The sequence below is a fragment of the Pseudarthrobacter sp. AL07 genome (assembly GCF_029960665.1).
Classification (GTDB): Bacteria; Actinomycetota; Actinomycetes; order Actinomycetales; family Micrococcaceae; genus Arthrobacter.
The window spans coordinates 57517-103129 of record NZ_JASBRB010000012.1; the positions used below are offsets into that span (position 1 = coordinate 57517).

At 66.5% G+C, this 45613-nt stretch carries 44 protein-coding genes and 5 pseudogenes (1 of these 49 cut by a window edge); 25 read left to right on the forward strand and 24 right to left on the reverse strand.

Features of this window, described 5'->3' with window-relative positions; genetic code table 11:
- A protein-coding gene (locus QK290_RS11415; RefSeq protein ID WP_282330772.1) for a ZIP family zinc transporter crosses the window boundary here: on the reverse strand, window positions 1–323 show its beginning. 433 nt of this gene lie to the left of the window's left edge; the window shows 323 of its 756 coding nt (coding positions 1–323); it begins with the start codon at window positions 321–323; its stop codon lies off the left edge, out of view.
- Between the two features lie 142 nt (window positions 324–465).
- On the opposite strand from QK290_RS11415, the gene QK290_RS11420 reads away from it, so the two are divergent.
- Window positions 466–1086, forward strand: a complete 621-nt coding sequence (locus QK290_RS11420; protein ID WP_282330773.1) for an L-threonylcarbamoyladenylate synthase — start codon at window positions 466–468, stop codon at window positions 1084–1086.
- Between the two features lie 36 nt (window positions 1087–1122).
- Here QK290_RS11420 and ligD read toward each other — a convergent pair whose 3' ends face one another.
- On the reverse strand, window positions 1123–2145 hold the full coding sequence (ligD, locus tag QK290_RS11425) for a non-homologous end-joining DNA ligase (protein WP_282330774.1): 1023 nt from the start codon (window positions 2143–2145) through the stop codon (window positions 1123–1125).
- Window positions 2146–2222: 77 nt separating this feature from the next.
- Between ligD and QK290_RS11430 the strand changes: the two genes are divergently transcribed.
- Window positions 2223–2900, forward strand: a complete 678-nt coding sequence (locus QK290_RS11430) for an alpha/beta family hydrolase (protein WP_282330775.1) — start codon at window positions 2223–2225, stop codon at window positions 2898–2900.
- On the opposite strand, the gene QK290_RS11435 is transcribed toward QK290_RS11430, so the two are convergent.
- The gene (locus tag QK290_RS11435; RefSeq protein ID WP_282330776.1) at window positions 2881–5820 is read right to left on the reverse strand and encodes an AAA family ATPase; all 2940 of its coding nucleotides are present in this window, start codon (window positions 5818–5820) and stop codon (window positions 2881–2883) included. The genes QK290_RS11430 and QK290_RS11435 overlap by 20 nt on opposite strands.
- A 144-nt stretch (window positions 5821–5964) precedes the next feature.
- Between QK290_RS11435 and QK290_RS11440 the strand changes: the two genes are divergently transcribed.
- Complete coding sequence (locus QK290_RS11440; protein WP_282330777.1) at window positions 5965–6192, forward strand: hypothetical protein; 228 nt, start codon at window positions 5965–5967, stop codon at window positions 6190–6192.
- A gap of 23 nt (window positions 6193–6215) precedes the next feature.
- Here the strand turns inward: QK290_RS11440 and QK290_RS11445 are convergent, their stop codons facing one another.
- Together QK290_RS11445 and QK290_RS11450 are read right to left on the reverse strand one after the other, a co-directional pair.
- Window positions 6216–6383 (reverse strand): hypothetical protein, encoded by a 168-nt coding sequence (locus QK290_RS11445; RefSeq protein ID WP_282330778.1) that lies wholly within the window; start codon window positions 6381–6383, stop codon window positions 6216–6218.
- Window positions 6380–9127: an ATP-dependent helicase C-terminal domain-containing protein gene (locus tag QK290_RS11450; protein ID WP_282330809.1), complete on the reverse strand. Its 2748-nt coding sequence runs from the start codon at window positions 9125–9127 to the stop codon at window positions 6380–6382. The genes QK290_RS11445 and QK290_RS11450 overlap by 4 nt, the downstream gene beginning before the upstream one ends.
- A 189-nt stretch (window positions 9128–9316) precedes the next feature.
- Between QK290_RS11450 and QK290_RS11455 the strand changes: the two genes are divergently transcribed.
- A complete protein-coding gene (locus QK290_RS11455) occupies window positions 9317–9577 on the forward strand; it encodes a hypothetical protein (protein ID WP_282330810.1) in 261 nt (86 codons plus the stop codon).
- Window positions 9578–9619: 42 nt separating this feature from the next.
- Here QK290_RS11455 and ggt read toward each other — a convergent pair whose 3' ends face one another.
- The 3 genes from ggt to QK290_RS11470 form a co-directional block, all read right to left on the reverse strand.
- Window positions 9620–11467: a gamma-glutamyltransferase gene (gene ggt / locus QK290_RS11460; protein ID WP_282330779.1), complete on the reverse strand. Its 1848-nt coding sequence runs from the start codon at window positions 11465–11467 to the stop codon at window positions 9620–9622.
- Between the two features lie 115 nt (window positions 11468–11582).
- Window positions 11583–12839, reverse strand: coding sequence for an MFS transporter (locus QK290_RS11465; protein WP_282330780.1), 1257 nt, complete (start codon window positions 12837–12839; stop codon window positions 11583–11585).
- A 10-nt stretch (window positions 12840–12849) separates the two neighbouring features.
- On the reverse strand, window positions 12850–15012 hold the full coding sequence (locus tag QK290_RS11470; RefSeq protein WP_282330781.1) for an elongation factor G-like protein EF-G2: 2163 nt from the start codon (window positions 15010–15012) through the stop codon (window positions 12850–12852).
- Window positions 15013–15174: 162 nt separating this feature from the next.
- On the opposite strand from QK290_RS11470, the gene QK290_RS11475 reads away from it, so the two are divergent.
- Window positions 15175–15756, forward strand: a complete 582-nt coding sequence (locus QK290_RS11475; protein WP_282330782.1) for a hypothetical protein — start codon at window positions 15175–15177, stop codon at window positions 15754–15756.
- Between the two features lie 158 nt (window positions 15757–15914).
- A pseudogene (locus QK290_RS11480) lies at window positions 15915–17422 on the forward strand (DUF222 domain-containing protein).
- Between the two features lie 22 nt (window positions 17423–17444).
- Here QK290_RS11480 and QK290_RS11485 read toward each other — a convergent pair.
- Complete coding sequence (locus QK290_RS11485; RefSeq protein WP_282330783.1) at window positions 17445–18380, reverse strand: 5'-3' exonuclease; 936 nt, start codon at window positions 18378–18380, stop codon at window positions 17445–17447.
- A 243-nt stretch (window positions 18381–18623) separates the two neighbouring features.
- On the opposite strand from QK290_RS11485, the gene QK290_RS11490 reads away from it, so the two are divergent.
- Window positions 18624–19208: a histidine phosphatase family protein gene (locus QK290_RS11490; protein ID WP_282330784.1), complete on the forward strand. Its 585-nt coding sequence runs from the start codon at window positions 18624–18626 to the stop codon at window positions 19206–19208.
- Window positions 19209–19225: 17 nt separating this feature from the next.
- On the opposite strand, the gene QK290_RS11495 is transcribed toward QK290_RS11490, so the two are convergent.
- Window positions 19226–19435, reverse strand: coding sequence for a hypothetical protein (locus QK290_RS11495; protein WP_282330814.1), 210 nt, complete (start codon window positions 19433–19435; stop codon window positions 19226–19228).
- Between QK290_RS11495 and QK290_RS11500 the strand changes: the two genes are divergently transcribed.
- The 4 genes and pseudogenes from QK290_RS11500 (at window position 19413) to QK290_RS11515 (ending at window position 21190) form a co-directional block, all read left to right on the forward strand.
- Window positions 19413–19787 carry a triose-phosphate isomerase gene (locus tag QK290_RS11500; protein WP_282330785.1) on the forward strand — a complete coding sequence of 125 codons (375 nt, stop codon included), beginning with the start codon at window positions 19413–19415 and terminating at the stop codon, window positions 19785–19787. The genes QK290_RS11495 and QK290_RS11500 overlap by 23 nt on opposite strands.
- Window positions 19726–19965, forward strand: coding sequence for a hypothetical protein (locus QK290_RS11505; RefSeq protein ID WP_282330786.1), 240 nt, complete (start codon window positions 19726–19728; stop codon window positions 19963–19965). The genes QK290_RS11500 and QK290_RS11505 overlap by 62 nt, the downstream gene beginning before the upstream one ends.
- A gap of 80 nt (window positions 19966–20045) precedes the next feature.
- Window positions 20046–20606 (forward strand): TIM barrel protein, encoded by a 561-nt coding sequence (locus QK290_RS11510; RefSeq protein WP_282330787.1) that lies wholly within the window; start codon window positions 20046–20048, stop codon window positions 20604–20606.
- A 55-nt stretch (window positions 20607–20661) separates the two neighbouring features.
- Window positions 20662–21190 (forward strand): annotated as a pseudogene (locus QK290_RS11515) (phosphogluconate dehydrogenase C-terminal domain-containing protein).
- 178 nt (window positions 21191–21368) lie between these two features.
- Here the strand turns inward: QK290_RS11515 and QK290_RS11520 are convergent.
- Complete coding sequence (locus tag QK290_RS11520; protein WP_282330811.1) at window positions 21369–21953, reverse strand: adenylate kinase; 585 nt, start codon at window positions 21951–21953, stop codon at window positions 21369–21371.
- A 188-nt stretch (window positions 21954–22141) separates the two neighbouring features.
- On the opposite strand from QK290_RS11520, the pseudogene QK290_RS11525 reads away from it, so the two are divergent.
- From QK290_RS11525 to bioB, 5 genes and pseudogenes are all read left to right on the forward strand, one after another.
- Window positions 22142–22279 (forward strand): annotated as a pseudogene (locus tag QK290_RS11525) (RidA family protein); the annotation flags it as partial.
- 75 nt (window positions 22280–22354) lie between these two features.
- A pseudogene (locus QK290_RS11530) lies at window positions 22355–22833 on the forward strand (recombinase family protein).
- A gap of 477 nt (window positions 22834–23310) precedes the next feature.
- A complete protein-coding gene (locus QK290_RS11535; protein WP_282330788.1) occupies window positions 23311–23772 on the forward strand; it encodes a MerR family transcriptional regulator in 462 nt (153 codons plus the stop codon).
- A gap of 395 nt (window positions 23773–24167) precedes the next feature.
- Entirely contained in the window at window positions 24168–25106 is a 939-nt protein-coding gene (locus QK290_RS11540) for a ferritin-like domain-containing protein (protein WP_282330789.1), read from the forward strand.
- Between the two features lie 720 nt (window positions 25107–25826).
- Complete coding sequence (gene bioB, locus QK290_RS11545; RefSeq protein ID WP_282330790.1) at window positions 25827–26852, forward strand: biotin synthase BioB; 1026 nt, start codon at window positions 25827–25829, stop codon at window positions 26850–26852.
- 29 nt (window positions 26853–26881) lie between these two features.
- On the opposite strand, the gene QK290_RS11550 is transcribed toward bioB, so the two are convergent.
- The 4 genes from QK290_RS11550 to QK290_RS11565 are packed head-to-tail and all read right to left on the reverse strand — an operon-like array spanning window position 26882 to window position 30455.
- Window positions 26882–27151 (reverse strand): hypothetical protein, encoded by a 270-nt coding sequence (locus tag QK290_RS11550; protein ID WP_282330815.1) that lies wholly within the window; start codon window positions 27149–27151, stop codon window positions 26882–26884.
- Entirely contained in the window at window positions 27127–27936 is an 810-nt protein-coding gene (nagB, locus tag QK290_RS11555) for a glucosamine-6-phosphate deaminase (RefSeq protein ID WP_282330791.1), read from the reverse strand. Before nagB ends, QK290_RS11550 begins: the two co-directional genes overlap by 25 nt.
- Window positions 27917–29212, reverse strand: a complete 1296-nt coding sequence (locus QK290_RS11560; RefSeq protein ID WP_282330792.1) for an amidohydrolase family protein — start codon at window positions 29210–29212, stop codon at window positions 27917–27919. The genes nagB and QK290_RS11560 overlap by 20 nt, the downstream gene beginning before the upstream one ends.
- Window positions 29202–30455 carry a PTS transporter subunit EIIC gene (locus tag QK290_RS11565; protein ID WP_282330793.1) on the reverse strand — a complete coding sequence of 418 codons (1254 nt, stop codon included), beginning with the start codon at window positions 30453–30455 and terminating at the stop codon, window positions 29202–29204. Before QK290_RS11565 ends, QK290_RS11560 begins: the two co-directional genes overlap by 11 nt.
- A gap of 186 nt (window positions 30456–30641) precedes the next feature.
- Here QK290_RS11565 and QK290_RS11570 point away from each other — a divergent pair, with 186 nt between their 5' ends.
- From QK290_RS11570 to QK290_RS11580, 3 genes are read left to right on the forward strand one after another with little or no spacing between them, the layout of a single operon-like run.
- Window positions 30642–30872 (forward strand): PTS glucose/sucrose transporter subunit IIB, encoded by a 231-nt coding sequence (locus tag QK290_RS11570; RefSeq protein ID WP_193342966.1) that lies wholly within the window; start codon window positions 30642–30644, stop codon window positions 30870–30872.
- Entirely contained in the window at window positions 30869–31384 is a 516-nt protein-coding gene (locus QK290_RS11575; protein ID WP_282330794.1) for a PTS glucose transporter subunit IIA, read from the forward strand. Before QK290_RS11570 ends, QK290_RS11575 begins: the two co-directional genes overlap by 4 nt.
- Window positions 31385–31389: 5 nt before the next feature.
- Window positions 31390–32109, forward strand: coding sequence for a GntR family transcriptional regulator (locus QK290_RS11580; RefSeq protein WP_282330795.1), 720 nt, complete (start codon window positions 31390–31392; stop codon window positions 32107–32109).
- Between the two features lie 88 nt (window positions 32110–32197).
- Here QK290_RS11580 and QK290_RS11585 read toward each other — a convergent pair whose 3' ends face one another.
- The 4 genes and pseudogenes from QK290_RS11585 to QK290_RS11600 all read right to left on the reverse strand — a co-directional run bounded on the left by QK290_RS11585 (window position 32198) and on the right by QK290_RS11600 (window position 35081).
- Window positions 32198–33253, reverse strand: a complete 1056-nt coding sequence (locus tag QK290_RS11585) for a DNA polymerase IV (protein ID WP_282330812.1) — start codon at window positions 33251–33253, stop codon at window positions 32198–32200.
- A gap of 129 nt (window positions 33254–33382) precedes the next feature.
- Window positions 33383–33636 (reverse strand): annotated as a pseudogene (locus QK290_RS11590) (phage tail protein); the annotation flags it as partial.
- Between the two features lie 370 nt (window positions 33637–34006).
- Window positions 34007–34714 (reverse strand): SRPBCC domain-containing protein, encoded by a 708-nt coding sequence (locus QK290_RS11595; protein WP_282330796.1) that lies wholly within the window; start codon window positions 34712–34714, stop codon window positions 34007–34009.
- Between the two features lie 31 nt (window positions 34715–34745).
- On the reverse strand, window positions 34746–35081 hold the full coding sequence (locus QK290_RS11600; protein WP_282330797.1) for a metalloregulator ArsR/SmtB family transcription factor: 336 nt from the start codon (window positions 35079–35081) through the stop codon (window positions 34746–34748).
- Between the two features lie 189 nt (window positions 35082–35270).
- Here QK290_RS11600 and QK290_RS11605 point away from each other — a divergent pair, with 189 nt between their 5' ends.
- Window positions 35271–36200, forward strand: coding sequence for an MTAP family purine nucleoside phosphorylase (locus QK290_RS11605; RefSeq protein WP_282330798.1), 930 nt, complete (start codon window positions 35271–35273; stop codon window positions 36198–36200).
- Window positions 36197–37264, forward strand: a complete 1068-nt coding sequence (locus tag QK290_RS11610) for an NAD-dependent epimerase/dehydratase family protein (protein WP_282330799.1) — start codon at window positions 36197–36199, stop codon at window positions 37262–37264. The genes QK290_RS11605 and QK290_RS11610 overlap by 4 nt, the downstream gene beginning before the upstream one ends.
- On the opposite strand, the gene QK290_RS11615 is transcribed toward QK290_RS11610, so the two are convergent.
- The gene (locus tag QK290_RS11615) at window positions 37261–38400 is read right to left on the reverse strand and encodes a HAMP domain-containing sensor histidine kinase (RefSeq protein ID WP_282330800.1); all 1140 of its coding nucleotides are present in this window, start codon (window positions 38398–38400) and stop codon (window positions 37261–37263) included. The genes QK290_RS11610 and QK290_RS11615 overlap by 4 nt on opposite strands.
- Window positions 38393–39133, reverse strand: coding sequence for a response regulator transcription factor (locus QK290_RS11620; protein WP_282330801.1), 741 nt, complete (start codon window positions 39131–39133; stop codon window positions 38393–38395). The genes QK290_RS11615 and QK290_RS11620 overlap by 8 nt, the downstream gene beginning before the upstream one ends.
- A 122-nt stretch (window positions 39134–39255) precedes the next feature.
- Between QK290_RS11620 and QK290_RS11625 the strand changes: the two genes are divergently transcribed.
- Genes QK290_RS11625 through QK290_RS11635 form a run of 3 tightly spaced genes read left to right on the forward strand, consistent with a single transcriptional unit; the run spans window position 39256 to window position 41503 of the window.
- Window positions 39256–40074: a glycosyltransferase family 2 protein gene (locus QK290_RS11625; RefSeq protein ID WP_348994457.1), complete on the forward strand. Its 819-nt coding sequence runs from the start codon at window positions 39256–39258 to the stop codon at window positions 40072–40074.
- Window positions 40071–40769, forward strand: a complete 699-nt coding sequence (locus QK290_RS11630) for a DUF2064 domain-containing protein (protein WP_282330802.1) — start codon at window positions 40071–40073, stop codon at window positions 40767–40769. Before QK290_RS11625 ends, QK290_RS11630 begins: the two co-directional genes overlap by 4 nt.
- A complete protein-coding gene (locus tag QK290_RS11635; RefSeq protein ID WP_282330803.1) occupies window positions 40766–41503 on the forward strand; it encodes a class I SAM-dependent methyltransferase in 738 nt (245 codons plus the stop codon). Before QK290_RS11630 ends, QK290_RS11635 begins: the two co-directional genes overlap by 4 nt.
- On the opposite strand, the gene QK290_RS11640 is transcribed toward QK290_RS11635, so the two are convergent.
- Window positions 41464–41976, reverse strand: coding sequence for a hypothetical protein (locus QK290_RS11640; protein WP_282330804.1), 513 nt, complete (start codon window positions 41974–41976; stop codon window positions 41464–41466). The two genes, QK290_RS11635 and QK290_RS11640, sit on opposite strands and share 40 nt — an antisense overlap.
- Window positions 41976–43193 carry a molybdopterin-dependent oxidoreductase gene (locus tag QK290_RS11645; RefSeq protein WP_282330805.1) on the reverse strand — a complete coding sequence of 406 codons (1218 nt, stop codon included), beginning with the start codon at window positions 43191–43193 and terminating at the stop codon, window positions 41976–41978. Before QK290_RS11645 ends, QK290_RS11640 begins: the two co-directional genes overlap by 1 nt.
- Window positions 43194–43305: 112 nt before the next feature.
- Between QK290_RS11645 and QK290_RS11650 the strand changes: the two genes are divergently transcribed.
- The gene (locus tag QK290_RS11650) at window positions 43306–44748 is read left to right on the forward strand and encodes a glycosyltransferase 87 family protein (protein WP_282330806.1); all 1443 of its coding nucleotides are present in this window, start codon (window positions 43306–43308) and stop codon (window positions 44746–44748) included.
- 109 nt (window positions 44749–44857) lie between these two features.
- On the opposite strand, the gene QK290_RS11655 is transcribed toward QK290_RS11650, so the two are convergent.
- A complete protein-coding gene (locus QK290_RS11655; protein ID WP_282330807.1) occupies window positions 44858–45511 on the reverse strand; it encodes a hypothetical protein in 654 nt (217 codons plus the stop codon).
- Window positions 45512–45613 lie beyond the last annotated feature (102 nt).

Sequence of the window (45613 nt, forward strand, 5' to 3'; positions counted from 1 at the left end):
CCGGGACTCTCCTGTTCCGACGGTTGCTGGCCGCCCGAGCGTTTGCGGTGTTTTGCGCCGGCCCGGTTCAGGAGCATGTTTACTCCGACGTAGACCACGGAGCCGGACAGGAACCCGGTCACCGTTGGCCACAGGCCTCCTCCCTCAACCGCCTCGCCGACGAGCTCGAACGCCAGGGCCGAAATCAGCACGCCCGCCCCAAAGGACATGATCGAGGAGACAAGTTTGGACGGAATGGCCCATTTCCAGGATGCGGCCGCCCCCAACACCAGTGCAGCACCGGCCACGGTTCCCCACATCAACGCCTGAAGCCACACCGGCATGCTGCCACCTTTCGTTTTGTCCGCCCAGGGCTCACCGGACTGACTGAACCTGTACGCCCTGAACCTATACGCCTTCGGCCTCGTACGCACGGAACCGTGCCTGTCTACTGGCAGGGGCGGCAATTGTCGTAGGCTCAGGGGCATGGCCAGATACTTTGATGTTCACCCCCAGGATCCCCAGCCCCGCGCCATCACGCAGGCCGTGAAAATCGTGCTCGACGGCGGGCTGATCGCCTACCCTACGGACTCCTGTTACGCTCTCGGCGCCCAGCTGGGCAACAAGGATGCGCTGGACCGGATCCGGAATATCCGCAAGCTCGATGACAAGCACCACTTCACGCTGGTGTGCAAGGATTTTGCCCAGCTGGGCCAGTTCGTGAACATCGGCAACGATGTCTTCCGCGCCATTAAGGCCGTCACGCCCGGCAGCTACACGTTTATCCTGCCTGCCACCAAGGAAGTACCGCGCCGGCTGCTGCACCCGAAGAAAAAGACGGTGGGCGTGCGGATCCCGGACAACCGGGTGGTCCAGGCGCTGCTGGCCGAGCTTGGGGAGCCGCTGCTCTCCAGCACCCTGCTGCTCCCGGACGAGGAAGACCCGTTGACCCAGGGCTGGGAAATCAAGGAACGCCTCGAATACGAGGTGGACGCCGTCATCGATTCCGGCGACTGCGGGGCCGAGCCCACCACGGTGATCGACTATTCCAGCGGCGTGGCCGAAGTGGTGCGTCGCGGCACCGGGGACCCGTCCCGGTTCGAGTAAGCCCTTCCTTGAACACGAGGACCCGCTCGAACGGACTCAGTCCTGCTTGCGCGCCCGGCTCGGCTGTACCCGCATGGGCTCACCAGGCATCTTCGGGTAGTCCGGGGGGAAGGGCAGCTCACCGAGGCCGGCCTTGAGGTCCCGCTCCCACCAGCCCAACAGCACATCGATGGTTCCCGGATACCCGTTCATGCCTGCCCAGGGATCTCCCACGGTCCTTAGCCGCTCGGGGACCGTCAGCATGGTGAAGTTCTTGGGATCCGCGCTGCCCAGTTCGTCCCAGCTGATGGGGCAGGAGACCGGCGCATGGGCCAGCGCGCGGGGGCTGTACGCGCCGGCGATGGTCCGGTCGCGGTTCGCCTGGTTGAAGTCCAGGAACACCTTCTCGCCGCGTTCCTCCTTCCACCAGGCCGTGGTCACCTTGTCCGGCATCCGCCGCTCCAGCTCGCGGGCCGCGGCAATCACCGCGTGGCGGACGTCCAGGAATTCATGGTTGGGCTCGATGGGAGCGTAGACGTGCAGGCCGCGGTTCCCCGATGTCTTGATGAACGTTTCCAACCCGGCCTCCCCCAGCACGTCCTTCAGCGCTAGTGCGGCCGGGATGGCGTCGTCGAAGTCCGTGCCCGGCTGGGGGTCAAGATCGATCCTGAGCTGGTCAGGGTTGTCGGTGTTTTCTGTATTCGACGGCCACGGATGGAACACCACCGTATTCATCTGGACCGCCCATACAGCCGCGGCGGGTTCGTCCAGGACCAGCATGGGGTGCGAGCGTGCGCTAGGAAACGTCACCTTCACCGACCGGATGAAATCCGGGGTTCCCTTGGGCGGGTTCTTGGAGAAGAACTGGTCCCCCTCGACGTTGTCCGAGTACCTCTGCAGCGCCACCGGCCGGTCACCGTTCGCAGCAATGAACGCCTCCCCCACATCCACCATGTATCGTGCCAGGTCCAGCTTGGTCAGACCGAGCTCCGGCCAGAGCACCCTGCTGGGGCTGGAAACACGCATCTCACGCTGGCCGTGCGGTCCCGGGACAGTGAGGATGGTCTGTTCGCTCGCCATGGGGACAACCTACCCTGCGCCGCGCGCGGCGTCTGTACCTCGGCGCGTGGCCGCCGGCGATCCGGCATCATGGACCTATGGCCGTTGCTGAATTCCCTGTCACCTTCCCCGTCGGCGACGTTGAGGTCTCCGGTGTTTACGCCCGCCCGGACAGCCCCTTTGGGACCCTGGTGGTGGCGCACGGGGCCGGGGCGGGCATGGAGCACCCCTTTCTGATCGGGTTCACCCGGACATTGAACGACGACGGCGTTGCCACCTTGCGCTTCAACTTCCCCTACCGCGAGGTCGGCCGGAAATTCCCGGACCGGCCGCCCGCAGCCATCGCCGCCTGGCGCGCTGCCATGCATGAAGCAACGCGGCGAGGAACCGAGCACGGTGATAGCGGACCGGTGTGGGCTGCCGGTAAGTCGTTTGGTGGCCGGATGGCGTCCATGGCCGTCGCCGAGGGAATGGAAAGTGCCGGACTCGTCTATCTTGGCTATCCCCTCCACCCGCCCGGCAAGCCGGAAAAACTCCGCGACGAGCACCTTTACGGGCTAACGCTCCCCATGTTGTTCCTGCAGGGCACCCGCGACACCTTTGCGACGACGGAGCTGCTGGAGGGTGTGGTCTCCCGGATCGGCTCATCCGCTGTCCTTGACTGGATCGACGGCGGTGACCACTCCTTCGCCGTCGCAGGAAAGAAGCGCGATGCTGCAGAGATCGGAGCGTCTCTGGCGCCGAAGGTAGTCGAGTTCATGCGGAGCCACGGGTGATGCGTCCATGACTGACTGGTTTCTCCCCCGATGCCAGCCGCGCAAGGTCCACTCGGTTGGCGGCGCCCGTCTTCCGGAGAAGGTTCGAGATGTGCGAGCTGACGGTTTTCTCACTGATCATCAACCCCCGGGCAATTTCGCCGTAGGTTCTGCCGGCCATCACATGTTCCAGGATGTCCTGCTCCCTTGGCGTCAGTCCCGGCAGCCTGGCTTCGTGGGGCTGCCGCCCGGGCGTTACCGGCGCCACCGGAATCCTCGCCTGGGCGGCAAGGCGTTCCAGTGCCACCCTGATGGGGGCCGCCTCAAGGTCCGCCGCCAGAGTCAGCCCCCGGCGGAGGAGTTCAGCGGCCTTGGGACTCCGATGGTGCCCTTGCAGCAGCAGCGCTTCCACCCCCCGCCTGCAGGCGTAGGCCTCTTCCCACGGCAGGTGCGCCGTACGAAAGGCATCGGCTGTTTGTGCCCATGCTGCCGCGCTGCCCGGCTGGTTCCGGACCCTGCCCAGTTCGGTGCTGTAAAGGAGTTCGAAAGCCGCCACTTGCCGGAAGTAGAACGCCGATTGGCCCGGAGGTTCGTGAAGGACGCCGGGAAAGCGTTCCTCGAGTTCCTTGGCGGCAACCAGCAGTTCCACAGTGGGGTGGCCCACGTCTCTGGCCAGCTGCGCCTGGTCGGCGAGCGCACGGGCAGCCAGCGGCAGCAGCCACTCGCACATCGTGGGTGGCGGCCCCGGGGCGGTGGCCCCTGCCATTGCCGCTGCGAATGCCAGTTTCGGCCGACCCGCGGCCACAAGTACTTCGGCACGGACGGCGTCAAAGTCCAGATTGAGGCGTGCGGAGTTTTCCTGGTTTACGTGGTTTAGCTCGTCAGCCCGGTCGAGGTGGATGCCGGCGTCGACGTTCCTGCCTTGGAGCTGTGCCAGCCGCGCAGCGGTGAGCCGCACGCTCACTTCGCCCATTGGGCCCGGATCAAAGCTTAGTGCGATCCGCAGGGCCGCCCGGCACTGCCGCCATTCGCCGACGGCCAGGTAGCTGGCCGCTTCGTCGGCCGCGATCTTGGCAATGTACGTATGTGGTGCCCCCTGTTCCATCATTACCTGCCGAGCTCGACGCAGGAGGACCGCGTACTCCTCACTGGTCCAAGGGCCCTGGGCGTTGGCCGTCCAGTATGTGGCATGCACGTACGCCCAGAAATCGCGGGCCTGGACCGCTTCCAGGGCTCCTTCGGCCGCCAGGTTGCGTGACTCGGCGGACCGGCTGGCCAGGTTCGCTACGATGGCCGCCGCGGTCAGCGCGTATGAAAGCGCCAGGTGATTGCCTGCCTCACGGGCAAGGGCGAGCGCCTGCCGTGACTGAGCCTCATGGGCAGGCTCGTCATGCCACATACTCGCGTGGACCAGTTCGGCTAACGCGAGGGCGTGCTGCCAGCTGTCCGGCGCCGCGGCGGACAGCCGGACTGCTTCCCGGATGTCGGCCATCGGAAGGAAGGTTTGCCCCGTGGAGAACTGGAGATGCATGCGGCGCACCATCAGGTGGGACACTTCCAGCGGTTCGGCCGTGGCGTCGATGCACGCGAGCAACCCGTCGATGGCCTCGAGCTCGGTGAGTAATGCCCCGGCTTCCCGGGCTGCGGCACGGAGCCTGTTCCAAAGCTCCCGCGGCCGTTCCATTTCGCTAGGCAAGGCGTCCCGCAGTTGCAGGGATCGCCGCAGGAGCCGCACGGCATCACTGAGTGCACCGTTCGCGGATGCCAGACCTGCCGCCGTAAGCGACCACCGGTAGGCGTCAGCCGTTCTACCCGCCGCATAGTAGTGATCGGCGAGGGATACGACGAGGCCGGCCTCGGGCGGTGTGTCGTCGTCGAACTGCCGCTCGTAGAAGGTGGCGAACGCCGAATGCCAGCGCCGCCGTTCACCTGCATCGAGCCCCTGTTCCAGCGCTTCGGCGATGATCGGATGGTGGAACCAGTAGGTCCCGTCCGGAGCAAGGTCCACCAGGCCTGACTCCACTGCCGAGCGCAGCAGCGGCCGCACGCCATCGGCCTCGACGGCGGAACCAGCCACCGCGCTCAGTTCCATCGCGGCGGCCGCCCGGCCGCCAAGCGCCATGATCTGAGTCAACTCGCGGGCGCCGGCCGAGAGCCCACGCCATGAGCGCAGGACCGCCGACTTCAGATCGGGTGGGAAGCCTGGGGGCAAATTCCGGGCCCCGGCCTCCAGCCCCGTGACGAGCAGCAGGTTCAGATAAGGGTTTCCGGCCGAGCGGGTGAAAACCTCGTTGACAAGGGACTGATGCGCGGGAACGCCCAGGAGCCCGCTCAGCTGCGCCTCCGTGTCAGGCCGGTCCAATGGTCCCAGCGGGTGCACGCGGACCCGGGGCAGCCGCCGGATGTCGGTGAGCCACTGGTGAAGTCCCCCGCCCTGGCGGATTTCGTTGCTCCGCACAGTCCCGATCACACCCAGCGGCCGGTCACTCGGACCCGCCAGGACGTACATCAGCACATCGAGGGTGCTCTGGTCCGCCCAGTGGAGATCGTCGATTACCAGGAACACCGGCCTCAAACGGCTTTGCCCCGTGAGCCACTCATCGATCTGGACCAGCAAATCCGGACGCGCATCGCCGGACATGTCAGGCGGCAGCAGTGCCTGGCCGCCGCTGGCTGCCGCACGGAATGCTGATCTCAAGGCGAGGAACGGGACGTCCACGGACGCCAGCGGCAGGGCCCCGCCCCTCAGTATGAGCGCTTCTGGCGGAGCGGACGCGCACGCCCGGCTGACCAGCGCGCTCTTCCCGACACCGGCGTCCCCGGCAACGATGAACGTCCTCGCTGTGCCGGCGCAGACACCGCTGATGACATCGGTCAGTTGCGCCAAGTCCGCTTCCCGTCCTACCAACTCCGGGCCGCCGGCATCCCACGGTGTCGCCACCATCCCAGCTTGCACCCCTGCCGCAGGCGCGTACATATCTGAGGGTACTCCGCGTGCTTTTAAGGGGTCATGCCTGATGTGGTGCTAGGCATGGGCGACGGAAGGTGAAGGTGTCAGACCAAGGATTCTTTGAAAGGATTTGCCATGTACAAGCCCACCAAGCCTTCCCAACGGGCAGGTATTCTGCTCACCCTGGTCCTGCTTGCGCTCGGGCCCGATGCGGGCGCAAGCGCCAGGATGGATTCCGCATCCTCTGATGGGCGTCCCAGCTTCGAAAACTGCCTGCTCACCCGAATCGGCACTCAGCTGCTCCGCTGCGATAACTTCACCGGAGCAGGTGTCCCGGCGCCGTACTGGGTCCCCGAACAGTAGGGCGTCCGGGGCAGCTGTGTCGGCTACGCGGCGTCCTCGTGCCACCAGCCTTCCCAGGCGGTGGAACTCAGCCGGCCGGTGGGGAAATCGGTCTTCCCGATTCCGCCGTTGCGCGGGCGGTTGCCCTCTCCGTGGCCGGCGTCAAGGAGGAGGTTCAGGCGAAAGGAAGGCGCAGACCGGGCCGGCGTCACATGCGGGCCTTGGTCCGGGCAGTCGGCTGAGCCGTCCAGGGATCCTCCGGCCAGGGGTGCCTGGGATAGCGGCCGCGCATCTCGGACCGCACCTGCGCGTAGGGCCCGGACCAGAACGACGCCAGGTCATCCGTCACAGCCAGCGGCCGCCGCGCGGGTGAGAGCAGGTGGAAGAGGACCGGTACCCTGCCGTCCACCAGCCGCGGCGTCTCCGCCCAGCCGAAGCACTCCTGCAGCTTGACCGCGACAACCGGCCGGCCGCCGTCGTATGCGCCTGCCTGCCCGGGTACCGCGTGCCCGGATCCTGCCATGTCCGGCACTGCACCGACTGACCCGGCACTGCCTGACGCCGCGTTGTCCGAAACCTCGGGGTAGTCGATCCGCACCATCGATCCGCTCGGCACTTTCAGCGATTCAGGTGCCAGCTCCGCCAGGCGGACCGCCTCGGGCCAGGGCAGCAGCCGCCGCAAGGGGTCCGTGAGGTCGATGCTGCTGGTGGCGGCGCCACCTGCCAGTGCCGCGAGCTCCGGACCCAGCCAGGAGTCCAGCCGTGCCAGCAGGGCGGGTTCGGAAACATCAGGCCACGGCTCACCCAGTTCGCGGCGCAGCATGGCGAGGCGGCGGCGCAACGCATCGGCCGCCGTCGACCATCCGATGGTTCCCAGCCCCTCGTTGGCAAGAGCGCGGGCCACGGCGGCACGGCCGTCCTCGGCGGACGGGCGGATGGGGGTGGAGGACAGGCTGATGGCACCCAGCCGGCGTTCCCGCCTGGCCTTCACCCGGCCTTGGCTGAACTGCGCTTCTACCGTGTCGGTCAGGAGCTGCCCGGCGGCCGCCTCGGCGTTATCGGCGCTCAGCGGCGCCGCGGACCGGATCACCGCGCCGGTACCTGCGGCATCCCGGCCGGCGGCGCGCGCAACTTCCGCCACGGCCAGCCACTCCTGCCCGGCCAGCGGACTGCCCGCCGGCAACCCGGCGCGGGTGCCGGAGGACAGCAGGTACCGCGCCGGACCATCCCCCGGGACGCGCCGGGCCACGCGGTCCGGGAACGCCAGCGCGACGACGACGCCCACCGCCTCCGCAGCGGTCACCGGCGCGGTGCTGACGAGGGAGGCGATGCCGGACGGGCCGACGGCGTAGCCTTCCTTCCGCGCGATTGTCTCCAACCGGCGGACGTCCTCCGCCCAGCGCCGGGCGGCGGGATCCTTCCCGGCGCGAAGTACTGTCAGCAGCCGGGTGAGATCGGCCCCCGGGGCCCGCTGGTCCCCCGCCACCAGGGCTACTGCTTCCGCTGCGGCGCGCTGGCCTACGGCCGCTGAGCCGTCGAGAAGTGCCCGGGCCAACCGGGGATCGGCGGGGACCCTGGCCAGCGTCCGCCCCAGCACAGTGGCGTGCCCGTCCCGCGCCACGGCGCCGAGTTCGCGCAGGACTTCAACAGCCTCACCCATGGCTGCTGCGGGAGGTGCATCCGGAAGCGCCAGACCGGCGCCGCCCGGTGATCCCCAGCAGGCCAGGACCAGCGCCGCACCGGTCAGGTCCGCGACGGCGATCTCGGGCGTCACGTGCGCTGGCGCGGCCGCATACGTTCTCTGGTCGTAGCACCGGACCACCCGGCCCGGGCCCTGCCGCGCGGCCCGGCCGGCCCGCTGTTCGGCTGATGCCCGGGAGCAGGAAACCGTGACCAGCCCGGACATGCCGCGGCTGGCATCGCGGCGGGGTTCGCGGGTAAGCCCGGAGTCGATCACCAGCCGCACTCCGGGCACGGTCAGGGATGACTCGGCCAGGTCCGTGGACACGATGATCCGTGCCGGGCCGCCCGGCCGGCGCCCGGAGACGGCCTGGTCCTGTTCGGCTGGGCTGACCTGGCCGTGGAGCTCCAGCACCTCGGTTCCGGGGGACGTCCGGCCGCGGAGGCGGGCCGCCACATAGGACACCTCCCAGGCGCCCGGGACAAACACCAGCGCATCGGTGCCCGCCTCCTGCACCACCGCGGCCGTGTGGGCCTGGGCGGCCGTATCGGCAATGTGGTTCAGGAACCCGCGTGTGACCCCCCGTTCGTCCAGCCGCGCCACGGCGGCGGGCATCCACTCCACCTCCAGGGGGTACAGCGCTGAGGGGCAGTCGACGACGGGAGCCGGCCCGCCGCCGTCGTCCGCGGTCCCGGCGTCTTCTGTCAGGGGGTGTCTTGTCCCCGCATTCCCGGCGGCGCCCCCGATCAGGGCGGCGAAGCGGGGCGCGTCCAGGGTGGCGGACATCGCCACCAGGGTGAGGTCGCCGCGCAGCTGCCGCACTTCGGTGAGCATGCCCAGCAGCAGGTCGGTTTCGAGGCCGCGTTCATGGACCTCGTCCAGGATGACCGCGCCGGTGCTCTCCAGGCCGGGATCATCGAGCAGGCGCCGCAGCAGGATCCCTGGCGTGACAAATTCCACCAGGGTGGCGGGCCCGGCCTGGCGTTCGCCGCGGACGGTGTACCCCACGCGGTCTCCGATCCGGCTGCCGTCCAAGGCGGCCAGGCGCCGGGCAGCTGCGCGGGCGGCCACCCGCCGGGGCTGGGTGACCACCACGCGCCGGGGCTTTCCTTCGGGCGCGGCAAGGTTGGCCAGCAGCGGCGGGACGAGCGTTGTCTTACCGGTGCCGGGCGGGGCCTGCACCACGGCCGTGCCCGCCGCACCGCCGGCACTCAGCACGGAGGACAACTCCCCCAGCGATTCAGCAAAGGCCAGACCGGTACCGATGGCCGCCAGATCAAAGGTCCCCGCGGCAGAGGTGCTGGCGGCAGAGGTGCTGGCGGCAGAGGTCTCCGCAGGGACGGCGGCGGAGTTGGTTGGCAATGTCACCCGTCCATTGTCGCCGCAATCCCGCACCGGCGTCAGCGCAGGTGCGCCCTGGATAGGTCAGACTGGAGGTCGTCGACCATGAAAGCAGGATTTCCCTTGATCAATCTCCAGCAGGACTCCGAAGGCTTCATCCGCATGAAGCGGCACTTTCCCGCCAGCGCCACAGTGACTGTCACGTTCAGCGACGGCTCCCAGGAGGAGGTCTCCGGCCGCCGGCTCAACGAAATCTACGACGACGCCCTAGCCGTATACCGCGCCCAAAACCAGCTTGATGCCAAGGGTTTTTCCCGTGGTCCGCAGAAAAAGGTCCAAACCACCATCGAGTTTGTTCCCGTCCAGCCCGGCATGGGGCAGTAACCCGGGTCACTGCCCCCTCGAAGCTGACCGTGGCAAGCTGGTTCACCGAGCGGGTCTGACCACCATCGCCGAACCCCCACCGCGCCGCACGGGCTCGGCAACCGCGGTCACGCGCTTGCCGGGCCCGAACTCGATGGCGGTCGCCGCACCAATCTCGGCTGCTGAGGTGAAGGCGTCACCTGCGGGGACCAACTTGTGACCGTAGGGTGCCAAGGCGTCTCCGTACTGTGTGATGAAGTCCGGTTCGGCGGTGACGTTGGGGGTGTTGCGCTGCGACGCACGCGGGGCCGCCAACGAGTCCAAAATACTCATGTGCAAGTCCACCCTGTTCAGGATGGTCTGCAGCACCGTGGTGATGATCGTCGATCCGCCGGGCGAACCGAGCGCCAGGAACGGCTTTTCGTCCTTGAGGATGATGGTGGGCGACATCGAGGACCGAGGGCGCTTGCCGGGTTCGATCCGGTTCGGGTCGGTGGGGACATAAACGGTCGAGAAGTCGGTCAGCTCATTGTTGAGCAGGAAACCGCGGCCGGGCACCACCATCCCGGACCCGCCGGTCTGCTCGATCGTGAGGGTGTATTCGACCACGTTCCCCCACTTGTCAGCGACAGTCAGGTTGGTCGTGGAAATGTTTTCGGTGTCTTTCTCGTCCGCCACTGCGGCAGGTGCCAGCGTGCACACTCCGCTGTAGTCTGACGCGTTCCCGGCCGGCACCGGCTTTGTTGCCGCCGTCGTGGGGTCAATGGCGCACGCCCGTTCCTTCCCAAACAGCGGGTCGGTGAGGGCTTCGGTGGGGACGTTGACGAAAGCCGGGTCGCCCAGGTACTTGGCACGGTCCGCGAAAGCGAGTGCGCTCGCCTCAAGGTAGTGATGCAACGCGTCCGGCGCGGTCATCTCACGGAGGTTGAAAGGCGCCAGGATATTCAAGGCTTCGCCGACTGTGGTGCCACCGCTGCTGGACGGCGCCATGCCGTAAACGTCGTAGCCGCGGTACTCAACATGCGTAGGCTCCCGGTCCAGAGTCCGGTATGCGGCGAGATCCGCCGTCGTCAAGTGGCCGGCCGGAACAGGCAGCGTGGTGGTGTCGCTCTTGGGCGGTGACTGGACCGTGGCGGCAATCTCCGCTGCGAGCGGTCCGCCGTAGAAGGCAGCCGTTCCCTCCTTCGCGAGGAGCCGGTACGTCTTAGCGAGGTCCTGGTTGTGGAGAATACTGCCGACGACGGGAGCGTCACCGCCGGGAAGGAACAGACTCGCCGTGGCGGGGAAGGCCGAGAACCGGACCTTATTGTCGAGTGTCTGCTGGCGGAAGGTCTCGTCCACCACGAATCCACGGTTGGCCACCTTGATGGCGGGCTTGAGGGCGTCGCCAAGGTCCAGCGTTCCCCACCGTTCCAAGGCCCGTTCCCACGTGGCCGGTGTTCCGGGGACGCCTACGGAGACGCCACTGGTCACCAGTTCGGGGGTAAACCGGTATGGGCTGCCGGCCGGGTTCGCAGGCGTGATGGTGGCCGGGTCGATGAACGCGTCCGTCGGCATCGTTGCCGGCGCCGTTTCGCGGCCATCGATGGTTCCCACTTTGCCGGTCTTCGCGTCGTAGAACACGAAGTATCCGCCCCCGCCGATGCCGGCGCTGTAGGGCTCGGTCACACCCAGGGTCGCGGCCGCGGCGACCGCCGCATCTGCGGCATTACCGCCGTTCCGGAGGACCTCGATCGCGGCAGCGGACGCCTCCGGGTCAACGGTGCTCACCGCCCCGCCGTACCCGGTGGCCGAAGGGATCCTGTCCGTCGCACGGGGGTCTGCAAACGCGGGGCTGGTCACCGCCCCACCCGTTACGCTCAAGGCCAGGACAGCCGTCACAGCTGCCAATCGACGTCGCACACTAGGCATGATCTCTCCCGGGTCAGGGTGTTGCGCAAGGTGGGTTTGCGCCACGATACTCCGCCGGGTAGGGACTCTCAAGGCTCAATTTTTTGTGCCAGTGCCATGGGCACGGGCCATGGCTTCAGGCCGGTGTGCCGGCTTCGGTGGTTGCTGTGTCGGCTGGCGAGCGCCGCCGCCGGCTGGACAGCAGGAACGGTACGGCGAAAAGTTCAATGACACCGCTGATGGCCAGCGAGGTGGGATAGCCGTACACGTCCGCTGCCCGGCCCATGAGCGGCTGCACCACGATTCCACCGCTGGATCCCATCAACGAATCGAAGCTGAGCAGTGTTGCCCGCTGTCTTGAGTCGATCATGTCGTTCAAATACGCCTGCCGTACCGGGGTGCCCGCCGCGGAGACGAGCGCCCAGAGCACCAGCAGCAGCAGGGCCACCCAGAACACGCGCGTTATGCCGAGCGCCACCAGGATCAAGGCGCCCATCATGCTGCTCACCACAAGCACGGTGGTGCGTTTGCGGACCAGGCGGCGGACCATGGGTGCCAGCCATCCGCCCACCACCTGCGCCCCGGCCACAATGCCCGCGGCGAGTCCGGCGACGGAGTAGGCGTGCGGGTCGCCGAAGAGCTCCAGCAGGTAGGGCTGCAAGGCATAGAAAACATAAATCCCGACGCCGGCGCTGAACGGCGCGGCCAACATGATGTACCGGACGGGCGGGTTTTTCAGGCCGTTGTCGATGGAGGCGGACAGCACGTCCCGGCTCGCCTCGAGCGGATGGGGTGAACGCTCCGGGGTGAAACCCACATCACGCATCAGCCAGAAGGCCACCCCGAACATGGCCAGCAGCACGCCCACACGCAGCAAAAACGGTACGCCCAGATCCGTGGCCTGGGCAATCACGCCGCCGGCCGTCGAACCCACAAGCATCGCGACGCCCGAGACCATCAGTGCCCGCCCGAACACTGCTTCCAGCTCACCGTCGTAGCCGGAGAAGCGCAACGCATCCACCAGCCAGGCCTCCACGGCCCCGGAGAAGAACGTGAAGCCCAGGCCCAGAAGGACGGACACCACCGCCCAGGCCCAGAAGGGAGCGGACAACTGCCAGAGCAGGTAGTACAGGTAGGTCGCGGCCGCCAGCGTCACCGTGCCGAGCAGGAAGGACACCCGCCGACCCCATCCGTCCGCGATGACCCCGGTGGGCACTTCGAAGAGGACCATGCCTGCCGTGAAGAAGGCGTTGGCCGCGAAGGCTTCGAGGTTGCTCAGCCCGGCATCCAACAGAAAAAGCGTATTGATTCCCCAGATGAAGGAGGCCGCAAGGGTATTGCCCAGCGTTAGGGTGAGATAGATGCGCTGGATCTTCCGCGCGGCGGCGTTCATGACGTGGCGCTCATGAACCGCTGGGTACCGGGTCATGCCGGAGGTACCGGCGCCGGAACCGGCCGGTCCCGGCAGTCAGCGCACGAAGTTCCACGGCGTACTTCAGCAGTTCCTGGTCCGGGACTTCCGCGCTGATCTCGGTCAGCTCGCTACCGGAGGTGGCCGTACCCGTGAGCCTGCCGCGGCGTGCCGAGAGGTCACTCATCACGGCACCCACGTGCGCCTCGGACACTGTGATACTGACCGAGGAAACCGGCTCGAGCAGCTGGATGCGGCCGGCCGCGGCGGCCTCCCGGAGCGCCAGCGCGCCGGCTGCCTGGAAGGCGGCGTCGGAAGAGTCAACGCTGTGGGCCTTCCCGCCCACCAGGGTGACGCGCAGGTCCACCACGGGGAACCCGGCGGCCAACCCTTTCTGCATCTGCGCCCGTACCCCTTTCTCCACCGAGGAGATAAACGTTCCGGGGATTACCCCACCCACCGTTTTGTCGACGAATTCGAACCCGCCGCCACGGTACAGCGGCTCCACGTCGATGTCGCAGACGGCATACTGCCCGTGTCCGCCGGATTGTTTGACATGCCGCCCGTGGCCCGTTGCCGGGGCGGCGAACGTTTCCCGCAGCGGCGTCACCACGCCAACGGTGTGCAGCTTCACGCCCTGGTCGCGCAGCCTGTCCAGCACCACCTCGGCATGGGCCTCCCCCATGCACCAGAGGATCAGCTGGTGTGTCTCCGCGTTCCGCTCAACACGCAGCGTGGGATCGCCGGCGGCAACCTTCGCCAGGCTCCGGGCCAGCGCATCCTCGTCACTGCGAGAGTCCGCCTCGACGGCCACCGGCATCAGCGGCTCCGGCATCTCCCAGGTAACCAGCAGCAGCGGCTGGTCCTTGGCCGAGATGGTGTCCCCGGTTTCGGCGCTCCCCAGTTTCGCCACCGCGCAGATGTCGCCGGCCACACACTGCGCCACAGGACGAAGGTTGGGACCCAGCGGCGAATACAGGTGGGTGAGGCGCTCGTCGGTGTCATGGTCCTGATGGCCGCGGTCCGCGAGCCCGTGCCCGCCGACGTGCACGGGCGTGTCAGCACGCAACGTGCCGGAAAAGACCCGTGTCAGGCAGACCCTGCCCAGGAACGGATCAATGGTGGTGCGGACCACCTCTGCCGCCAGCGGCCCGTCCGGGTTACAGGCCAGAGCCGCCGCGGGAGCCCCCGCCAGGTCAGTCACCGCCGGGAGGCCGCCCTCCACCGGCGATGGGAAGCCCCTGGTCAGGATTTCCAGCACTTCCGCCGTGCCGAGCCCCGTGACAGCCGAGGTTGGCAGGACCGGAAAGAAGGAACCACGGGCGACGGCGGTTTCCAGGTCCGCGATGAGGACATCAGTATCGACGTCCTCACCACCCAGGTACCGGTCCATCAGGGTTTCGTCCTCGCTTTCGGCGATAATCCCCTCGATGAGCCGGCCGCGGGCGCCGCCCTCGGAACCCGCGCGCTCGCCGGGATCGGCGTCCCGGGAGCCGGCGTCTGCCTGCCCGGCGGAGTAGTCCGAAACTGTACCCGTCAGCAATCCCAGCAGCCCGGTGGTTTCGCCGCCGGAGCGGACCGGGACGTACAGCGGCAGCACCGAGTCGCCGAACGCCTGCTGGCAGGCGGCCAGGACGCCGTCGTAATCTGCCCGGGGGTGGTCCAGGCGGGAGATGACCACGGCCCGGGGAGTGCCGAGGCGTTCGCATTCGCCCCAGAGCGCCGTAGTGGTAGCGTCGATGCCGTCCACGGCGGAGACAACAAAGAGGGCGGAGTCCGCGGCCCGCAGCCCCGCCCGAAGTTCGCCGATAAAGTCCGGATACCCCGGCGTATCCAGCAGGTTCACCTTGATGCCGTTGATGAGCAGCGGAACCAGGGACAGCGTGACCGACCGCTGCTGCCGCACTGCTGACGGGTCGGAGTCGCTCACGGTGGTGCCGTCCGCGATGGAGCCTTTGCGCGTAATCATGCCGTGGGCAGCCAGTAACGCTTCGATCAGCAGGGTTTTGCCGGCGCCCGAATGCCCCACCAGCGCCACGTTGCGCACCTGCTTGGAATCCGTTGCCGCGATGCCGTTAGTAGCATCAGCCCGGCGCATTTCCGGCCCTCCACGCCCCGCGGTCCGCGCTGTGTCCTTTGTGCCTCTCACTGACATGGGAACCTCCTGGCATCTTTGCCATGCACCGGGCCGAATCGTGTTCTTTGATTCGACACCCTGGCGGGCGCAAGGGCAAGAGCAACCCCCGGGTCGGGGTGGCCGCATCGGAGGATAATGGCAGCCAGAAGCCACGAGTCTGTGCCACTGTGAGAGGGAGCCATGCAGCCTGTTCCGCGCATCACAGTGGAGGTTCCCGTCCTGGCGGTGGGAGCGGGCCCCTCCGACTATGAGGCGCTGGGCAAGTACGTCAATGCCCTGCGCAGGCCGCAAGGGCTGCACCTGACGCTGCTGCATATAGGCATCCTGGCGGATTTTGCGCAGGACGTCGCGGACTGGACCAAGGGGATCACCCCGGCCGGTGATGCCGTCCGGCATACAACGGGCTGGTTGCAGGGCCTGCCCGTTCTGGACGGGTTTGCGGGCACCTCGGAACAACTGATTGTGCTGGGTGGCGGCGGCATCTCCGGATTCGAAGTGGACGTACCCGGTCGGGTGCACGACTACCGGGTGTCCCTGGTGCAGGGCCTGCATGACCTCCTGGACCGCCTCCTCGTGGACAATGTGGACGACTTCATCCTTAGCTCACCGTCGCTGGGCTACCGGTACCCGCACTGGGTGCCCCATGTCGCCGTCGGCCGCCCCTTGTCGCGGGAACACGGGCCGCGGACGATTGCCCCGCTGAACGTCGTTTTTGGCCCGTCGCGGATCAGGAACGGCCGGTTCCTCCCGGCCCCTGCCTGAGCAGCAAGCGCGTCGGAGCATGGCGGCGCTGTTCCAGGCCCGCCACCGCATGGCGTATCGGCCCCCAGCCAGCGGGTGGCCGAAGTTCTCTCGCCGGGTTCCTCGGGACAGGTCCGCGGGGACCCTTAAATGTCAGAGCCTCGCAAGATGATGTGAGTATGAAAAGGACAACAGCGGTGGAGGCGTTGGAGGCCATCAAGGCTTCTGTCGCTGCGCTTGCTGGGGTGATCCCTGGCGCAGGCTTCTCCGGTCCAGGAGATCCGGATCCGCTGCGGCATCAGTCTGACGGCTGGCTGGACACCCTCGCGGAGGCTGCCCGCCTGCAGGCTGCCACGGCTGCCCTGGTGGTCCACGCCGCAGCCGGGTTCGCCGACACGGCCCGGACGATGGCCTCCCCGAACGCGCTTCCGCAGGGCCGCATTGCTCAGGAGATGGCGGTAGTCTCCGAGGTCGCGTGCGTCCTGACGGTCAGCGAACGGACGGCCGGTGCGCTTCTGTCCGAGGCCCACGAACTGACAACCACCCTCACGCTGGCGCTGGCCGCCCTGCAGGATGGGAACATTTCGTGGCAGCATGCCCGGGCCATGGTCGAGGAAACCGCGAACTTGGACCCCGACGGCGCCGCCGCCTTGGAAGCCCACTTTCTGGACCCCGATGCACCCAACCCTGCACAGGGCTGCCCCGCCGGGGAACTCGTGCCGTCCCGGTTCCGGTACAAAGCCCGGACCTGGCGCGAACGCCACCACCCGGACAGCATCGAAAAACGCCACACCAAAAGCGCCCTGGACCGCCGGCTGGAGTTCGCCCCGGACCGGGACGGCATGGCCTGGCTCTCGGCCTACCTCCCCGCGGACCAGGCGGCCGGGATCTGGGACCGCACCACCACCGCGGCCCGCGCCCTCCAAGGACCCCATGAGGACCGGAACCTGAGCCAAATCCGCGCCGACGTGGCCGCCAAGTGGCTCCTTGGCGGCACGGCGGAGCACGTGCCGTCACCGTCGGCGCAGGTGCTCGTGACCGTGCCGGTGTTCGCCCTCATGGGCCTCACCGACGAACCCGCAATGCTCGATGGGTACGGCCCCATCCCGGCGTCGATGGCCAGTCGTCTGATGGCCGAAAGTTCCTCGTCGTTCCACCGTGTCTTGACTGATCCCCGCGACGGGGCGCCGCTGGAGATCGGACGGACCAGCTACCGCATCCCCGTCAGCATGCGGCAATGGCTCCGTCTGCAGCCGGGAAATGCCCGTTCCCCGGCTGCAGCAACCAGTCTCTGGACAATGAGGCCGACCACCTCCTCGCCTGGGCCGACGGCGGCACCACCGGCATCATTAACCTCGGGCATCCATGCCCCAAGCACCACAGGCTGAAACACGCCAGCGGCTGGACACCCACTGGGGCGACCACCGACAAGCCACCCGGTTGGATTTCACCGACAGGCCGTCAGTACGCCAGCGAACAACAGGACTGGGAACCACCCGATTGGCCGCCCGAAATCCTGAACCAACTATGGCACCGGGAACTTGGCCCGGCCGTGCCCGAAGACATCCTGCCCGGCGAACGTCCGCCTGAGGATCTGTGCCCGGTAGATCCCTTGCCGGAGTGGAGTTGGCTACAGGCACCGGTCGACGAGCCGTGGCCGGAGTGGAGCACCCCCAGGCCGGTCTAGCAGGGCGAATGCGCAGTGACCGTTATTGTCGGTCAAGCGCGTCAAGCAGCCGTTTGACCGAGCTTCCAAGGTTCCATTCAACGGCGAGACGCTCCAGTTCGGCGCGCGATTCGCCGTCGACCGGGTGCAGCTGTGCTCCCGCTTCCTCGAGGGTGGGAACATTGAGGTCGCGCACGATTTTCACAACCGTTGGCGCGACCGTAAGGTAGTCGGCGGCAGCGGCCAGCTTGGACTGCACGGACGCGGATACCCCGCCTCCCCCGTCAGCTGCTGCAGCGAGCAAGTTCTCCAGCGTGCCGTACTCGCCCAGGAGCGACGCGGCGGTCTTCTCACCGATGCCGGCAACGCCCGGCAGCCCGTCGGAGGCGTCGCCGCGCAGGGTCGCGTAATCGGCATATTGTTCGGGCAGCACGCGGTACTTCCCGACGACGACCGCGTCCGTCACGACTTCGAGGTTCCTCATGCCCCGCGCGGTGTAGATCACCCGCACCTGACGGTCATCGTTGACGGTCTGGAAAAGATCACGATCCCCGGTGACCACATCGACGGGGAGGTCCGCGTGGCTTGCATAGGTGCCGACGACGTCGTCGGCTTCGTGTTCCGCGGCCCCCACGATGGCGATGCCGGCGAGTTCAAGGACGCGGCGGATCATCGGAAGCTGCGCCTCAAGCGCGTCCGGGGCCACCTCAACGTCGGGAGCATCCGACACAAGTTCGGCAACCCGGTGCGACTTGTAGGTCGGGATCAGGTCCACGCGCCACTGCGGACGCCAGTCGTCGTCCCAGCATGCAACCAGATGCGTGGCCCCGTAATCCGTGGTGAGGCGGGCGATCATGTCCAGGAGGCCGCGAACCGCGTTCACCGGCGTTCCGTCTGCGCGGCAGATGGTGTCCGGCAAGCCATAAAAGGCGCGAAAGTACAGGGACGCAGTATCAAGCAGCATCAGGCGGTGTGGCATACCTGATCCTGACACGGAAGCAGCTGCGCGGCTATCGGCAGGACCCGTGCCGCATCGCCGTGCAGCCAGGACAGGGCATGGAACGCGCAACTTCCTCAACGCCGCAGGAGCATCGCGGTGCCTGCACAAACAGCGAGGACCAACACTGCTGACTCCCCACGCCTCCCGACCGTTTGGTCCAGCAAGTTGCTTTGATCCCGACGGCTGCCCGGTCCGTGCATGCCGTCAGGGAGAATAGTCATCATGACCCTTACGACATTCGCCCTGATCCGTCATGGCCAGACAGACTGGAATGCGCAGCGTCGGCTCCAGGGGGCCACCGACATTCCGCTGAACGACGTCGGCCGTGGCCAGGCGCGCGACGCCGTTGGCGTCCTGTCTGGCTATGAGTGGGACGCGATCGTGTCCTCGCCGCTTAGCCGAGCCGCGGAAACGGCCAAGGTGATAGCAGACGGGTTGGGGCTGAGCGTTACCCGGCATATTCCGTCGCTCGCCGAACGCAGCTTCGGACAGGCCGAGGGCCTGCAGGCCGGCCTCGAGCTGGAGGCTGTGCGCATACCCGGCGGTTACCGCGGCGCCGAAACCGAGGATGACGCGGCCGCTCGCGGGTTGGGGGCGCTGGAAGCACTGGCCCATGAATTCTCCGGCCGACGCGTCCTGGTGGTAGCCCACGGCACGCTCCTTCGGGTCAGCCTCAACCTCGCTATCGGCCGCACCCTGCACAGGATCGACAACGCGGTGCTGAATCTGGCCCACCACCATGTCACCGAGGGCTGGCACCTCGAATACTTCAACGGTAAACGCATGGTGGCTGCAGCCCAGGGCTGAGAACCCAGGCGTCCGCCTTAACCTCGCAGGTTTGGGGATCGCCAGAGGTCCTGGACCGACACTACAGCGAGGCCCCGGAACGCGGCGAGCTCCTTCAGGAGTTCGCCGGCAGGATTGAGCCGGCCACTGAAGTCCGAGATTCTTTTGGCCTGGAGGCATTGATCGGCCTCTACGAAAGCCGAAAGGTTGTCCAGATTCCGCTCCATGGATTCAAGGTTGGCGCGCATCCGCTCCAGGAGCCTCTTCGGTAATCCTCGTCTCGGCCAGCTGAACGGCCTGCACTTCCAGGCCTGGCTGACCGGCGCTCTGGAGACCGAAAAGAAGGCGACCACCGCCAGCGACGAGCACGTAAGCGTTTTCACCGGCGAAGTGGGCGGCAAGACCGTGGCCGAGCTCGGCGGACGCTACGCCGAAGTGGGCCATGCCGAACACCGTCGGATCTTCGGCGAGGATGTGACGGTCATCCGGCTGAAAGACGGCCGCCGCCTGCCGCAACGGCCTCACGCCCATCCTGTTCGTGGGCGAGCTTCACGCCGGTTCGCCGGAAGAGGCTGTCGCGCAATGCTCCGCGGAAATTGACAGCCGCGTCATCTATGGCGGCAGCGCCGGACCGGGCCTGATCAGCTACGCCTTCTTCTGGCAGCTCTCGGACAAGGTCGCCGAACCGCTCAGCATCCACCAGGCACTGGAGCGGACTGCGGAACTTGGTGTGGACCTGTTCCAGGTCTGCGACTACGCCCCGCTGGAAACCCCATAACGGACTCCGAGCTCGTTGCCGTCTGGGCCACCGAGGACCGGCTGGGCATCTCCCTGGAGCTCGGCACCAAGGGCATCCGCGTGGAGCACCTGCGGAAATTCCTGCACATCGCCCGGGATCCTGGGCTCGCACCTGCCGAGGACCATGTTCAACGTCCCGGGCCACCGACGGCAGGGGAAGCCGTGGCGATCTTCAAAAAGGTCCTGCCCGATTTCGAAGCCGCCGGGGTAAAGATCGCGGTGGAAACCTATGAACAGGTGCCCACCTCCCGGATCCTGGACGTGATCCGCGGCGTGGACAGCCCTTATCTGGGCATCTGCAGCGACCCGACCAACACCGTCGCGGCCCTGGAGATGCCGCGCGAGGTGATTGACGCCGTCGCGCCTTACGTCCTGAACATGCACGTCAAGGACTTCGCGTTCAGCCGCAAGGACGGCTGGGTCGGGTTCACCTATGCCTGCGCACCGCTCGGCGAAGGCCTGCTCGACTACGACTACATGGTCACCAAGTTCCAACCCCACCAAAGAAATATCAACCAGGTCATCGAACACTGGCTGCCGTGGCAGGACTCCGAGCCCGATACCATCCGCCTCGAAAAGCAGTGGACCAAACACAGCATCGAATTCCTAAGGAGCAAGTGAAATGTGAGCAGCAAAATTGACCGTCTCCGTCGTCGGAGACGGTGGCAAAACGGGAATGCGCGTTTCCCGGAACCTCCAGAAAAGCGCCCACACCGTCTTCTACAGCGAGAGCTCCCCCGCCGGCCAGGAGCGCGTCCGCGCCGAAGGCCGCGGCATCACCTCCGCTGAGGATGCCCCCAAGAACGCCGACGTGGTCATCCTCGCCGTCCCGGAAACCGTCCTCGGCATCGTCTCCGAAGGCGTACTCCCCCAGCTGAAGGCGGGCGCGATACTGCTCACCCTGGCTCGCCATGGTTGAGACCGTTGCCTGCATGATCGGCACCCTGCTCAACGAAGCGCTGCACGAGACCGTCCACACCGCCGGCGTTCCCGAGGAAGCGGCCAAGGCCATGCTGTTCGGCCACGTGCAGATCGCCCTGACCAACGCCCTCCGTGGCTCCAACCCGTTCTCCGAGCCGTGCGAAATCGCCGTCCAGTACGGCAAGGACACCATCATCAAGGACGACTGGAAGAAGATCTTCGACGCCTCCGAGCTGGACGGCATCATCGCCAAAATGCTCAAGCTGGACGTCGTCAAACGCTAGTTCCCCACGTGATCGTGCGGTGCGTGGCAATTGCCGCGCACCGGGCTATTCGTGTTTGCAGCTGAATCTCCAAGCTGGTAAAGAATTCATTGACAGAAAGTGATCGATAACTAACAACAGTGCCCACGGGTGAACGACGGCGGGAGAGACCGCCGTCGTTCACCCGCTGTCGCGCCTCCTACAGTCCGCGGGCGGGCGCGCTCAGCACGTCGTCGATCCTGCCCATGACACTGTCCGTGACGTCCTCGATCCCGCCCATCCCGTCCACCTCGGCAAGGATCCCGCGGCCGGTATACCTGGCCACCACGGCCTCCGTCTGCTGGTGGTAAAGGGCCAGCCGGTGACGGATGACGCTCTCGTTGTCATCGCTCCGCCCAGTTTCCCTGGCCCGGCCCAAAAGGCGGGAGACCAGCTCCTCGTCAACCGCGGTCAGCTGCAGGACCACTCCGAGTTTGTGTTCGCCAGCAGCGAGGATTCCGTCGAGGTAGTCCACCTGCGCCACCGTGCGAGGGTAGCCGTCCAGCAGAAATCCCTCCTTGGCGTCGTCCTGGCTGAGCCGGTTGCGCACCATCTCATTCGTGACGCTGTCCGGAACGAAGTCTCCGTTATCCATGTACTTCCGGGCCTCTAAACCCAGCGGCGTTCCGCCTTTGACGTTGGCACGGAAGATATCGCCGGTTGAAATGGCCACAACGCCGAGGCGCTCCGAAATCCGTTCCGCCTGCGTCCCCTTGCCCGAGCCGGGCGGACCCATAATCAGCATTCTCGTCATTCAATACTCCTTGCTGCCTATGTGGACGTCTTCGTCCTGGCCCGATGCTACTGATCCGGAGGTTGCGGCCGGGCTGCATCGGCGCCTGACAGCAGAGTACGACGGTGGAGGAGCCCCGCCGTCGTACTCTGCGTCTATGTGCTTTTACCGGTAGCAGTGGTGCAGCGAGCGGGCCCGGCATGGCGTCCATACAGCGCATCCGCCCCGAAGGGATCGTCTCGAGCCCGGCCTTCAGCCACGTCCCGATCGTGCCACCCGGCGCCACCATCATCTATGTCGGCGGCCAGAACGCCGTCGTCGCCAACGGCGCAATCGTCAAGATCGAGGTAAGCGTCGTCGGGGCCGATGAACGAGAAGATGTCCACCACCGTCGAGGACGCGAGAAAGGCGGCGTGCTGACACACAGATCGGGGCGCCACGGCCGACACCGAATCTGCTGCACTGACCGCTCGGCAAGCAGAACGGCAAAACCGTCATTCAAGCTGCGATCTAACCGCCAAATAGAGTTAACAGTCACAATTGGGTATGCCCGCGTCTCGACCGCAAAACAGAACCTGGACCGACAGATCGACGCGCTGCGCGGGGAGGGCATCCCCGCCCGGCACATATATTTGGACAAGAAATCCGGATCCACCACAAACCGGCCCGGACTTCATGAAGTACTCGACCAGGCCCGCGAGGGGATGTGATCGTGGTGCACACCCTGGACCGGTTGGGCCTTACGGCCCGGGACAGCCTGAACCTCATCCACGACTTGGCAGGCCGCGGCGTCGGAGTCCGGAACCTGGCTGACCCGATCCGGGTTCATTCCGCCAATCCGGAGGATCTCACGTCGCAGCTGGCGGTCGCCGAGACCCAGCCGAACGACTAAAAGTCCCCATCGTCCGCGGCGGTTCGTGCACGCGACTTCGAACAAAACGACGGTTTGTGCAGACGACTTCGAGCGCTTCCGTATCAGAAGTCGTCTGCACCCTTCCCGAGTGCTGTCACTAACCAGCAGGCCTAACGCCACGGTCGCGAATGCGTCACCGGCGGCCGAGGCCGTGGGCTCCTCCCAGAGTCGCCGCCATTCCGGTCGTCGGAAAACCGCCCGGATACCCGGCGGCCTGCCTGCCGTTCGTCCGCTCAGCTGATCTTCTCCATGCTGTGCCCGCAGCAGCACGTTGGGTTCTTGTCCCCGCCGTGGCCTTCCGCTGCACTCTTCGTCACCGTGATCTCACAGGCGTACGACGAATCCGGACAACGGTAAACCTCACCTAGTTGTAAAGCCATTTCCTTCCACCTCCTCCTCGTACGTCCCACGCTAAAACCTTGACCCGGGGGTAACGTCAATACAAAGGAGGAAATAATGGGAACCCTGCTCATGCTCACGATCGGCCGGGCCGCCAAACACACGGGCCTCACGCCCAAAGCGATCCGGCTCTACGAGCGACGCGGGCTGATCCGGACCCCGCCGCGAAGCTCCGGCGGATACCGCCTGTACACCGCGGATGATATCGACACCATGGCGTTCATCCGGCGCGCCCGCTCCCTCGGACTCGCCTTGGAGGACATAGCGGGCATCCTCACCCTGCAGGAAGAATCAGGAACGCCGCCCTGCGCAACCGTCCGCGGCATTCTCACACAACGCGTCCAGGACATAGACGACACCATCGCCCACCTGGCGGTTCTGAGATCCGCCCTGGTCGCCACGCGCGACTCCGAGTCCCTGCCCGGCGAAGCGCACGACGGATGCCCAATCGTAAATGCCGGACACCGTCGCGTGGAGAGCATTCAGACAGGTACCCGTACGAGCCGTCCAAAGCCGTGAGGTGCCCCGTGATCGCGCGGCAATCGCGGGGCAGCCTGCGCGTCGTTCCGTGCCTTTCGTCGACGCGCTGGCCGTCAAGGGCCACTGCGCAAACAGTAGCGCTAACGAACGATCGTTACCGGACATACCTCAGGACGTCAATCGGCTGAAGGAATGGTGGCCTTCCGTTCTTTTCCAGGAGCTCGTTCCTGAGGCGCGCTGCTCCGGCCGTGGCCGGAGAAAACGTTTCCTATTTTCGCGTCAGGCTCGGTCTCTTACCTCGCTGTAGCCGGGGCGGGTACCCTGAGAGTTATCATGGCCGTCTGGCCGTGGCGACGAGGGTGTCGCAGCGCTGGGGTGCGCTAAAGGAGTAAGTCCTGCCCCCCGCCATGTCATTTGAATGGCAGGAGAACAGAATGTTCGATCAGAAATTCATTACCAACGCAATGGCCCGGAGCGCGGAAGATAGCCTTGACCGCCGTCGGCTGTTCAGGGCCGCCGGCGCAGCGGGGATCGGCGGTGCGGTGGCGCTGCTCTCTGCCACGTCCGCAGCCGCCGATGGGGATCATGATGATGATCGTGATGGACCCAGTGATGCGGCCATCCTGAACTTCGCGCTGAACCTGGAATACCTTGAGGCCGAATTTTACCTGCGGGCAGTGACGGGCGTAGGTCTTGCCGACAGTCTCACCGACGGTAAGGGCAAGAAAGGCGGAGTAACCGGCGGCAGCCAGGTCCCGTTTACTGCGGGCAGCCTGATCCAGAAGTACGCCGTGGAGATCGCGGCCGATGAAGAGGCGCACGTCCGGTTCTTGCGCAGCGCCCTGGGTAAAGCCGCCGTGGCCCGCCCTCCGATCGACCTTGATGCCAGTTTCACCGCGGCCGCTCTCGCCGCCGGACTCATCACGGCGGGCCAGACCTTCAGCCCGTTCACGGACGAAACCAGTTTCCTGCTCGGGGCGTTCATTTTTGAAGACGTCGGCGTCACCGCCTATAAGGGTGCCGCCCCGTTCATCGACAACAAGACCTATCTCGAGGCGGCCGCAGGCATCCTGGCAGTGGAGGCCTACCACGCGGGCATCATTCGAACCACTATGTACGCCCGGGACCTGCAAGCACCAGCTCAGGCCATCTCGGACGCCCGCGACAGCCTGGACGGCACAACGGATCTCGATCAGGGCATCGGGACTGCCCAGGTAGCCAACCTCGTGCCCGCCGACGCCAACGCCCTGGCCTTCAGCCGTACCCCCGCGCAGGTCCTGAATATTGCCTACCTGACCGCGGAATCGGTCAAGTCCGGCGGGTTCTTCCCTGATGGCGTCAACGGAAAGCTCAACAGGAGCGGCGGCAGCTGAGGCGACAAGCTACCGCGGACGCCAACGGGAGCGGTCAAGAGCCAAGAGGCAACCGGTGATGAAAGTCTGAGGGCCGAAGGCCTGGGCCAATCCTGCCCATTCGGATTTAAAGCAGGCCGGCGAGAAGATCAGGGACGCCTTCAAGAAGGCCTCCTGCCACATAGAAGAAGGGTGCAGCTCCCATGGAGCCGCACCCTTCTTCTATCGGCCTGCTGATACGGTCCGGCTGCCTTGGTCTACCGGCGCGCAGGGTTCCACTGGGCCGCTCATCCGAGACCTCCTTCCCGCCCACGGGTTCGGGCAACGACGGCTCAGGACAACGCGCGCGTCCGCAAACATCACATCCCGCCAACCGCACCCGCCAAATCCCCCAGGTGGGCTTCATTCAGGTTGACCCAGTCATTTTGACCGGTGGACTATGGACTGCCATAGCGCCTCAGCCCTGGTGAGAACCTCTGCGAAGGTAGGGCCCTTTTCATCGGACAGAACGTCGGCGCCACTGCCCAGGACCACCCACACAGCCCCGCCAGCCATAGCCTCGGATATTTCACTTTTTCACAAGCTACCCGTGACCACCATAAGGGCCACGCCCCAGAATCCGGGGTCCAATTTCTGCGTCATTGCTTTGTCGTCACCCGACAAAATCCCGCACCGAACTGAGAACTAGCGTTTGTTCCGAGGCAATATCCGCAGCTAAGCAACCCCAAAAAAGGACTATTGATGACGATGCAGCCAGACCTTGAGGCCAACCCCGGCACTATCCTCGAAACCGCCAGGACACAGGTCCTGGAGCAGGGAATCGGCCTCTCCGAAAGCCAGCTGGTGGAAATCCTGAGGCTGCCGGACCGGGATCTGCCCGCCGCCCTGCAGATCGCCCACGAGGTCCGGCTGCGGCACTGCGGTGAGGACGTCGAGGTGGAGGGCATCATTTCCATCAAGACCGGCGGCTGCCCCGAAGATTGCCATTTCTGCAGCCAGTCCGGCCTGTTCGACTCCCCCGTCCGCGGCGTCTGGCTGGACATCCCCGAGCTGGTCAAGGCCGCGAAAGAGACCGCTGCGACCGGAGCCACCGAATTCTGCATCGTCGCCGCCGTCCGTGGTCCGGACATCAAGCTCATGAACCAGATCAAGTTCGCCATCGACAGGATCAACGAGGCAGTGGACATCAACATCGCCTGCTCATTGGGCATGCTGACCCAGCGCCAGGTGGACCAGCTCGCCGCATGGGGCGTCCACCGCTACAACCACAACTTGGAAACCGCGCGCAGCTACTTCCCCGAGGTCGTCACCACGCACAGCTACGAGGAGCGCCTGGATACCTGCAATATGGTCAAGGCCGCAGGCATGGAACTGTGCTGCGGCGCCCTGATCGGCATGGGCGAATCCCTGGAACAGCGAGCGGAACTCGCAGCCCAGCTCGCGGCCCTGGAACCCCACGAAGTCCCGCTGAACTTCCTCAACCCCCGCCCCGGAACCCCGCTGGAAAACCAGGGCATCATGGATGGCAAAGACGCCCTCCGCGCCATCGCCGCGTTCCGGCTGGCGATGCCCCGCACCGTGCTCCGCTACGCCGGCGGACGCGAGCTGACCCTCGGCGACCTCGGCACCCGCCAAGGCCTCAGGGGCGGCATCAACGCCATCATCGTCGGCAACTACTTGACCACACTGGGCCGACCGGCAGACGCCGACCTGAACCTGCTCGTCGAGCTGAACATGCCCATCAAGGAACTCCAGAAGACATTATGATCCCCAACCGATCCTCAGGCCCGACTGGATCAACCACCGGCTCCGCCGCTATGTTCTGTGGGCACTGCGGCGTACCGTCCGACGGCGGCGACAGCCCGGCGTCGGACGTTCACCACCGCTGCGGCGAACGCCTCGCAATGGAACCGCCGCGCTACTGCGCCGCCTGCCGGCGACGCATGAAAGTCCAGGTGACGCCGCTGGGCTGGACCGCCGAATGCTCCCGCCACGGAGTGCTCGCACCATGAGTGGCGAGCGCCAGCCTCGGCATCCGCCTTCAGGTTGAAGAGCTGATCAGCCACGGTCTGGTAGGGGTCTGGCCGAGCTGGTCGTTGAACTCCTGCGCGTCCCGGTAGTACTCGAGCATGGAGAGCCGGGACGCGGCCGCCGGGTCCAGGAGGACCACGGCCCTCGGGTGAAGCTGCAGCACCGACGCCGGACAGTTGGCGCTGACAGGGCCCTCCACCATCGCCTGGACGGCGGCGGCCTTGTTCTCCCCCATCGCCACGAGGACGGCCAGCTTCGCCTCGCGGATGGTCCCCAGTCCCTGGGTCAGGCACAGCCGCGGTACGCTGCCGTCCGGGAAGAACCGGGCGTTGTCAGTGCGGGTGGCTCCCGCCAGGGTCTTTACCCGGGTCCGCGAGGCAAGTGACGACGTCGGTTCGTTGAACCCGATGTGGCCGTTCGCGCCGATGCCCAGGATCTGGATGTCCACTCCCCCGGCCGCCGCAATCGCTGCATCGTAGCGTTCTGCCTCGGCAACGAGGTCCGCCGCGTCGCCCTGCGGGGTGAAAAGCTGCTCCAGGGGCAGGCCGACCTGGTCTACGAACTCGCGCCGGATGGTGGAGTAGTACGACCGCCTATGTTCCTTTGGCAGTCCTGCGTACTCGTCGAGCGTGAAGCCGGTGACTTGGCCGAAGCTGAGCTGTTCCTCGTGGTGCCGTCGGATGAGCTCCTGGTAGGTGGAACTCGGGGAGCCTCCGGTGGCCAGGCCCAGGACCGCCGGACCCCTCCGCACCCTGGCCTCAATGATGTCTGCCGCCCGGGCTCCTACCTGATCGACGGACTCACACAGAACTATCTGCACGGTCTTTCCTTTCCTGCGTTTGTGATGTGCCGGCACGGTAGGCCTGCACGAGGTCAAGTTCGTCGGTGGCCACCAGTATGTCCGCGCGATATCCCGCGGCGATGGCGCCAACCCTGGTGGTGCCCCGGTCAAGGCCCATCAGCCGGGCCGGCGTGGACGAAGCCGCAGCCACGGCGTCGGCGAGCGGAATCCCCCATTCGACGCAGCGGCGCACGTTTTCCAGCAGGAAACTCGTGGCCCCGGCGATCGCTCCGGTTTCCTCCCCTTCCCCGGATTGGGTCCTGTCCGACGGCGCCAGCCGCGCCACCCGGTCCTGGACCAGCACGTCCAGGCTGCCGAGGGTGTAGTGCCCATCGGACATTCCGGCCGCTGCCATCGCATCCGTGATGAGGGCAACGGAGCGGGGACCCACGAGGTTGAAAACCATGCGGACGATTTCCGGGTCGAGATGCACACCGTCGGCAATCAGCTCAAGCACCATGTGCCCAGGTGACTGCTCGGCGGCCTGCAGCATCACCGCGACGGGCCCGGCAGCCCGGTGGCCCAGCGAAGGCATCCGGTTGAACAGGTGCGTGGCCGACCACTGGCGGTCACCACCACCAGCACCGCCATCAGCGCCCAGGACTTCCCGGGTGCGGGATGCCGTAGCGGCGGTGTGCCCAAGGGAAGGCACAACGCCGTGTTCCCGGCAGAGCTGCACCAGCTCAGCAAAGTACGGGGTTTCGGGGGCCAGGGTCAGTGACCGCACGGTCCCGCGCCCCGTCTCAAGCCACTGCTTCAGGAGCGCCGGATCGCCGTCGATGATGGCTGCAGGGTCCTGGGCCCCGCACATGCTCTTGGTGATGAACGGCCCTTCCAGGTGCAAGCCGGCCAGGGCGCCTTCTGCCACCACGTCCCGCAGCGCCGCGATCTGCTCCAGCAGCACGGGCGACGGCGCCGAAACGAGCGAGGCGAGTACCGACGTCGTGCCTTCCGAGGCGTGATGGGCGGCGGCCAGCCTGGCCCCGTCAGCGTCCGCGGAAAAGGTGTGCCCCACGGCACCGTGGCAGTGCACGTCCACGAGCCCGGGCAGGATCAGCGGCACCAGCCGGACCTCGGAGTCGAATCCTCCCGGCAGGTCCGACGTCGGGCCGCACCACCGGATGGTTCCCCCGGCCATCACCACGGTGCCGTCGTCAATCACTGCGTCGCCTGGGTGGCCGGTGACGAGGCGGCCCCGCAGCGCCACCACGCCGTCGTCCCCGCCGCTCCGGGCCGACAAAAGCTCAGCTTGCATCGGCCTTGGCCATGGAGCCGTTCTCGTCGGTTTCATCTTCGCGGCCCATGGTGCGCAGGTTCCAGCGGCGGATCACAAAGCGGAACACCACATAGTAGATGGCGGCATAGACCAGCCCGATCGGGATCAGCCACAGCGGGTTCTGTGCGATGCCGAAGTTCAGGACGTAATCGATGGCCCCGGCGGAGAAGCCAAACCCGTGGTGGATGCCCAGGAAGTTGACCAGCATCATGGACGTTCCGGTGAGGAAGGCGTGCACGATGTACAGCGGCCAGGCGACGAACATAAACGAGAACTCGAGCGGTTCGGTGATGCCCGTGAGGAAGGCGGTGAGGCCGGTGGAGAGCATCACGCCGCCCACGATCTTCCGCTGCGACGGCTTGGCTTCCTGCCAGATGGCCAGAGCGGCGGCGGGCAGGGCGAACATCATGATGGGGAAGAAGCCGGTCATAAAGACGCCGGCGGTAGGGTCCCCGGCGAAGAACCGGTTCAGGTCACCATGGGCGCCGTTGTAGTCACCAAGGATGAACCACACGACGGAGTTCAGGATGTGGTGCAGTCCCAGCGGGATCAGCAGCCGGTTGAGGGTGCCGTAGACCCCGCTGCCCACCACGGTGTTGTCCGCCACTGCGTTGCCGACGGCCGTGAGTCCGGTGTTGAAATACGGGTAGATAAGTGCCAGGACCACGCCGATCACAATCGCGGCGAAGGACGTCAGAATGGGCACCAGCCGGCGGCCGGCGAAGAAGCCCAGCCAGTCCGGCAGGGTGGTGCGGTGGAAGCGCTGCCAGAGCAACGCCGTCGTCAGGCCCATCACGATACCGGCCAGCACACCGTAGTTGATGACGGGATCTTTCCCGCCTTCCGGGGCCGCGCCCATCACCAGCGGCGCCATGACCTTGAAGACGTTGGTCAGGACCAGGTACCCGACGACGGCCGCGAGGGCCGTGGATCCGTCACCCTTCTTGGCGAATCCGAAGGAGATACCGACGGCGAAGAGCAGCGGCAGGTTCTCGAACAGGGCGCCACCGGCGGCACCGATGACCTGGGCGACGGTGGTCAGGGATTCGAACCTGCCCAACAGGTCGTCCTGGCCCAGACGGAGCAGGAGCGCTGCCGCGGGGAGGGCGGCGATGGGCAGCATGAGGCTTCGGCCGAAGCGCTGCATGTTCTGCAGGGCCTTGCCGCTGCCCTTGGCCTTTTCCGGCGCCGCGGCGCCGGCTGTGGGGTTTTCCGTTGTCATGATGTTCCTCGTCTCGAAGAGGGTGGTGCTTGTGCGGGGATGCTTGATTCAGTAGAGTCTAGCTAACTGGTTATAACCAGTGACAACCATCACTGTGAAGGGCGCCGGCCACAGTTGTCAACCTCAAGCTCCAAATTGGCTTCCGGAACCACCGCCCCTCACCGCTCACCAACACAGGGAGTAAACATGTCCAAAGCAGAAATCATCCTCGCCGCCCTTGGCGGCGCCGGGAACGTCGAAGAGATCGAAGGGTGCATCACCCGCCTGCGCACCGAAGTGGTGGACGCCGGCCGCGTGGACGAGGCCGCCCTCAAGGCCGCCGGCGCCCACGGCGTGATGATGTCCGGCACAGTGGTCCAAGTAGTGGTGGGCCCGGAAGCCGAGAGCCTCGCCGAAGACATCCAGGATCTGATGTGAGCCGTTCTGACGTGACCGCACCTGAATTGGGCACGGAAACAACCGCTCAAATTATCAGCGTGGCCTCGCCGCTGCCCGGGAGGCTCATCCCGCTGAGCGAAGTGCCGGACCCGGTGTTCGCGAAAGGGCTCGTGGGCGGCGGCGCAGCCGTTATCCCTGATGACGACGCCGGCGTGATCACCGCTGTGGCGCCCCTTGACGGCAAGGTGGTCAAGGTCATGCCGCACGCCTACATCGTCCAGCACGCGTCTGGGCCCGCCGTGCTGGTGCACGTCGGAATCGACACCGTACGCCTGAAGGGCGAGGGCTTCACGGTGATCGCGCAGAAGGGCGACCAGGTCCGCGCCGGCGATCCCATGATCACCGTGGACGTTACCCTGGTCCGATCAAAGGACCTGAGCATGTGCAGTCCCGTGGTGATCCTGGACAGCGCGGCGGACGCCATCGAAGCGGCGGCATCCGGCGGGCGCGTGGAAGCAGGCGCACGCCTGTTCGATCTTCCCGGAAAATAGGAGACATGGATACAGCAGGGGAACTGAAACACGTCTGGCTCAGAAGGCAACTCCAGGACCTGGTGTCCAGCACGCTGCGGCCCGGCGATGCCCTGCTGGGCGAACGACAGCTGGAGGAGCAGTTCGGGGTTTCTCGGATCACAGTCCGCCGGGCCATCTCGGACCTGGTCCAGGACGGGGCGCTGGTTCGGATCAAGGGGAAAGGGACCTTCGTTTCGCACGGGCTGGTCCGTTCCACCCTGCACCTGGCTTCCTTCAACGAGGACATGCGGCAGGCAGGCTTCGTGCCCAGTACACGGGTCATCAACGTGTCCACGGCAGTGCCCCCTGCGGCGGCCGCCGAACATCTGGGGCTGGCTCCGGAACAGCCCGCCTACCGGGTCCGGCGGCTCCGCCTGGCCAACGGAGCACCAGTCAGCGTCGATGAGTCGTGGCTGCCGCCGGACCTGCTGCCGGATCTGCTCTCGTCAGATCTGACCGGGTCCCTGTACCGGGCTTTGGGAGCCGCCGGGCACCCGGTCCAACAGGCAGAGCAGACCGTAGGGGCCGCCGCGGCGTCAGTGGAATCGGCTGCCCTGCTGGACATCGCGCCGGGAGCACCCGTCCTGCTCTTCAAGCGCCGTTCCTTCACCGGGACCGAGGAACCGGGCACTCCCATCGAGTACGCCATCTCCACGTACCGCTCGGACCGGTACCAGGTCTCGATGCGCCTGGCGCTGGGCTGACCCGGCGTCACACGGGTGATCGTGCAGGTCGGCGCCACCACAGTCACCGAAGCGATCTTCCGCGCTGGTGAGAACGGGAGCGGCGCCGTCACCAACCGCCACGCGTAGGCGTATGTCCCTTTCGGGCCGCGTCGGGCATAGCCATCTCGGCCCGCAGGCCCAGGAGCCGGATCGGACGGCCCGCTTCGATTCCGGCTGCGAGGTCCAATGCCCGCGCGAGGATTTCGTTCCGGTCGAATGTCTCGGGTATCTTCTTCGCGTGGGTCTTGGTGACGAACGGTGCGTACCGTACCTTCAGGGTCAGGCCCACCACGGGCCGATCTTCGGCCACAACGTCCTCAAAGACACGCGCTGTCAGCTCCCGCACGGCCTCGTCCACCTGGGCGGGCTCGGTCAGGTCCCGCTGGAAGGTAGTCTCGCGGCTATGCCTGCGGGCAACCCACGGGGTATCGTCCACAACGCTGGCGCCGTCCCCGTGCCCGAGCTCCGCGTACCACGGACCCATCCTGGGGCCGAACTCCGCAACCAGGTCCTGCGGGTCGGACGCGGCGAGCTCGGCAACGGTGTTGATGCCGAGCTTGGCCAGCCGGCCGGACACTTTGGTTCCGACGCCCCACAGGTCCTTGGTGGGCCGGCTACCCATGACGTCGAGCCAGTTCCCGGCGGTAAGACGGAAGACACCGGCCGGCTTGCCGAAACCGGTGGCGACCTTGGCCCGGACCAACGTGTCGCCGATGCCCACGCTGCAATGCAGCTGCGTTCGCTCCAGGACAGCTGCCTGCACCTGCCGGGCGTAGGCTTCCGGGTCCTCCGCCTCGGTGCCTACAAAGGCTTCATCCCAGCCCAGCACCTGCACGGTGGTGCCGGACAGCGCGCGCAGGGTAGCCATCACCGTTTCAGACGCCGCGAGGTATGCCTCATGATCGACGGGCAGGATCACAGCGTCGGGCACTTTCCGGGCCGCAACGCGCAGGGGCATTCCGGAACCCACACCGAACGCCCTGGCTTCGTAGGATGCAGTCGACACCACAGCCCGTTCCGTGGGATCGCCGCGACCGCCGACAATGATCGGCTTGCCCGCAAGCTCCGGCCGCCGGAGCACCTCGACCGCCGCGATGAACTGGTCAAGATCGACGTGCAGCACCCACCGGAATCCGCTCACGCCACCAGTCTGCCCTAAACATCCCCGGCGGGCATCGGCTCTCCATCGAGACGGCGGAAACCGCACTCGGCATGCTGCCGGGCGCGCAAGTCAGCTGATCAGTACTCGCCCTTAATCGACGAAGTAGGAACCGCGGATAACACCTGCCAGCTTTGATTTCTGGCGGGCGAACATGAAACGTGATGGCAGTTCCGCCGGAATCTCCATGCCGTCAGCCAGTTTGAATCCGACCGCTCGCTTTCCGCCGTCCTCGATGCTGTACATGACGTTGACCGACAGCCCCGACTCTCGTAGAACACGTAGTCCATCCGCAAACCGTTGACGTCGAAGGCGGCTGCTTCGAGCGGGTGGGAGCGGATCACGAGCTGGTCTAGCCTGACGAACATGGCCGAGGCAGCCCCGCACGCATGCGCGTGGATCGGGACGTTCGCCTGGACCGCGATCGCCCTCGCAACGGTCCTCGCGTTCGTGCAGGGCATGGGAATTCCTGACTCAGAGGGGGCCGGGGCCGCCGCCCTGATAGCGCGGCGGCCCCGGCAGGATATGACGAGAAGGTCCGCAGCTACATTCCGGGAATCTGCTGGCCCTCGTGGACCTCGATTTCGCTGCCCGGCATATTCAGGTGCGGGTGCTGCTTGGCGAGTTCCAGGGCTGCCTCAGAAGTCTCGGCTTCGATGAGGCTATACCCGGAGACCTCGAGCTGGCTCGGCGCTGTGGCTCCACCCGGCGAAACGGTCAGACGGCGACGGTCCGGCCGGAAATGGTCACCAAGGCCAGGCCCTCCACATAGTCCGTGACGACGTCGGACACGACCAGGTGCTGGCCGCTTGCCTTCGCGAAGTCCCACGCATGGACCATCGACTCAAGGTTCAGGATGCTGGCCACCATTGTGGCGGGAAGTTTGGCGAAGCCCATATCGATCGTGCCATCAAGGCCGCGGCGGGCGAACGCTTCCAGCGTGGTCTGCGCAAGTTCGGCGATGCGGACCTCGGGAGCCGCATCGACCCGGTCCGTGGCAGCGGACCATTCGTCCGGGCCGGCCCCGGAATCCGACAAGGTCTCCGCGACCAGACGTCCCAGGTAGTGGTTCCAGCCTTCGGCGTGTGCCGTGGACTGCTCAGGCGTGAGGCCCTCATGCACCAGGCGCAACGACGTACCGCCGTCGACCGGCTCCAGCGTGATGGTGACCGTGGACGCACCGGGCGGCAGGTCCGTGCCGGACTCCCAGCCCCAAGTGAACACGATGCGCTTGCCCGGCTCGATTTCCTGGAACGTACCAGCCGCGTGGTGGCCCGGGATGATGGTCCAGCGGTATTCGCCCCCTACGCGAAGGTCCACACTGGCGGCCACCGTCTTCCAGCGGCGCAGGCGTTCTGGCTGCGTGATCAGGGCGAAAGCTTCGTCGGCGTCGACGGGCAGGTGGATGGTTTTGTCGAAGCTCATGAGAGCGGTCCTTTGTCTTGAAGCGAAGTACCTAGCGGGGTGGTGCGGACTTGCCTGGACCGTGCCGACCTGCTGCCAATGCGGCCGCGTCCGCGGCCAGCAAATCCAGTTCGTCGGTCCAGAACTGCTCGACCAGTGCACGGAGCCGGCCCATGCCCTCGGGGTTGAGCCGGTAAAACCTGTTCCGCCCTTCTTTGCGCGCAATAACCAGGCCTGCCTGTTCCAGTAGCAGCAGGTGCTGGGAGACCGCCGAGCGGCTGACCGTGAAGTGGGCGGCCAACTCCCCCACGGACTGTTCCTGGCGGGCCAGGAGACGCAGCAACCGCCGCCGGCTCGGCTCCGCAGCGATCTCCAAGGCATCCAACACTATGAATGCGTTAATTCTGACTAACGCATTAAGCAAGGCCTCGCGATCGAAAATGGCGCGCACTTTTGACGATTACTGGAGCGCGTGTACAGCTATGAGCCAACAACAACTGGACTGCGGCGCAGCTTGTTCGGGACTTGTAAGGATTCCACCCGCGTCAACTGCTGCCGGGGTTGGCATGATGAGGTCATGGACTATCCCTCGGAATCCCTGGCCCGCGTCGGCATTATTGGCGGCACCGGCCTGTACCGGCTGCCCGGGGCGGCCGTGCTGGAAACGTTGGACGCCTCGACGCCGTTTGGCCCGCCGTCCAGCCCCGTCACCGTTGCCCGGCTGCCTGCACGGGACGGTCCCGGAGGTGCGGACGGCCCGGTGGTCGTGTTCCTGAGCCGGCACGGCCGCGGACACAGCATTGCCCCGCAGCAGATCAACCACCGTGCCAACTTCTGGGCGTTCAAGAGCATGGGTGTGGAGGCTGTCATCTCGTCCGCGGCAGTGGGCGGACTGGTTCCGAGCCACGGAACCGGGACCTTTGCCGTACCCGACCAGTTTCTGGACAGGACCTGGGGCCGGGCGGACACTTTCTACGACGGCTCGCTGCCCACCGGCGTGCAGCACCTGCCCGCCGCCGAGCCCTACAGTGCCCCGCTGCGTGCCGCACTCATCGACGCTCTCGAGGTGCAGCGCGAACAATTCGCACCCGCTGCAACCGTGGCTGTCACCAACGGGCCACGCTTTTCCACCAAGGCCGAGTCGGCAGCCCTGGTCCGGGCCGGTGCGCATCTCGTCAGCATGACCCAATACCCCGAGCCGGTGCTGGCGGCGGAGCTGAACATGCATTTCGCGGCGCTGGCGTTCATCACCGACGCCGACACCGGCCACGACGGTTCCGAGCCCGTGACCGCGGAGCTGGTACTCGGCCGCCTGGCGGCCGCGCGGCCGCGGATTCTGGCCGTGCTATCCGAGGCGGCGAGGAGAGTATCCGCAGGGCTGGCCTGCGTGGAAACGGCGGACGTCGGCGGATTCCCGCGGATGGCCCTTATGCCCGCCGACGCCGTCGCCACTGTGATGGGCGCCGCCAGCCCGGTAAGCCCCGGTACTGCACGGAGCAGGCCGTGAAAATTCTGGTCACAGGCGGAGCCGGTTTCATTGGCGGCCACATCGTCGAAGCCGCCCTGGCCCGCGGCTGGGAGGTCCGGACCCTGGATTCGCTGGATCCGGTGGTGCATCCGGTCAGGCCTGCAGCAGATCCCGGCGCGTCTTTGCTGGTGGGCGACGTTGGCGATGCATCCACCGTTGCTGCGGCTTTGGAGGGGATCGACGTCGTTGTCCATCAGAGCGCCAAGGTGGGCCTCGGCGTCGACTTCTCCGATGCGCCGGACTATGTCCGCAACAATGACCTGGCCACGGCCGTACTCCTGGCAGGCATGGCCTCGGCCGGCAGGGACAAACTGGTGCTCGCTTCCTCCATGGTGGTCTATGGCGAGGGCGCCTACACGGACTCATCCGGCCGGCTGGTGCGGCCCGGCCCACGCCGGGTGGAGGACATGAAGCTCGGAATCTTTGACCCACGGGACCCTGTCACCGGCGAGGTCCTGCTGCCCACACTGGTCTCCGAAGGCGCGGTGCTGGACCCGCGCAACGTCTATGCTGCCTCCAAACTGGCCCAGGAAAACCTGGCATCGGTCTGGGCCCGTACAACCGGAGGCACTGCCGCGGCCCTGCGGTACCACAACGTCTATGGCCCCCGGATGCCCAGGGACACACCCTATGCGGGCGTGGCCAGCCTGTTCCGCTCGGCCCTGGCCCGCGGGCAGGCGCCGCGGGTGTTCGAGGACGGCGGCCAGCGCCGTAGCTTCATCCACGTGGCGGACGTTGCGGAGGCAAACCTGTGCGCCGTTGAAGCGCTGGCGGCAGGCGGGGTCATGGCGGCAGGCAGTATGAGGGCGTACAACGTGGGAGCCTCGGAGGTCCACACCATTGGTCAGGTGGCGGGCGCCCTGAGCGCTGTTGGCGGCGGCCCGGTCCCCGTGATCACAGGGGACTTCCGGCTGGGCGACGTCCGGCACATCACCGCGAGCTCTGCACGGGCCAAAGCCGAACTGGGTTGGGCTCCGCGGCATGCGTTTGAGGACGGCATGCGTGAGTTCGCCACCGCCCCGCTGCGCGGGGAACTGCCCTAGACGGCTGGTCCCAGACCCTCCTGGCCGGCGGGGATCCGCAACCGGAACCGGCACCCACCCCCAACGTTGGCAACCTCCAGAGTGCCACCGTGGGCCTGCACGATGCCGTGGACAATGCTTAGGCCAACCCCTGCGCCGCTGTATCGCGATTTGGTGCGACCGGCGTCCTTCTGCCAGCCCGCGGTGAGCATCCGGGGCAGGTCCTCCGCCGGGATCCCGCCGCAGCCGTCGCGCACCTCTACTACCGCCTCGCCAGCGGCGGAGTTCACGGCAATGGACACGGTGCTTCCACGAGCACTGTACAGAATGCCGTTGAGGACCACATTGCGGATGGCCCGGGACAACGACGCGCCATCTGCAGCCACCAACGTGGGGGCAACGGCGTCGCCGTTGATGGCAATGGCACGGCCGGCCGCAACAGGGGCGAGGTCGGCAATTGCGTCGCTGACGACGTCGTACAGGTCCAAGGGCCGGTGGTCCAGCACCAAGGTTCCAGCCTGGATCTTGGAGAGCTCGAGCAGGTCATTGACCAGCACGGCCATCTGGTCGGTCTGGCCGATTATTCGCTGGTGGTAGCCGGAAACATCCTCGGCAATGCCATCCTCCAGCGCCTCGGCCATGGCGCGCATGCTGGCCAGCGGGGTACGCAGATCGTGGGAAACCCAGGCCACCAGTTCGCGCCGTGCAGCCTCCACTGCCTGTTCCCGTTGTCTGGATTCTTCGAGTTTATGGCTGGTGGCAGCAAGCTCGGCGGCCAACGCGGACAGTTCCGAGGTCATTTTCCGTTGCGGTGCCACGGGCTCTCCGCGGCCGATTCTGGCCGCATCCCCGGCCAGGCGGTTGGTGTTCCTTGCCAGCCCGACTCCCAAGAGCACTGCGACCACCGTGGCAACGACCGAGGCGATCGCCAGGATGAACCACATCACCTGAAGATCCGCCTCCGAGATGAACATGGCGTTGAAGGCGCTCACCATCCCTGCCACCAGGATGGCGATGGTGGCCAGGACCACGAGCAGGATCTGCACCACAATGGAGGTCCTGCCGAGCAGGCGCTGCAGCACCACAGTCACGGCGCCGATGGCCAACGCCCATGACAGCACAACCGTGACAATGATGAACAGATCGCCGCTAGTCATGGCTGGCCGGCTCCGTGCCGTCGTCGAACCTGTACCCCACGCCCCACACCGTTTTCAGCAGCACGGGCGTGGTGGGGTTGGCTTCGATTTTTTCGCGCAGCCGGCGCACGTGCACTGTCACCGTTGACAGATCGCCAAAGTCCCAGCCCCAGACGGCCTTGATGAGTACGTCGCGGCTGAAGACCTGGTTGGGGCGGCGCAAAAAGAACGCCAGAAGATCAAATTCCCTAGCTGTCAGTATGAGGTTCTTATCGCGGTATCTGACAATGCGCGAGGCCGGGTTGAGGGCAAAGCCGGCCAGCTCCACGGGCGGTTCCGGGGTGAATTCCTTGACGCTGCGGCGCAGCACGGACTTCACCCGAAGCACCAGCTCACGGGGCGAGAAGGGCTTGGTGACGTAGTCATCAGCGCCCATTTCCAGGCCCAGGATGCGGTCGTCTTCGGTGCCCAGCGCGGTGAGCATGATGATGGGCATGGAGTGGGTGAGCCGGATCCGCCGGCATACCTCAGCCCCGTCCAAACCAGGCAGCATACGGTCCAGGATGATCAGGTCCGGGTTGTGCGTCCGGGCCAGGTGCAGGGCACTGAATCCGTCACCTGCCGTATCAACCTGGAAACCAGCCAGCACCAAATAGTCGTGAACCACCTGGGCGATGGTGGCCTCGTCTTCAACGAGCAGGACGCGCCGGTTGCCAACGTCCCCTGGGTCCGCGTCGGGCTGAACACTATTCACGTTCCCAGCATAGGTTCGTGGACGCCACTTTGGGTCTGCATAGGGCTTCCGGAGGGCAAGCGTCCCGGTTTCGTAAGCATTTCCACCTGCCGCGCCGGCCCCGCGGATTCTACGGTCGAAGGGTGGAGAAAAAACTGAGCAATTCGCATGATGGAACCGGCGCGGCCAGCGCCCCCTGCGCTGCGGTCGTCGGCGCCGGCGGCGCACCCGCCGTGCTGGTGGACGTCGTGCTGCCGTGCCTCAACGAGCTTTCGGCCCTCCCCCAGGTTCTGGGGGCCCTGCCGCCTGGATACCGGGCAATAGTGGTGGACAACGGCTGTACCGATGGCTCCGGAAAGCTCGCCTCCAGTCTGGGGGCCGCCGTCGTGCATGAACCGCGGCGTGGCTTTGGTGCGGCAGCCCATGCTGGCCTGGTGGCTGCCACGGCGGAGTTTGTGGCCTTCTGCGATTGCGACGGTTCGCTGGATCCTGCACAACTGGCCCCGATGCTGGAGCTGGTGCGCACCGGGCGTGCCGATCTGGTCCTGGGTGCCCGGCAGCCAGCCCGCGGCGCCTGGCCGGTCCATGCCCGGCTGGCCAACATCGTCCTGAGCAGGCGGCTGCGCCGGTTGACGGGAATCCCCGTCACGGACTTGGGCCCACTTCGCCTGGCCCGGCGAACTGCGTTGCTCGGGCTGGACCTCACCGACCGGCGCAGCGGTTATCCGCTGGAAATGTTCCTCAAAGCCCACCGCGACGGCTGGCGCGTGGCAGAGGTTCCGGTCGCTTATGCGCCGCGCCTGGGCAAGTCCAAGGTGACCGGCACGGTGCGTGGAACCCTGACAGCACTCAAGGACATGAGGGCGCAGCTGGCCGCCGCATCGCGGTGGACGCCAGCTACCGGCGCCGGCAGACCGACCGCGGGCGGACCCCCGGCCGAGGCCCGGGGAGCGACGCCGTGATCCTTACCATCGCGGTCATCGCCAAAGAATGCATCCCGGGCAAAGTCAAGACGCGCCTCACGCCACCGCTCACGCCTGCGCAGGCAGCAGCCCTGGCCCAGACCAGCCTCAGTCAGACGCTGGACACTGTGCGGTCCTTGCCCGCGGCCAGGCGGTTGCTGGTGTTTGACGGGGCGCCGCACCGCAGGGACGCTGCGGGGTTTGACGTGGTTGCCCAGAGCGGCGGCCGGCTGGACGAACGGCTGGCGGTCATCTGTTCGTTAATCACCGGCCCGCTGCTGATTCTGGGCATGGACACACCCCAGTTTTGCTTTACACCGCTCGCAAGGCTGCTGGCGGACTGGACCACCCCGACGCCCCGCCACGACGCCTGGATCGGACCGGCAACGGACGGCGGCTTTTGGGCCCTGGGCCTGCACCGGCCCGACGGCAAGCTGGTCCGGGGCGTGGAAATGTCCACCCCGCAGACCGGGGCGCAACAGTTGGCCCGGCTGACCGGCGCCGGCCTGGCGGTGGGGCTGTTGCCCACATTGACGGACGTGGACCACTTTGCCGATGCCTTGGCCGCCGCCCGCGCTTGTTCCGGCACACCGTTTGCCCGCGCGGTTGACCGCCTGGCCCTGGGGCTGCCGGCGGCGAAGGTGCCCGTTCCAGTGCCGACCGGCGCAGCAACCCAAGGGCCGGCCCAGGGATGAGCGCCCAGACAGCGTCGACCAATACCGGCCCCTGGGCCAGCGGCGAATCTGCTGGCGGCAGCATCCCGGTCGCCTTGTTTGGGCAAGGCGGACACGAGCCGTACGCAGGCAGCCTGTCACTCGGCCTGGGGCACCTGACCCTCCGCCCGGAATCCGCCCGCCCGGAACGAATCGGGCCGGTCCACTTCAGCATGCAAGGCTGGTCCGGCCCGGCCACCGCCTGCGAACGCGAGCTGCTGAGCACCCTACGCGGGCCCGTTCTTGATGTGGGCTGCGGCCCTGGCCGGATGCTGGCCGCCGCCGGTGAACTGGGCTTGGTGGCAATGGGCGTTGACGCAAGCGCTCCCGCGGTGCGGGTGGCCACCAGCCGTGGCGCAGTGGCGATTCATGGCTCCATCTTTGACCCCGTCCCGCACGAGGGCGGTTGGGCGTCGGCGCTGCTGCTGGACGGGAACATCGGAATCGGCGGGAACATACGGGTGCTGCTGGAGCGTGTTGCCGCACTGCTGGCACCGGGCGGGCATGCGTTGGCAGAGGCTGAAACCCCCGATTCCCTCGATGTGGCCTATCTGGCCGTGTTGGAGGATTCGGCCGGACGGGCCAGCGCCGCCTTTCCCTGGGCCCGCGCCGGCGCGAAAGCACTGGCAGCCCATGCAGCCCGGGCGGGACTGGCCTCCGTCGCCACACGGACTGTTCAGGGCCGGGTCTTTTTGACGCTGGAACGTCGGGCGTAAAGTCCGACGGCGGCCACGAACCCCGCCGCGGCCACCACCAGAACCAGCCAGAAGATGCCCAAGGCGTGTAGATAGTCCCCCTGCAGGACTGTATCGTTGGCCCCGCTTTCCAGGCCGCCTGGCTGTAGTACCTGCTGGGCGCGAATCAGGGGGGCTGCCAGCAAGGTCACCACCGCCCCTACCAGCAGGGTGCCGCGCACTATCCCCTGCTGAACGGGGCGCAGCCCATACGTCAGCCGCGACAGTCCGCCGCCGGCTAGCGTCGTCACGGGGACCAGCACGCCGTCGTGCACCACCAGTGCTGCGGCAAGCCAGGCCGCCACGCCGACCAACTGGGCAATCGGCACATTGGCCAGGAATCCGAAGACAGCATAGCCGAGGGCTGCCACGCCCAAAGCGCCCAGAGCTGCCCGCACCCACCAAAACGGTCCGCGCTCCATCGTCACCGGGGGACCCATCAATGGCAGTCGCATCAGATCACCTCCACTTTGTGCACCCATTTGGTCTGCAGTACCCCCGGCCGGCCGGGGGCGATGATCCGTGCCGGATAACCGTGGTCAAGGTTCAGCGGCGCGCCGTTGAGTTCGAGCGCCAACAAGGTCATGTCGTCCTGGCTGTACGCGGCGGGCATGAAGGAGCGCCCGTACACGCCGCCCTTCTCCATGCTGGAAATCTGCAATCCGGCGTCCGCGGGCGCCCCTACCAAGGCCATCAGGTCCCGAATCCGGACACCACGCCATTGGGCGCCCTGACTCCACCCCTCCACGCAGGCGATGGGCAGTCCGTAGCTGTGCTGGGGCAAGGCAGCCAGCTGGGACAGCGTCAGCGTCTTCTGCACCGGTCCCGAGGACACGGTCAGCACCCAGTCGGGGGCCAGCGCAGCGCCCTCAACACCGGCCTGGGCCGCCGTCCGGTTGACCGGTACCCCCTGCGGCCCCGCGTCCATCCGGCGCGGTGCGAAGAGGTTCAGGCCCGCCAGCCAAGCGACCGACTGGCCCGCCGTCGTCAGAACGACGACGCCGGTACCGGCGGTCATTGCCGCCAAGAACCCCCTGCGGCTCCACCCGGGCCTGGTGGCAGGCGCCATGGCAGCCGGAACCGTATCGGGCTCCGGCGCCGCTTCAGCAGCCTCACCCGCGATGGCGGAAGCCTCCGACCGGCGGCTCCAGTGCGCCCGGATGAGCGGCAGCTTGACTGCAATGTGCAAGGCCAGCGAGCCAATGATCACCCAGCCCAGCCAATAGTGGACGTCCTTGAAGGAAAACGGCCAGGGATACCACTGGAAGGTGTTGAGCAATCCGATGGTGACTTCCACCAGAGAGGCGGACACGAAGAGGGCAATCGAGCCCCGCTCCAGGGCGTGCACCACCGATTTCAGCGGCGGCCAACGCAACAGTTCGGGAAAAACGGACCAAAGCTTGGCTGCCAGCAGCGGGATGGAGGCTATCCCGGTGGTGACGTGAATGCCCTGTGTAGCCGCGTACACCCACACCGGACGGGTCGGTAATAACATCCAGCCGGGCGGATCCTGCAGGAGGTGGCTGAAGAGTCCGGTCAAGAAGCAGACCGTGAACGCCATGCCAAGCCAGCGGCCCAACACAACTGTCAGGCGTTTGCTCCGCAAGCGGGAGGAAAACCGTCCGTTCACCGCCTCCATCCGCTGCTGGAGGAGGGTGGTCAATCTGTCCATACTCACATCAGACCACCGAGGCCCGTATCCAGTCCCGGGCCAGACCTTACAAAACTCGAACGCTCCTGTGGTTCCATGGCCAACGGGCCTGCGCCCGGTGCAGGATCAAGGGGTGAATGAATTAACACCCCGCCGCGCGCGGGCCGGCCAGGCTCCCGGGCCGGCGGAGGACAGCCTGGCGGCACACGGGACACCGCGCACCGGCGCCACCGTTGCGGCGCTGGCGCTGGTGGGATTGTTGGCCGGCTTCGTCTGGTGGACCGTCACCACCGACCCGTCCGCGGAGTGGGTGTCCCCCATTGGCGCGCTGGCGGCATGGGTACTCTTTCTCCCGGCCGCCCTGATGGCGCGGAAGATGCCCGCCCGGCATGCGGCCGCCGTCGTGCTGCTGGGCTCGGTACTGCTGGGCACCGCGGCGATTTCGGCACCGCCGGCCACGAGCAATGACTCCGCCCGCTACGCCTGGGATGGCATCGTCCAGAAGGAGGGAATTAGCCCTTATCGATACGTGCCGGCCGATGAGGCTCTTCGGCAGCTGCGACCGGAATGGCTGTTCCAGGACGCCGGACCGGACGGAACCTGCCACACCAACCCCTTTTCGTCCGGCACGGAGACCACCACCAACGTTCCCGGCGGCGGCACGCTGTGCACGGGAATCAACCGGCCCTCCGTGCCCACTGTCTATCCGGCCGTGGCGGAGCTGTATTTCCTTGCCGTTCGGCTCATCCCCGGCGCACAAGTTGGGTTCATTGCCTTCCAGCTGGTCGGGCTGCTGCTGAGCCTGGCCGTGACGGTGCTGTTGCTGACGTTCCTGCGCCGCACAGGCCGTCCGGCACACCAGGCAGTGTGGTGGGCCTGGTCCCCGCTGGTAGCCTTCGAAGCCATCAACGGCGCCCACGTGGACACCCTCGGCGCGGCGTTGGCGCTGGCCGCTGCGTTGCTGCTGGTGGGCCAGCGCACGCTGGGTTCCGGGGCGGCCTTCGGGGCGGCGGTAGCAACCAAGCTTATTCCCGCCATCAGCGCCCCGGCACTGCTCTACCGCCAGCCGGTCCGCTTCGTCGCTGCGGCCGCTGCCACTTTCGCAGCGTCGTACATTCCGTATGTCCTCGCCAGCGGCTGGACGGTACTGGGCTATCTGCCCACTTACCTCAAATCGGAGGGGTACGACGGGCAGGACAGCCCGCGCTTCACACTGTTGAAGCTGGTGCTCCCGGCCAGCTGGGCGATGCCGGCGGCACTGGTGCTGCTAGTGGGTCTGGCCGTGTATGTGTGGCGGAGCACCGACGCCGCCCGGCCATGGGACGGGCAGGTTTTCATGGTCGGCGGGACGCTGCTGCTCGTCTCGCCCAGCTACCCGTGGTACGCCTTGCTGCTCCTGCCGTTCGTGGTGCTCAGCCGCCGCTACGAGTTCACCGCCATTGCCCCCGTACTGGCAATGATGTATTTCACCGGCGCCGAACCATACGGCCAGCTGGTGGCCCGGCTGGGACTGGGCGTCGCCGCCGCACTAATTGTGGTTGCCACAGCGATGAGACAACGGCGTTCCCCGGGCTGAGATGGCAGCGACTTCCGGCTTGGATCCAACGGACTCAACGTTCTCATCCTGCTGCATGACTGTTCCACCACGAATGAGCGATACGGACAGCAACAAGGGATCCGTGATGTCAGGGGTGCTCTACCCAGCAGGCGAGGATGGTGGTGGAGAGCTGGTAGGCCAAGGCGTTTCGGCTGATGCTTTCCGGGCCCACAGTGTTCGGCAGGTGCGAGGCATCGACGTGCAGGACGAAGTTGTCTTTCTGGAACACGGCCGAGCCGTCTGCGGTTTCATAGGCCGGGAAGCCCAGGTTTGCCAGGCCTTTGATGGGGGTCGCGTCCTTTGCGAGGGCCTGCATCGCGTCGAAATACTTCCGTGCGGATGCGGGGTCTGCGGCTTCCTGGACGGAAATATCCAGCGCACCTTCCTGCAGGTGGTAGGTGCAGGTGAAGGTGCTGTCCGCCCAGTGGTTGACGGTGTGCGGGTCCTCCTTCAGGTCAAGGATGGCGGTGAGCCTTTCCATGGGCTGGTCCCCGCACACCATCTGGGCGGCATCGCTGGGTCCGGCCGGAGTTGCGCCGGGCGTTGCCGCGGCGCCGCCATGGTGTCCGCTGGCGTTGCTGCCGGAATGTCCCGCGCTCGGCGAAGTTCCCGGTGAGGCCGGCGCTGAAACGTCCGACGGCGGGTCGGACACCGCATCCACCGACCCCGCCGCAGTAGCGCAGCCGGAGAGCAGCAGAGAGGCGACGGCCAGGGCGGCCAGTGTGTGGTGTCGGTGTGTCATGTTGTCCGTCCTTGCCTGTTCCCGCTCCGCAGGAGAGGTCCGTTTCAGGCTTTGAGTTTGGCGTAGATGACGTAGTTGTCGTCGAAGAGCCCGGTGGCGGGG

Coding starts and splice junctions, on each gene's coding strand:
- QK290_RS11420 (WP_282330773.1), top strand. CDS start 466: ATGGCCAGATACTTTGATGTTCACCCCCAGGATCCCCAGCCCCGCGCC.
- ligD (WP_282330774.1), bottom strand. CDS start 2,145: ATGGCGAGCGAACAGACCATCCTCACTGTCCCGGGACCGCACGGCCAG.
- QK290_RS11430 (WP_282330775.1), top strand. CDS start 2,223: ATGGCCGTTGCTGAATTCCCTGTCACCTTCCCCGTCGGCGACGTTGAG.
- QK290_RS11440 (WP_282330777.1), top strand. CDS start 5,965: ATGTACAAGCCCACCAAGCCTTCCCAACGGGCAGGTATTCTGCTCACC.
- ggt (WP_282330779.1), bottom strand. CDS start 11,467: ATGCCTAGTGTGCGACGTCGATTGGCAGCTGTGACGGCTGTCCTGGCC.
- QK290_RS11465 (WP_282330780.1), bottom strand. CDS start 12,839: ATGAACGCCGCCGCGCGGAAGATCCAGCGCATCTATCTCACCCTAACG.
- QK290_RS11470 (WP_282330781.1), bottom strand. CDS start 15,012: ATGTCAGTGAGAGGCACAAAGGACACAGCGCGGACCGCGGGGCGTGGA.
- QK290_RS11475 (WP_282330782.1), top strand. CDS start 15,175: ATGCAGCCTGTTCCGCGCATCACAGTGGAGGTTCCCGTCCTGGCGGTG.
- QK290_RS11485 (WP_282330783.1), bottom strand. CDS start 18,380: ATGCCACACCGCCTGATGCTGCTTGATACTGCGTCCCTGTACTTTCGC.
- QK290_RS11490 (WP_282330784.1), top strand. CDS start 18,624: ATGACCCTTACGACATTCGCCCTGATCCGTCATGGCCAGACAGACTGG.
- QK290_RS11500 (WP_282330785.1), top strand. CDS start 19,413: ATGGATTCAAGGTTGGCGCGCATCCGCTCCAGGAGCCTCTTCGGTAAT.
- QK290_RS11495 (WP_282330814.1), bottom strand. CDS start 19,435: ATGCGCGCCAACCTTGAATCCATGGAGCGGAATCTGGACAACCTTTCG.
- QK290_RS11520 (WP_282330811.1), bottom strand. CDS start 21,953: ATGCTGATTATGGGTCCGCCCGGCTCGGGCAAGGGGACGCAGGCGGAA.
- QK290_RS11535 (WP_282330788.1), top strand. CDS start 23,311: ATGGGAACCCTGCTCATGCTCACGATCGGCCGGGCCGCCAAACACACG.
- QK290_RS11540 (WP_282330789.1), top strand. CDS start 24,168: ATGTTCGATCAGAAATTCATTACCAACGCAATGGCCCGGAGCGCGGAA.
- bioB (WP_282330790.1), top strand. CDS start 25,827: ATGACGATGCAGCCAGACCTTGAGGCCAACCCCGGCACTATCCTCGAA.
- QK290_RS11560 (WP_282330792.1), bottom strand. CDS start 29,212: ATGCAAGCTGAGCTTTTGTCGGCCCGGAGCGGCGGGGACGACGGCGTG.
- QK290_RS11565 (WP_282330793.1), bottom strand. CDS start 30,455: ATGACAACGGAAAACCCCACAGCCGGCGCCGCGGCGCCGGAAAAGGCC.
- QK290_RS11570 (WP_193342966.1), top strand. CDS start 30,642: ATGTCCAAAGCAGAAATCATCCTCGCCGCCCTTGGCGGCGCCGGGAAC.
- QK290_RS11580 (WP_282330795.1), top strand. CDS start 31,390: ATGGATACAGCAGGGGAACTGAAACACGTCTGGCTCAGAAGGCAACTC.
- QK290_RS11595 (WP_282330796.1), bottom strand. CDS start 34,714: ATGAGCTTCGACAAAACCATCCACCTGCCCGTCGACGCCGACGAAGCT.
- QK290_RS11605 (WP_282330798.1), top strand. CDS start 35,271: ATGGACTATCCCTCGGAATCCCTGGCCCGCGTCGGCATTATTGGCGGC.
- QK290_RS11615 (WP_282330800.1), bottom strand. CDS start 38,400: ATGACTAGCGGCGATCTGTTCATCATTGTCACGGTTGTGCTGTCATGG.
- QK290_RS11635 (WP_282330803.1), top strand. CDS start 40,766: ATGAGCGCCCAGACAGCGTCGACCAATACCGGCCCCTGGGCCAGCGGC.
- QK290_RS11640 (WP_282330804.1), bottom strand. CDS start 41,976: ATGCGACTGCCATTGATGGGTCCCCCGGTGACGATGGAGCGCGGACCG.
- QK290_RS11645 (WP_282330805.1), bottom strand. CDS start 43,193: ATGGACAGATTGACCACCCTCCTCCAGCAGCGGATGGAGGCGGTGAAC.
- QK290_RS11655 (WP_282330807.1), bottom strand. CDS start 45,511: ATGACACACCGACACCACACACTGGCCGCCCTGGCCGTCGCCTCTCTG.